The sequence below is a fragment of the Pseudomonas rosaeacicularis genome (assembly GCF_057128745.1).
Window position 1 is genome coordinate 114,809 of sequence record NZ_JBSKHT010000010.1, and the last position, 55,089, is coordinate 169,897.

58 protein-coding genes (1 of these 58 running past the window's edge) are annotated in these 55,089 nt (G+C 58.9%); 35 read left to right on the forward strand and 23 right to left on the reverse strand.

What is annotated here, in order from left to right; all coding sequences use genetic code 11:
- The 5 genes from ACWKWM_RS14575 to ACWKWM_RS14595 all read left to right on the forward strand — a co-directional run.
- Window positions 1–3 carry the end of a YqgE/AlgH family protein gene (locus tag ACWKWM_RS14575; protein ID WP_483846809.1) on the forward strand. Its footprint begins 567 nt before the window's first position, so 3 of the gene's 570 nt are visible here — the last part of the coding sequence; the start codon falls outside the window, past its left edge; the stop codon is at window positions 1–3.
- Entirely contained in the window at window positions 3–443 is a 441-nt protein-coding gene (gene ruvX, locus ACWKWM_RS14580) for a Holliday junction resolvase RuvX (RefSeq protein WP_268798445.1), read from the forward strand. The genes ACWKWM_RS14575 and ruvX overlap by 1 nt, the downstream gene beginning before the upstream one ends.
- 76 nt (window positions 444–519) lie before the next feature.
- Entirely contained in the window at window positions 520–1,041 is a 522-nt protein-coding gene (pyrR, locus tag ACWKWM_RS14585) for a bifunctional pyr operon transcriptional regulator/uracil phosphoribosyltransferase PyrR (protein WP_483846810.1), read from the forward strand.
- A gap of 15 nt (window positions 1,042–1,056) precedes the next feature.
- On the forward strand, window positions 1,057–2,061 hold the full coding sequence (locus tag ACWKWM_RS14590; RefSeq protein ID WP_483846811.1) for an aspartate carbamoyltransferase catalytic subunit: 1,005 nt from the start codon (window positions 1,057–1,059) through the stop codon (window positions 2,059–2,061).
- Window positions 2,058–3,329, forward strand: coding sequence for a dihydroorotase (locus ACWKWM_RS14595; protein ID WP_483846812.1), 1,272 nt, complete (start codon window positions 2,058–2,060; stop codon window positions 3,327–3,329). The genes ACWKWM_RS14590 and ACWKWM_RS14595 overlap by 4 nt, the downstream gene beginning before the upstream one ends.
- A 116-nt stretch (window positions 3,330–3,445) precedes the next feature.
- Here ACWKWM_RS14595 and ACWKWM_RS14600 read toward each other — a convergent pair whose 3' ends face one another.
- Window positions 3,446–3,865, reverse strand: a complete 420-nt coding sequence (locus tag ACWKWM_RS14600; RefSeq protein ID WP_483846813.1) for an NINE protein — start codon at window positions 3,863–3,865, stop codon at window positions 3,446–3,448.
- Window positions 3,866–4,115: 250 nt separating this feature from the next.
- Between ACWKWM_RS14600 and ACWKWM_RS14605 the strand changes: the two genes are divergently transcribed.
- Window positions 4,116–4,850, forward strand: a complete 735-nt coding sequence (locus ACWKWM_RS14605) for a C40 family peptidase (protein WP_483846814.1) — start codon at window positions 4,116–4,118, stop codon at window positions 4,848–4,850.
- Window positions 4,851–4,996: 146 nt separating this feature from the next.
- Here ACWKWM_RS14605 and ACWKWM_RS14610 read toward each other — a convergent pair whose 3' ends face one another.
- Window positions 4,997–6,031, reverse strand: a complete 1,035-nt coding sequence (locus ACWKWM_RS14610; RefSeq protein WP_483846815.1) for a type IV pilus twitching motility protein PilT — start codon at window positions 6,029–6,031, stop codon at window positions 4,997–4,999.
- 54 nt (window positions 6,032–6,085) lie between these two features.
- On the opposite strand from ACWKWM_RS14610, the gene ACWKWM_RS14615 reads away from it, so the two are divergent.
- The 9 genes from ACWKWM_RS14615 (at window position 6,086) to ACWKWM_RS14655 (ending at window position 12,758) form a co-directional block, all read left to right on the forward strand.
- On the forward strand, window positions 6,086–6,772 hold the full coding sequence (locus ACWKWM_RS14615; protein ID WP_483846816.1) for a YggS family pyridoxal phosphate-dependent enzyme: 687 nt from the start codon (window positions 6,086–6,088) through the stop codon (window positions 6,770–6,772).
- A gap of 25 nt (window positions 6,773–6,797) precedes the next feature.
- Window positions 6,798–7,616: a pyrroline-5-carboxylate reductase gene (proC, locus tag ACWKWM_RS14620; RefSeq protein WP_483846817.1), complete on the forward strand. Its 819-nt coding sequence runs from the start codon at window positions 6,798–6,800 to the stop codon at window positions 7,614–7,616.
- A gap of 10 nt (window positions 7,617–7,626) precedes the next feature.
- Window positions 7,627–8,217 (forward strand): YggT family protein, encoded by a 591-nt coding sequence (locus ACWKWM_RS14625; RefSeq protein WP_483846818.1) that lies wholly within the window; start codon window positions 7,627–7,629, stop codon window positions 8,215–8,217.
- Between the two features lie 134 nt (window positions 8,218–8,351).
- Window positions 8,352–9,491 carry a homoserine O-succinyltransferase MetX gene (gene metX / locus ACWKWM_RS14630; protein WP_483846819.1) on the forward strand — a complete coding sequence of 380 codons (1,140 nt, stop codon included), beginning with the start codon at window positions 8,352–8,354 and terminating at the stop codon, window positions 9,489–9,491.
- Window positions 9,492–9,498: 7 nt separating this feature from the next.
- The gene (gene metW, locus ACWKWM_RS14635) at window positions 9,499–10,119 is read left to right on the forward strand and encodes a methionine biosynthesis protein MetW (RefSeq protein WP_483846820.1); all 621 of its coding nucleotides are present in this window, start codon (window positions 9,499–9,501) and stop codon (window positions 10,117–10,119) included.
- Between the two features lie 38 nt (window positions 10,120–10,157).
- On the forward strand, window positions 10,158–10,610 hold the full coding sequence (locus ACWKWM_RS14640; protein WP_483846821.1) for a DUF4426 domain-containing protein: 453 nt from the start codon (window positions 10,158–10,160) through the stop codon (window positions 10,608–10,610).
- Complete coding sequence (rdgB, locus tag ACWKWM_RS14645) at window positions 10,607–11,203, forward strand: RdgB/HAM1 family non-canonical purine NTP pyrophosphatase (RefSeq protein ID WP_483846822.1); 597 nt, start codon at window positions 10,607–10,609, stop codon at window positions 11,201–11,203. Before ACWKWM_RS14640 ends, rdgB begins: the two co-directional genes overlap by 4 nt.
- Entirely contained in the window at window positions 11,200–12,414 is a 1,215-nt protein-coding gene (hemW, locus tag ACWKWM_RS14650; protein WP_483846823.1) for a radical SAM family heme chaperone HemW, read from the forward strand. The genes rdgB and hemW overlap by 4 nt, the downstream gene beginning before the upstream one ends.
- Before the next feature lie 20 nt (window positions 12,415–12,434).
- A complete protein-coding gene (locus ACWKWM_RS14655) occupies window positions 12,435–12,758 on the forward strand; it encodes a DUF3392 domain-containing protein (RefSeq protein WP_483846824.1) in 324 nt (107 codons plus the stop codon).
- Between the two features lie 172 nt (window positions 12,759–12,930).
- Here ACWKWM_RS14655 and ACWKWM_RS14660 read toward each other — a convergent pair whose 3' ends face one another.
- The 5 genes from ACWKWM_RS14660 to ACWKWM_RS14680 all read right to left on the reverse strand — a co-directional run bounded on the left by ACWKWM_RS14660 (window position 12,931) and on the right by ACWKWM_RS14680 (window position 15,873).
- Entirely contained in the window at window positions 12,931–13,371 is a 441-nt protein-coding gene (locus ACWKWM_RS14660) for a hypothetical protein (RefSeq protein WP_483846825.1), read from the reverse strand.
- 182 nt (window positions 13,372–13,553) lie between these two features.
- Window positions 13,554–14,267 carry a tRNA (guanosine(46)-N7)-methyltransferase TrmB gene (trmB, locus tag ACWKWM_RS14665; RefSeq protein WP_483846932.1) on the reverse strand — a complete coding sequence of 238 codons (714 nt, stop codon included), beginning with the start codon at window positions 14,265–14,267 and terminating at the stop codon, window positions 13,554–13,556.
- Between the two features lie 55 nt (window positions 14,268–14,322).
- On the reverse strand, window positions 14,323–15,117 hold the full coding sequence (locus ACWKWM_RS14670) for a thiazole synthase (RefSeq protein WP_483846826.1): 795 nt from the start codon (window positions 15,115–15,117) through the stop codon (window positions 14,323–14,325).
- Window positions 15,118–15,173: 56 nt separating this feature from the next.
- Window positions 15,174–15,374 carry a sulfur carrier protein ThiS gene (gene thiS, locus ACWKWM_RS14675; protein ID WP_483837216.1) on the reverse strand — a complete coding sequence of 67 codons (201 nt, stop codon included), beginning with the start codon at window positions 15,372–15,374 and terminating at the stop codon, window positions 15,174–15,176.
- A gap of 115 nt (window positions 15,375–15,489) precedes the next feature.
- Window positions 15,490–15,873 carry a DUF423 domain-containing protein gene (locus ACWKWM_RS14680; RefSeq protein WP_483846827.1) on the reverse strand — a complete coding sequence of 128 codons (384 nt, stop codon included), beginning with the start codon at window positions 15,871–15,873 and terminating at the stop codon, window positions 15,490–15,492.
- A gap of 80 nt (window positions 15,874–15,953) precedes the next feature.
- Here ACWKWM_RS14680 and mtgA point away from each other — a divergent pair, with 80 nt between their 5' ends.
- Window positions 15,954–16,664, forward strand: a complete 711-nt coding sequence (mtgA, locus tag ACWKWM_RS14685; protein ID WP_483846828.1) for a monofunctional biosynthetic peptidoglycan transglycosylase — start codon at window positions 15,954–15,956, stop codon at window positions 16,662–16,664.
- Window positions 16,665–16,841: 177 nt separating this feature from the next.
- Here the strand turns inward: mtgA and rpoH are convergent, their stop codons facing one another.
- From rpoH to ftsY, 4 genes are all read right to left on the reverse strand, one after another.
- Window positions 16,842–17,696 carry an RNA polymerase sigma factor RpoH gene (gene rpoH / locus ACWKWM_RS14690; protein WP_483846829.1) on the reverse strand — a complete coding sequence of 285 codons (855 nt, stop codon included), beginning with the start codon at window positions 17,694–17,696 and terminating at the stop codon, window positions 16,842–16,844.
- A 132-nt stretch (window positions 17,697–17,828) separates the two neighbouring features.
- Entirely contained in the window at window positions 17,829–18,854 is a 1,026-nt protein-coding gene (ftsX, locus tag ACWKWM_RS14695; RefSeq protein ID WP_483846830.1) for a permease-like cell division protein FtsX, read from the reverse strand.
- Complete coding sequence (gene ftsE, locus ACWKWM_RS14700) at window positions 18,851–19,522, reverse strand: cell division ATP-binding protein FtsE (protein WP_483846831.1); 672 nt, start codon at window positions 19,520–19,522, stop codon at window positions 18,851–18,853. Before ftsE ends, ftsX begins: the two co-directional genes overlap by 4 nt.
- On the reverse strand, window positions 19,519–21,093 hold the full coding sequence (ftsY, locus tag ACWKWM_RS14705) for a signal recognition particle-docking protein FtsY (protein ID WP_483846832.1): 1,575 nt from the start codon (window positions 21,091–21,093) through the stop codon (window positions 19,519–19,521). The genes ftsE and ftsY overlap by 4 nt, the downstream gene beginning before the upstream one ends.
- A gap of 297 nt (window positions 21,094–21,390) precedes the next feature.
- On the opposite strand from ftsY, the gene ACWKWM_RS14710 reads away from it, so the two are divergent.
- The 6 genes from ACWKWM_RS14710 (at window position 21,391) to ACWKWM_RS14735 (ending at window position 27,121) form a co-directional block, all read left to right on the forward strand.
- Window positions 21,391–22,746: a M16 family metallopeptidase gene (locus ACWKWM_RS14710; protein ID WP_483846833.1), complete on the forward strand. Its 1,356-nt coding sequence runs from the start codon at window positions 21,391–21,393 to the stop codon at window positions 22,744–22,746.
- Window positions 22,739–24,256, forward strand: a complete 1,518-nt coding sequence (locus ACWKWM_RS14715) for a M16 family metallopeptidase (RefSeq protein ID WP_483846834.1) — start codon at window positions 22,739–22,741, stop codon at window positions 24,254–24,256. Before ACWKWM_RS14710 ends, ACWKWM_RS14715 begins: the two co-directional genes overlap by 8 nt.
- Entirely contained in the window at window positions 24,256–24,873 is a 618-nt protein-coding gene (rsmD, locus tag ACWKWM_RS14720; RefSeq protein ID WP_483846835.1) for a 16S rRNA (guanine(966)-N(2))-methyltransferase RsmD, read from the forward strand. The genes ACWKWM_RS14715 and rsmD overlap by 1 nt, the downstream gene beginning before the upstream one ends.
- Window positions 24,874–24,989: 116 nt before the next feature.
- On the forward strand, window positions 24,990–26,000 hold the full coding sequence (locus ACWKWM_RS14725; RefSeq protein ID WP_483846836.1) for a hydrolase: 1,011 nt from the start codon (window positions 24,990–24,992) through the stop codon (window positions 25,998–26,000).
- A 78-nt stretch (window positions 26,001–26,078) separates the two neighbouring features.
- Window positions 26,079–26,801: an AzlC family ABC transporter permease gene (locus ACWKWM_RS14730; RefSeq protein WP_483846837.1), complete on the forward strand. Its 723-nt coding sequence runs from the start codon at window positions 26,079–26,081 to the stop codon at window positions 26,799–26,801.
- Window positions 26,798–27,121 carry an AzlD domain-containing protein gene (locus ACWKWM_RS14735; RefSeq protein WP_483846838.1) on the forward strand — a complete coding sequence of 108 codons (324 nt, stop codon included), beginning with the start codon at window positions 26,798–26,800 and terminating at the stop codon, window positions 27,119–27,121. Before ACWKWM_RS14730 ends, ACWKWM_RS14735 begins: the two co-directional genes overlap by 4 nt.
- A gap of 137 nt (window positions 27,122–27,258) precedes the next feature.
- Here the strand turns inward: ACWKWM_RS14735 and ACWKWM_RS14740 are convergent, their stop codons facing one another.
- The 3 genes from ACWKWM_RS14740 to ACWKWM_RS14750 form a co-directional block, all read right to left on the reverse strand.
- Window positions 27,259–28,113 (reverse strand): sulfurtransferase, encoded by an 855-nt coding sequence (locus ACWKWM_RS14740; protein WP_483846839.1) that lies wholly within the window; start codon window positions 28,111–28,113, stop codon window positions 27,259–27,261.
- A gap of 61 nt (window positions 28,114–28,174) precedes the next feature.
- Window positions 28,175–28,846: a TetR/AcrR family transcriptional regulator gene (locus ACWKWM_RS14745; protein ID WP_483846840.1), complete on the reverse strand. Its 672-nt coding sequence runs from the start codon at window positions 28,844–28,846 to the stop codon at window positions 28,175–28,177.
- Between the two features lie 72 nt (window positions 28,847–28,918).
- Complete coding sequence (locus ACWKWM_RS14750; RefSeq protein WP_483846841.1) at window positions 28,919–30,115, reverse strand: MFS transporter; 1,197 nt, start codon at window positions 30,113–30,115, stop codon at window positions 28,919–28,921.
- Between the two features lie 91 nt (window positions 30,116–30,206).
- Here ACWKWM_RS14750 and ACWKWM_RS14755 point away from each other — a divergent pair, with 91 nt between their 5' ends.
- The 6 genes from ACWKWM_RS14755 (at window position 30,207) to ggt (ending at window position 36,734) form a co-directional block, all read left to right on the forward strand.
- A complete protein-coding gene (locus ACWKWM_RS14755; protein ID WP_483846842.1) occupies window positions 30,207–31,646 on the forward strand; it encodes a coniferyl aldehyde dehydrogenase in 1,440 nt (479 codons plus the stop codon).
- A 173-nt stretch (window positions 31,647–31,819) separates the two neighbouring features.
- Window positions 31,820–32,365, forward strand: coding sequence for a twin-arginine translocation pathway signal protein (locus tag ACWKWM_RS14760; protein WP_483846843.1), 546 nt, complete (start codon window positions 31,820–31,822; stop codon window positions 32,363–32,365).
- Between the two features lie 48 nt (window positions 32,366–32,413).
- Window positions 32,414–34,006 carry a GMC family oxidoreductase gene (locus ACWKWM_RS14765; protein ID WP_483846844.1) on the forward strand — a complete coding sequence of 531 codons (1,593 nt, stop codon included), beginning with the start codon at window positions 32,414–32,416 and terminating at the stop codon, window positions 34,004–34,006.
- Between the two features lie 73 nt (window positions 34,007–34,079).
- On the forward strand, window positions 34,080–34,559 hold the full coding sequence (gene coaD, locus ACWKWM_RS14770; RefSeq protein ID WP_483846845.1) for a pantetheine-phosphate adenylyltransferase: 480 nt from the start codon (window positions 34,080–34,082) through the stop codon (window positions 34,557–34,559).
- A 101-nt stretch (window positions 34,560–34,660) separates the two neighbouring features.
- A complete protein-coding gene (locus ACWKWM_RS14775; RefSeq protein WP_483837235.1) occupies window positions 34,661–34,912 on the forward strand; it encodes a YfhL family 4Fe-4S dicluster ferredoxin in 252 nt (83 codons plus the stop codon).
- A 79-nt stretch (window positions 34,913–34,991) separates the two neighbouring features.
- Window positions 34,992–36,734, forward strand: a complete 1,743-nt coding sequence (ggt, locus tag ACWKWM_RS14780) for a gamma-glutamyltransferase (protein ID WP_483846846.1) — start codon at window positions 34,992–34,994, stop codon at window positions 36,732–36,734.
- Here ggt and ACWKWM_RS14785 read toward each other — a convergent pair.
- From ACWKWM_RS14785 to ACWKWM_RS14795, 3 genes are all read right to left on the reverse strand, one after another.
- Window positions 36,716–37,054, reverse strand: a complete 339-nt coding sequence (locus ACWKWM_RS14785; RefSeq protein ID WP_483846847.1) for a multidrug transporter — start codon at window positions 37,052–37,054, stop codon at window positions 36,716–36,718. The two genes, ggt and ACWKWM_RS14785, sit on opposite strands and share 19 nt — an antisense overlap.
- 284 nt (window positions 37,055–37,338) lie before the next feature.
- Window positions 37,339–38,151, reverse strand: a complete 813-nt coding sequence (gene mutM, locus ACWKWM_RS14790) for a bifunctional DNA-formamidopyrimidine glycosylase/DNA-(apurinic or apyrimidinic site) lyase (protein WP_483846848.1) — start codon at window positions 38,149–38,151, stop codon at window positions 37,339–37,341.
- Between the two features lie 36 nt (window positions 38,152–38,187).
- Complete coding sequence (locus tag ACWKWM_RS14795; protein WP_483846933.1) at window positions 38,188–39,000, reverse strand: HDOD domain-containing protein; 813 nt, start codon at window positions 38,998–39,000, stop codon at window positions 38,188–38,190.
- A 247-nt stretch (window positions 39,001–39,247) separates the two neighbouring features.
- Here ACWKWM_RS14795 and ACWKWM_RS14800 point away from each other — a divergent pair, with 247 nt between their 5' ends.
- From ACWKWM_RS14800 to ilvD, 3 genes are all read left to right on the forward strand, one after another.
- A complete protein-coding gene (locus ACWKWM_RS14800) occupies window positions 39,248–40,444 on the forward strand; it encodes a class I SAM-dependent rRNA methyltransferase (RefSeq protein ID WP_483837239.1) in 1,197 nt (398 codons plus the stop codon).
- A gap of 168 nt (window positions 40,445–40,612) precedes the next feature.
- On the forward strand, window positions 40,613–41,074 hold the full coding sequence (locus ACWKWM_RS14805) for an REP-associated tyrosine transposase (RefSeq protein ID WP_483846849.1): 462 nt from the start codon (window positions 40,613–40,615) through the stop codon (window positions 41,072–41,074).
- Between the two features lie 305 nt (window positions 41,075–41,379).
- A complete protein-coding gene (ilvD, locus tag ACWKWM_RS14810) occupies window positions 41,380–43,227 on the forward strand; it encodes a dihydroxy-acid dehydratase (protein ID WP_483846850.1) in 1,848 nt (615 codons plus the stop codon).
- Window positions 43,228–43,306: 79 nt separating this feature from the next.
- On the opposite strand, the gene ACWKWM_RS14815 is transcribed toward ilvD, so the two are convergent.
- Window positions 43,307–43,768, reverse strand: a complete 462-nt coding sequence (locus ACWKWM_RS14815; RefSeq protein ID WP_483846851.1) for a DUF3429 domain-containing protein — start codon at window positions 43,766–43,768, stop codon at window positions 43,307–43,309.
- A 162-nt stretch (window positions 43,769–43,930) separates the two neighbouring features.
- Here ACWKWM_RS14815 and ACWKWM_RS14820 point away from each other — a divergent pair, with 162 nt between their 5' ends.
- Window positions 43,931–45,199 carry a DASH family cryptochrome gene (locus tag ACWKWM_RS14820; protein ID WP_483846852.1) on the forward strand — a complete coding sequence of 423 codons (1,269 nt, stop codon included), beginning with the start codon at window positions 43,931–43,933 and terminating at the stop codon, window positions 45,197–45,199.
- Between the two features lie 44 nt (window positions 45,200–45,243).
- On the opposite strand, the gene ACWKWM_RS14825 is transcribed toward ACWKWM_RS14820, so the two are convergent.
- Window positions 45,244–46,299, reverse strand: a complete 1,056-nt coding sequence (locus ACWKWM_RS14825; protein WP_483846853.1) for a haloacid dehalogenase-like hydrolase — start codon at window positions 46,297–46,299, stop codon at window positions 45,244–45,246.
- Between the two features lie 238 nt (window positions 46,300–46,537).
- Window positions 46,538–47,050 carry a dihydrofolate reductase gene (locus ACWKWM_RS14830; RefSeq protein ID WP_483846854.1) on the reverse strand — a complete coding sequence of 171 codons (513 nt, stop codon included), beginning with the start codon at window positions 47,048–47,050 and terminating at the stop codon, window positions 46,538–46,540.
- Window positions 47,051–47,275: 225 nt separating this feature from the next.
- Here ACWKWM_RS14830 and ACWKWM_RS14835 point away from each other — a divergent pair, with 225 nt between their 5' ends.
- Both ACWKWM_RS14835 and ACWKWM_RS14840 read left to right on the forward strand, forming a co-directional pair.
- The gene (locus ACWKWM_RS14835) at window positions 47,276–48,655 is read left to right on the forward strand and encodes a DUF2868 domain-containing protein (protein ID WP_483846855.1); all 1,380 of its coding nucleotides are present in this window, start codon (window positions 47,276–47,278) and stop codon (window positions 48,653–48,655) included.
- Complete coding sequence (locus tag ACWKWM_RS14840) at window positions 48,648–50,045, forward strand: GTPase/DUF3482 domain-containing protein (RefSeq protein WP_483846856.1); 1,398 nt, start codon at window positions 48,648–48,650, stop codon at window positions 50,043–50,045. Before ACWKWM_RS14835 ends, ACWKWM_RS14840 begins: the two co-directional genes overlap by 8 nt.
- A gap of 96 nt (window positions 50,046–50,141) precedes the next feature.
- On the opposite strand, the gene ACWKWM_RS14845 is transcribed toward ACWKWM_RS14840, so the two are convergent.
- On the reverse strand, window positions 50,142–50,705 hold the full coding sequence (locus ACWKWM_RS14845) for a phosphonate degradation HD-domain oxygenase (RefSeq protein ID WP_483846857.1): 564 nt from the start codon (window positions 50,703–50,705) through the stop codon (window positions 50,142–50,144).
- A gap of 169 nt (window positions 50,706–50,874) precedes the next feature.
- Between ACWKWM_RS14845 and ACWKWM_RS14850 the strand changes: the two genes are divergently transcribed.
- On the forward strand, window positions 50,875–51,330 hold the full coding sequence (locus ACWKWM_RS14850) for a YkgJ family cysteine cluster protein (protein ID WP_483846858.1): 456 nt from the start codon (window positions 50,875–50,877) through the stop codon (window positions 51,328–51,330).
- 173 nt (window positions 51,331–51,503) lie between these two features.
- Here the strand turns inward: ACWKWM_RS14850 and typA are convergent, their stop codons facing one another.
- Window positions 51,504–53,324 carry a translational GTPase TypA gene (gene typA / locus ACWKWM_RS14855; protein WP_483846859.1) on the reverse strand — a complete coding sequence of 607 codons (1,821 nt, stop codon included), beginning with the start codon at window positions 53,322–53,324 and terminating at the stop codon, window positions 51,504–51,506.
- A 140-nt stretch (window positions 53,325–53,464) separates the two neighbouring features.
- Window positions 53,465–54,919 (reverse strand): tRNA uracil 4-sulfurtransferase ThiI, encoded by a 1,455-nt coding sequence (gene thiI, locus ACWKWM_RS14860; protein WP_483846860.1) that lies wholly within the window; start codon window positions 54,917–54,919, stop codon window positions 53,465–53,467.
- Between the last annotated feature and the right edge of the window lie 170 nt (window positions 54,920–55,089).

Here is a 55,089-nt window from a genome sequence, read left to right on the forward strand (position 1 = left end):
TGATGGCCGGGATGCGACTGCTACTGGGTTTTGACTATGGCACCAAACAGATCGGCGTTGCGGTCGGTCAGGTGATCACCGGCCAGGCCCGCGAGCTGTGCACGCTCAAAGCGCAGAACGGCGTCCCGGACTGGGACAAGGTGCAAGCGCTGATCACTGAATGGAAGCCGGACGCCATTGTCGTCGGACTGCCCTTGAACATGGACGGCACGCCCAGCGACATGAGCGCCCGCGCCGAAAAGTTTTCGCGCAAGCTCAATGGCCGTTTCAATCTGCCGGTGTATACCCACGACGAACGCCTGACCACCTTTGAAGCCAAGGGCGAACGCATGGCCCGTGGCGGTCAGCGCGGCAGTTATCGGGACAACCCGGTGGACGCCATCGCCGCCGCACTGTTATTGCAGGGCTGGCTGGAAGCCAACACCGCTTTGTTCAACGTCTGACGATTTGCGCCCCACCGAATTTGAGATTTGACCCGAGCGTTCACGCGAACGCCCTCGGGCACCTGAAGGAGCCACCATGAGCCTGCCGAACCCCGCCGACCTGATCAGCCAGATGGCGACCGATCTCACGGCCCATTTGCAAAAACGCGACATCAGCGAGCCCCGTTTCATCGGCATTCGCACCGGTGGCATTTGGGTCGCGCAAGCGCTGCAAGAGGCGCTGGGCAATGATTCCGCCCTCGGCACGCTGGATGTTTCGTTCTACCGCGACGACTTCAGTCAGAACGGCCTGCACCCTCAAGTGCGTCCATCGGAGCTGCCATTCGAGATCGAAGGCCAGCATCTGATCCTGGTCGACGACGTTTTGATGAGCGGCCGCACGATTCGCGCCGCGCTGAACGAGCTGTTCGACTATGGCCGCCCGGCCAGCGTGACGTTGGTGTCGCTGCTGGACCTGGACGCTGGCGAGTTACCGATACGGCCCAACGTGGTTGGCGCGACCCTGTCGCTGGCGCCCAACGAGCGCGTGAAGCTGTCCGGCCCAACGCCATTGACGCTTGAGCTGCAAGACCTTTCCACCGAATCCGCCGCCCTCTAACACGAGTCCCTTGCGATGACGCCTCTCGACGCCAAGCGCCCGCTACAGCTCAACCATCAGGGTCAGCTGCAGCATTTCCTCTCGCTCGACGGTTTGCCCCGCGAGCTGCTCACCGAAATCCTCGACACCGCCGACTCCTTTCTGGAAGTTGGCGCGCGGGCGGTGAAGAAAGTCCCGTTATTGCGCGGCAAGACCGTGTGCAACGTGTTCTTCGAGAACTCGACGCGCACTCGCACCACTTTTGAACTGGCGGCCCAGCGGCTGTCGGCGGACGTGATCACCCTGAACGTGTCGACGTCATCGACCAGCAAGGGTGAAACGCTGTTCGACACCCTGCGCAACCTCGAAGCCATGGCCGCCGACATGTTCGTCGTGCGCCACGGCGATTCGGGGGCCGCGCACTTCATCGCCGAGCATGTCTGCCCACAGGTGGCAATCATCAACGGCGGCGACGGGCGTCACGCGCACCCGACTCAGGGCATGCTCGACATGCTGACCATTCGCCGCCACAAAGGTAGCTTCGAGAACCTCTCGGTGGCTATCGTCGGTGACATCCTGCATTCGCGGGTCGCGCGCTCGAACATGATCGCGCTCAAGGCCCTTGGCTGCCCGGACATCCGCGTGGTCGCGCCCAAGACCTTGCTGCCGATCGGGGTCGAGCAATACGGCGTCAAGGTCTACACCGACCTGACCGAAGGCCTGAAAGATGTCGACGTGGTGATCATGCTGCGCCTGCAACGCGAGCGCATGTCGGGCGGCCTGTTGCCGAGCGAAGGTGAGTTCTACCGCCTGTTCGGCCTGACCACCGCTCGCCTGGCCGGCGCCAAGCCTGATGCCATCGTCATGCACCCTGGCCCGATCAACCGAGGTGTGGAAATCGAATCGGCGGTTGCCGACGGCGCGCACTCGGTCATCCTCAATCAAGTCACTTACGGCATCGCCGTGCGCATGGCCGTGTTGTCCATGGCCATGAGCGGGCAGACCGCGCAACGTCAGTTCGAGCAGGAGAACGCCCAGTGAAGTTCAGTATCGTCGGCGCTCGCGTCATCGACCCTGTCAGCGGTCTGGATCAAGTCACAGATATCCACTTGGAAGCCGGCAAAATCCTGGCGTTTGGCGCCGCGCCTGCCGGTTTCGAGCCTTCGCAGACCATCGACGCCAACGGCCTGATCGCAGCGCCCGGGCTGGTGGATCTGAATGTCTCGCTACGGGAACCGGGCTACAGCCGTAAAGGCAGCATCGCCAGTGAAACCCGCGCCGCCGCGGCCGGCGGTGTGACCAGCCTGTGCTGCCCGCCGAGAACCAAACCGGTGCTGGACACTTCCGCCGTGGCCGAGCTGATTCTCGACCGCGCACGAGAAGCCGGATACAGCAAAGTGTTCCCCATCGGCGCGCTGAGCAAGGGGCTGGAAGGTGAGCAACTGGCCGAATTGATCGCGCTGCGCGATGCCGGCTGCGTGGCCTTCACCAACGGCCTGGTGAGCTTTCGCAGCAACCGCACGCTGTGTCGTGCGCTGGAGTACGCCGCGACGTTCGACCTGACGGTGATTTTCAATTCACAGGATTTCGATCTCGCAGAAGGCGGGTTGGCCCACGACGGCCCGACGGCAGCGTTCCTTGGTCTGGCGGGCATTCCTGAAACCGCCGAAACCGTCGCGCTAGCCCGCGATTTGCTGCTGGTTGAACAAAGCGGCGTACGTGCGCATTTCAGCCAGCTGACCGCGGCTCGCGGCGTCGAGTTGATCGCTCAGGCCCAGGCGCGAGGTTTGCCGGTGACGGCGGATGTGGCGCTGTATCAGTTGATCTTGACCGACGAGGCGCTGATCGACTTCTCCAGCGTTTACCACGTGCAACCGCCACTGCGCACCCGCGCGGACCGCGACGCGCTGCGTGAAGGGGTGAAATCGGGGGTGATTCAAGCGATCTCCAGCCATCATCAGCCCCATGAGCGTGATGCCAAGCTGGCGCCATTCGGCGCAACGGAGCCGGGCATGAGCACCGTCGAGCTGCTGCTGCCTTTGGCGATGACGCTGGTGGAAGACGGTTTGCTGGATCTGCCGACGCTGCTGTCGCGCCTGAGCGCAGGGCCCGCCGCGGCGTTGCGCTTGCCAGCAGGACGTTTGGCAGCGGGTTCGCCGGCGGATCTGGTGCTGTTCGACCCGGCAGCTTCAACGGTGGCGGGCGAGCAGTGGTTGTCCAAGGGTGAAAACTGCCCATTCCTCGGACACTGCCTGCCAAGCGCGGTGAAGTACACATTTGTAGATGGACGGATCAGTTACACCTCCTGACACCACGCCCCTGTAGGAGCGAACTTGTTCGCGAAGAGTCTCAAACACACGCTTGCATTGGCGTCTGATGAAAGCTTCGCGAATGAATTCGCTCCCACAGGGGCCATGCTCCGATCTCACGTCCGCCGGGCATTCTTCATCGAAATCTGGTCATTAAGCGTCCAGAAGTCATAAAGCACGCCGATCAAGAACAGCCCACCTGTCAGCGCATAGATGATCCCGGTGATCCATTTGCCTTGATACATCCGGTGCACGCCAAACACACCCAGAAATGTCAGCAGAATCCAGGCGACGCTGTAATCGGTCGTGCCGGCGTTGAAACGCAGGTCCGCTTCGCGGTCCATCGACGGGATGAGAAACACGTCGATCAACCAGCCAATGCCGAACACGCCCAAGGTCAAAAACCAGATCGTTCCGGTGACAGGTTTGCCGTAATAGAAACGGTGTGCGCCTGTAAATCCGACGATCCAGAGCACGTAGCCCATGATTTTGCTGTGGGTGTCAGGACGCTGAACGTCCACTTCATAGGTATTCATCGGCAGCCTCTTTTGTGCTGATAGAAAAAAATATGCGTAAAGCTTGTGACTTTTGTGACTCGTTCCGACGTATGGCGGGAACCTCTCAAGCATTCGGCAAACCCTTGTAACTAAAGGGGATGCTCACAGCTGTGTGACAATTTTGACGTCAAAACTGACCCGCCGGGCAGTAAATGATTCGACAAGCGGGTCCGAATTGACAAAAAAAGCTGTTATAAAGTTGCGCGCTGACCAATATGAGCCCTGCCTAATGCGTCCATTTTTCAAGACATGGCTAACTATTTGCCTATTTATGCCACTGGCCGCCCACGCCACCAACCGTGAGCAACCGTTACCTGCGAGCTTCAACGGCTTCACCGCCAAGACGCAGTCCTCGGAAACAGTAACCCGCAATATCGCCGCGCAACGCGCCGCGATGGCTGCACTGGATGAGACCGCCGCTCCATTGGCGACCTCCAAGCGCAAAGCCAAAAACGGCAAGACGTCCAATCGTCCGTCGTCCCACAGGGTTTCCAAAAACACTGTCGCCCTCGCCAGCATGGCGCCGGGTAACACCAAGCAAAGCAGCACTGTCGTTAATCGCGCCATGAATGCCATCGGTACACCCTATCGTTGGGGCGGTTCCAGCCCAACAAAAGGGTTCGACTGCAGTGGTTTGGTGAAATATGCGTTTAACGATGTAAGCGAAGTGGATTTGCCGCGCACTTCCAACGCCATGGCCGAAGGCCACGGGCAGAAGGTTGATCGCAAGGATTTGAAGCCGGGTGACTTGCTGTTTTTCAATATCAAGAGCCGTCAGGTCAATCACGTCGCCATCTACCTGGGCGGCGGACAGTTTGTACATGCGCCACGTCGTGGTAAGTCGGTGACGGTCGATACGCTGAACAAACCGTATTGGGACAGCCATTACGTCGTTGCCAAGCGCGTGTTGCCAAAGCAACCACCTTCTTCGCGCAAGCCGACGGTGCGACTCGCTCAGCGTTAAGCACAAGCGAATGTGATGCAATTGTGGGAGGGAGCTTGCTCGCGATGAGGTCAGCACATCCGCTGGATATCTAGCGGCTGTTTGATTAATCGCGAGCAAGCTCCCTCCCACATTGATTGAGCGGTACGCAAAAAAGCGCCTGACAACTAGAAATTGTCAGGCGTTTTTGCTTTCTCCCGCGCGCTTTCCCGCGTGATGATGCCTTTGCTCACCAGATCCTTCAGACACATGTCCAGTGTCTGCATCCCCAGCGCCCCGCCGGTTTGAATCGAAGAATACATCTGCGCAACCTTGTCTTCCCGGATCAGGTTTCGGATCGCCGACGTGCCGATCATGATTTCGTGCGCCGCCACTCGCCCGCCGCCGACCTTCTTCAACAGCGCCTGTGAAACGATGGCGTGCAGCGATTCAGACAGCATCGAGCGAATCATCGATTTTTCCTGCGCCGGGAACACGTCGACGATCCGGTCGATGCTTTTCGCCGCCGAGGTGGTGTGCAAAGTGCCGAACACCAGGTGACCGGTTTCCGCGGCCGTCAGCGCCAGCCGAATCGTTTCCAGATCTCGCAGCTCGCCCACCAGAATCACGTCCGGGTCTTCACGCAATGCCGAACGCAACGCTTCGGCAAAGCCGTGGGTATCACGGTGGACTTCGCGCTGGTTGATCAGGCTTTTCTTGGATTCGTGAACGAACTCGATCGGGTCTTCGATGGTAAGGATGTGGTGATGCTTGTTGGCGTTCAGGTAATCGACCATTGCCGCCAGCGTCGTCGACTTACCCGAACCGGTCGGGCCAGTCACCAGTACCAGGCCCCGGGGGACATCGGTAATCTTGCGAAACACTTCTCCCATCCCCAAGTCTTCCATGCTCAAGACTTTGGAGGGAATGGTGCGGAAGACCGCGCCTGCGCCGCGATTCTGGTTGAAGGCGTTAACCCGAAACCGCGCAACGCCGGGCACTTCGAAGGAAAAGTCGGTTTCCAGATCCTCTTCGAAATCCTTGCGCTGCTTGTCGTTCATGATGTCGTAGATCAGCCCCTGAACCTCTTTCTGGTCCAGCGGCGGCAGGTTGATCCGGCGCACATCGCCATCGACCCGAATCATCGGCGGCAGGCCAGCCGAGAGGTGTAAGTCCGACGCGCCTTGCTTGGCACTGAAGGCAAGCAGCTCGGTAATATCCATACAGCTCCTCATCACATAGAATGCCGCAGACTTTAGCCCTGCTGGCGCAAATCAATGTCCACGATAGCAGAGAACATTTCAACGCTCGGTGAGCGAATTCGCGTAGCCGCACAGGCTGCGCAGCGCGATCCCTCGTCCATCGGTCTGCTCGCCGTGAGCAAGACCAAACTGGCCAGTGACCTGCGCGAAGCACATGCCGCCGGTTTGCGCGATTTTGGCGAGAATTACCTTCAGGAAGCCCTGAGCAAACAGCTCGAATTGGCTGACCTGCCCTTGATCTGGCATTTCATCGGCCCCATTCAATCGAACAAGACTCGCGCGATTGCCGAGCACTTTGACTGGGTGCATTCCGTGGATCGGCTGAAAATCGCACAACGCCTCTCCGAACAACGCCCCAACGAACTGCCGCCGCTCAATATCTGCATTCAGGTCAACGTCAGCGGTGAGGCCAGCAAATCCGGCTGCACCCCCGAAGACTTGCCTGCTTTGGCGGACGCGATCTCTGCGCTACCCAATTTGAGACTGCGCGGTTTGATGGCAATTCCCGAACCTACCAACGACGACAGTGAGCAGAACGCGGCTTTTGCAGCGGTACGCACACTGCAAGACTCGCTGAAGCTGCCGCTGGACACCCTTTCCATGGGTATGAGCCACGATCTGGAAGCCGCCATTGCACACGGCGCGACCTGGGTGCGGATCGGCACTGCCCTTTTTGGCGCCCGTGATTACGGTCAGCCCTAACCCTTTGCCCCACAGGAATTCGTTCATGAGCAAGACTCGCATCGCATTCATCGGCGCAGGCAACATGGCCGCCAGCCTCATCGGCGGGCTACGCGCCCAGGGCGTCGAACCCGATCTGATCCACGCCAGTGACCCTGGCGCAGAAACCCGCGAACGCGTGTCGACAGAACATGGCATCAAAGTATTCGCTGATAACGCCCAAGCCATCGAAAACGCTGACGTTGTGCTGTTGGCGGTCAAGCCGCAGATGATGAAAGCGGTCTGCGAAGCGCTGCGCCCTCATCTGAAACCCAACCAGTTGATGGTCTCGATTGCAGCGGGCATCACCTGCGCGAGCATGAAAGCCTGGCTGGGCGAGCAGCCGATCGTGCGCTGCATGCCCAACACGCCGGCGTTGTTGCGCCAAGGCGTGAGCGGGTTATATGCGACCGAAGAGGTCAGCCCCGCACAACGGGATCAGGCCGAGGAGCTGCTGTCGGCGGTGGGTATCGCCCTGTGGCTGGACGAAGAAAAACAACTGGACGCCGTAACCGCAGTTTCCGGCAGCGGCCCGGCGTATTTCTTTCTGCTGATCGAAGCCATGACGGCCGCCGGCGTGAAGCTCGGCTTGCCGGCTGATGTCGCGGCCAAATTCACCCTGCAAACCGCTTTGGGCGCTGCGCTGATGGCTACCGGCAGTGATGTCGATGCTGCAGAACTGCGCCGCCGTGTGACCTCACCTGCGGGCACGACTGAAGCTGCGATCAAATCATTCCAGGCCAGCGGTTTCGAAGCGATTGTCGAAACCGCCCTCAGCGCCGCCGCCCACCGTTCGGCCGAGATGGCCGAAGTCATGGGCAAATAAGGAGAAGTCTATGAATGCACTCACTGGCGCCACGGTGTTCGTTGTACAGACGCTGATCAGCCTTTACCTCGCCATCGTTCTGCTGCGCTTCGTGCTGCAGCTGGTCAAGGCCAACTTCTACAACCCACTAAGCCAGTTCGCGGTGCGTGCCACGCAGCCGCTGCTCAAGCCTATTCGCCGCATCGTCCCGAGCGTTCTGGGGCTTGATACATCGTCACTGCTGTTGGCGATCATTATCCAGGCGCTACTGATGGCGTTCGTGCTGATGATGACCTACGGCACCATCGGCGATATCCCACACCTGTTCATCTGGTCGATACTGGGCGTGACCTCGTTGCTACTGAAGATCTTCTGGGTCGCGATGATCATTATGGTGATCGTGTCCTGGATCGCGCCGGGCAGCCATAACCCCGCCGCCGAACTGGCCTACCAGATCAGCGAGCCGATCCTGGCGCCATTTCGCCGGATCATTCCAAACCTGGGCGGCATGGACATCTCGCCGATCTTCGCCTTCCTCGCCATTCAAGTGGTGCAGTCCTACCTGATGCCGCAACTGGCTGCGTACGCCGGCATGCCGCAGGAGTTGTGGCGGTTGATTTGATGGATCCTGCAGGAGCGCGCTTGCCCGCGATGGCGGGCAAGCGCGCTCCTGCAAAAACAGCACAGTCACCATGCTTGTTGCCGCTACCCCCCGCGGTCTTTAGACTTACGCCTCATTTAACGAGAGCAGGGTCGATGTCCACGGTCTTTCCCGAAGATTCTGTCGGTCTAGTCGCGCCGCAAATGGCGCATTTCAGCGAGCCTCTGGCTCTGGCTTGTGGCCGCTCACTGCCCGCCTACGACCTCATCTACGAAACCTACGGCACGCTCAACGCCGCGCGCAGCAATGCCGTGTTGATCTGCCACGCCTTGTCCGGGCATCACCATGCCGCCGGTTATCACAGCAGCGAAGACCGCAAGCCTGGCTGGTGGGACAGCTGCATTGGCCCAGGCAAGCCGATCGACACCCATCGCTTCTTCGTGGTCAGCCTGAACAACCTGGGCGGCTGTAACGGCTCCACAGGCCCAAGCAGCATCAATCCGGAAAACGGCAAACCCTTCGGCGCCGACTTCCCGGTGCTGACGGTCGAAGATTGGGTCAACAGCCAAGCGTTGCTGGCTGACCGCCTGGGCATCGCGCAATGGGCGGCCATCGTTGGCGGCAGCCTGGGCGGCATGCAGGCCCTGCAATGGACCATCAGCTATCCGGATCGCGTGCGTCATTGCCTGGCCATCGCCTCGGCACCCAAGTTGTCGGCTCAGAACATCGCCTTCAACGAAGTCGCGCGCCAGGCGATCCTCACTGATCCTGAGTTTCACGGCGGCTCGTTCCAGGAACACGGCGTAATCCCCAAGCGCGGTCTGATGCTGGCGCGCATGGTCGGGCACATCACGTACCTGTCCGACGATTCGATGGGCGAGAAATTCGGCCGCGGCCTCAAGAGCGAGAAGCTCAACTACGACTTCCACAGCGTCGAGTTTCAGGTTGAAAGCTACCTGCGCTATCAGGGCGAAGAGTTCTCCGGCCGTTTCGACGCCAACACCTACCTGTTGATGACCAAGGCGCTGGATTACTTTGACCCGGCAGCCAACTTCAACGACGACCTGGCCGCCACTTTCGGCAACGCCACTTCCAAATTCTGCGTGATCTCGTTCACCACCGACTGGCGCTTCTCTCCAGCTCGCTCACGGGAACTGGTTGACGCGCTGATGGCTGCGAAGAAAGACGTCTGCTACCTGGAAATCGATGCGCCGCAAGGCCACGACGCCTTCCTGATTCCGATTCCGCGTTATCTGCAGGCCTTCTCCAGCTACATGAACCGAATTGAGATCTGAGGACACCATGAGAGCCGACCTGGACATCATCCAACACTGGATACCTGCCGGCAGCCGGGTGCTCGACCTCGGTTGCGGCGACGGCGAACTGCTCGCCTGGCTGCGCGACAACAAACAAGTGACAGGCTACGGCCTGGAAAACGACGCCGATAACATCGCGCGTTGCGTGGGCAAAGGCGTCAACGTCATCGAACAGGATCTGGACAAGGGGCTGGGCAACTTCGCCAGCAACAGCTTCGATGTCGTGGTGATGACCCAAGCGCTGCAAGCGGTGCATTACCCGGACCGGATCCTCGATGAAATGCTGCGCGTCGGACGCCAGTGCATCATCACCTTCCCCAACTTCGGTCACTGGCGCTGCCGCTGGTATCTGGCGAGCAAGGGCCGCATGCCGGTATCCGATTTTTTGCCATACACCTGGTACAACACGCCGAACATCCACTTCTGCACGTTCGAAGACTTCGAAGCGCTTTGCCGTGGCCGCGAAGCGAAGGTCATTGATCGGCTGGCGGTCGATCAGCAGCATCGGCATGGCTGGGCGAGCAAGCTATGGCCTAACCTGTTGGGTGAGATTGGCATTTACCGGGTCAGCAGCCCTGGATTGCAGGACCACCAGATAGCGGTCTGATCCGCGCAAGCGAACCCAAAATAATAAGGAGAACGATCATGCGTCGCCTGACCGCGCTGTTTTGCACTCTTCTGGCACTGTTTTCCTGCGCGTCGTCCATGGCCGCCGACAACGCCAGACCGGAGCGTCAAGAGCATTTCGGCGACCTGACCGTTCACTACAACGCCTTCGCCTCAAGCTTTCTGCAACCGTCCATCGCCCAGGAGGTCGGAGTCATACGCAGCAAGAGCCAGGCCGTGCTTAACATTGCGGCGATCAAGGACGGCAAGACCGTACCCGCGAGCGTTACCGGGTCAGTAAAAGACCTTACCGGGCGGTCCAAGCTTTTGGCTTTCAGGCAAAGCAATATTGGCGGCTCGGTTAATTACCTTGCCGAATTCGCGGTGGACCCTGGTTCTTCGGCGATTTACACCTTTACGGTCAATGTGAAAGCAGGCGACGGCGACGCACACGCGTTCAGCTTCAACCAGGAAATCTTTTCGGACGAATGATGAAACTCACCCAGCTCGTATTGGCCAGCCACAACGCCGGCAAACTCAAAGAACTCCAGGCCATGCTTGGCGCCAGCGTGCAATTGCGCTCAATCGGCGAGTTCAGTGACGTGGAGCCGGAAGAGACCGGTCTGTCGTTCGTCGAGAACGCCATCCTGAAAGCGCGCAATGCTGCGCGCATCTCTGGCCTGCCGTCTCTGGCAGACGATTCAGGACTGGCGGTGGATTTTCTCGGTGGCGCGCCAGGGATTTATTCTGCGCGTTACGCCGACGGCCAGGGCGATGCCGCCAACAACGCCAAGCTGCTGGACGCACTGAAAGACGTGCCGGACGCTCAACGTGGTGCGCAGTTTGTCTGTGTGCTGGCGCTGGTGCGACATGCCGACGATCCGCTGCCGATTCTCTGTGAGGGCCTGTGGCCTGGGCGCATTCTGCGCACGGCGCGCGGCGAGCACGGTTTTGGCTACGACCCGCTGTTCTGGGTGCCCGAGCGCGATTGCTCGAGCGCTGAACTAAGCCCTGCCGGGAAAAACCTGCTCAGCCATCGCGCCCGCGCCATGTCTATCCTGCGGCAGCGCCTGGGCTTGCAATGACACAAGACTCCACTGCACGGCCTCTGTTTCTCGGCGAGGCCGGTTTTTCGTCCGAAGCGCCACGCGCCGGGCTGCCGCAACTGCCACCGTTGTCGCTGTACATCCACATCCCGTGGTGCGTGCGCAAATGCCCGTATTGCGATTTCAACTCCCACACCGCAAGCCCCGTCCTGCCGGAAGATGAATACGTCGACGCGCTGCTGGCGGACCTCGACCAGGACCTGTGCCATGTCCATGGCCGCGAACTGGCCTCGATATTCTTCGGTGGCGGCACGCCCAGCCTGTTCAGCGCCAACTCCTTGGGGCGATTGCTCAAGGGCGTGGAGGAGCGGATTCGCTTCGCGCCGGACATCGAAATCACTCTTGAAGCCAACCCCGGAACGTTCGAGCAGGTGAAGTTCAGCGCTTATCACGGGCTGGGCATCAATCGCCTGTCGATCGGCATCCAGAGCTTTCAGGAAGCCAAGCTCAAGGCCTTGGGCCGCATTCATAACGGCGACGAAGCGGTGCGCGCGGCAGACATGGCACGTCGGGCCGGGTTCGATAACTTCAATCTGGACTTGATGCACGGTTTACCTGATCAGTCGCAAGAAGACGCATTGAGCGATCTGCGTCAGGCCATCGCCCTGGCGCCGACGCATCTGTCCTGGTATCAGCTGACGCTGGAGCCCAATACTGTGTTCTGGAATCAGCCGCCAACGCTGCCAGAAGACGACACGCTTTGGGACATTCAAGAAGCAGGTCAGACGCTGCTTGCAGAAAACGGCTACGTGCAATACGAAGTGTCGGCCTATGCCCAGCCCGGGAAACCCGCGCGGCACAACCTGAACTACTGGAGTTTTGGCGATTTCATCGGCATCGGTGCGGGTGCGCACGGCAAGTTGAGCCATCCGGACGGGCGCATTATCCGTACCTGGAAAACGCGTCTGCCTAAGGATTACCTCAATCCGGCAAAGCCGTTTCAAGCTGGGGAAAAAGCCCTCAGCGCTGACGAGATGCCCTTTGAGTTTCTGATGAATGCACTTCGATTGACCGATGGCGTAGACGCTGCATTATTTCAACAGCGCACCGGTCTGAGCGTCGATTTGCTGGCCAGCGCCAGGTATCAGGCTGAACAACGAGGCTTGCTTGTGGCCGACCCGACGCGCCTGGTCGCCACGCCACACGGCCAACTGTTCCTCAATGATCTGCTGCAATACTTCCTCATTTAAGGCTTCGCTAAGGACACCCCATGGACTTCATTCTCGACCTGCTCGCCAACGTTTCGCGCTGGAGCCGCAGCAATCTCTCCGAAATCGCGCTGGCGTTGGTGGGCTGTCTGTTGATTCTGTTTGGCGCTGACATCAAAGGCTGGATCGAAGGCCGTCTGAGCAGTTTCGCCGGCGCCTTGCGCATCCCGGTCATGGCGCTGCTCTGCACCATCGGCAGCGGCGCCGCACTGATCTACGCTACGCCATGGGTGGTGCGCGGCTTGAGCCAGTTCAACAACTACAGCCTGGCGCCGGTGCTGTTGGTGGTGCTGGTGTTGATTGGGGTGGTGGCGGATCGTAAGTGATGCTGCCCCCGAACATCCGGTTTCTGTAGGAGCGAATTCATTCGCGAGTCGATGGCTCGCGCGACGAAAAATCTGTGGGCCTTACGGGCTTCTCGCGGATGAATTCGCGCCTACAGGAATGCAATCATGAAAAAGGGGAAGCCGAAGCTTCCCCTTTTTTGTTGCGCACCTGTCAACGGATGCTTTGGATGCTGCCTTTGTTGCCGGTCACTTTCACGTTCACCTGTTTGAAGATGAAGTAGTCATTGACGGTGACTTCGTAGCGCGGGGCGACGATCAGGTCGGCGCCTGACGACTTGACGGCCTTGTAAGCCGCAGCTGCTTTGGCATTGGCGACAGGGTCCGGGAAAGGCAGCCCCATGGCGGAACCGCCTGCGCCGCCGTATGAAACACCATCGGCAAACTGGTTGTCGCCGCCGATGTTCAACCAGCCGAACAGTACATTGGTGGAAGACTCGCCGCTGATTGCCTCACCCACTTTTACATCTGCTTTGAGGTCGGTTTTGACTTCGCCCGACAGCGGCATCGCTGGCTGGCTAGCGTTGTAACTGACGCAGCCGCTGGTAACGGCGATCAGGGCGGCAAGCGACGCAAGACCCAATAGTTTTTTCATCTTTCAGACTCTCTCGTTTGGTTGAAAATGTGCAACCGCGAGAGGCTAAGTGATTGGCCGGAGATAAAACGCCAGACACTGGCGCTAAAAAATCGGGATAGCTCGCTAAAGCAGGTAGGAAAGTTCGGACATAAATGTCCTCTTCGCGCCCGGTCGTTGAAGGGGCGCGACAGGACAGTCAATCAAGAGATTTTTTCGAACTTCAAATCCCAAACTCCATGCCCAAGGCGTTCGCCCCGGCGCTCGAATTTGGTGATCGGGCGTTCCGCAGGGCGCGGCACGCATTTGCCGTCTTCGGCGAGGTTGCGATAACCCGGCGCTACGTTCATCACTTCCAGCATGTACTCCGCGTAAGGTTCCCAGTCGGTGGCCATGTGCAGCACGCCGCCGGCTTTTAGCTTGCTGCGCACCAACTCGGCGAACTCGGCCTGCACGATGCGGCGCTTGTGATGACGCGACTTGTGCCACGGGTCGGGGAAGAACAGCATCAGGCGATCAAGGCTGTTGTCGGCAATGCAGCGGTTGAGCACTTCAATCGCATCGCAATCGTAGACCCGCAGATTGGTCAGCCCCTGAGTCAACACGCCGTTGAGCAGTGCGCCGACACCCGGACGATGCACTTCCACGCCAATGAAGTCGTGCTCGGGGGCAGCGGCTGCCATCTCCAGCAGCGAATGCCCCATGCCGAAGCCGATTTCCAGAGTGCGCGGCGCCGAGCGGCCAAACACCTGATCAAAGTCGACTGGCGCGTCGGCCAGCGGCAGAACGAACAACGGCGTGCCTTGATCCAGACCGCGTTGCTGGCCTTCGGTCATGCGACCGGCACGCATCACGAAGCTCTTGATACGGCGATGCTCGCGAGTATCGCTCGGCGGTGTACCGTCTTCTTCGTTCATCACTTCGTCTTCGGGAAGCGGGTCAGGCGTTTGTGAGTCAATCATCAACGGGCTCTTACTTGATCAGACCATCCAGCGGCGAGGACGCGCTGGCATAGAGTTTTTTCGGCATGCGCCCGGCAAGATATGCCATGCGGCCAGCCAGAATGGCGTGTTTCATCGCTTCAGCCATCAGGATCGGCTGTTGCGCGTTGGCGATCGCCGAGTTCATCAATACCGCTTCGCAACCCAACTCCATGGCGATGGTGGCATCAGACGCAGTGCCGACACCGGCATCGACCAGCACCGGGACTTTCGATTCTTCAAGAATGATTCGCAGGTTGTAAGGGTTGCAGATGCCCAGACCGGTGCCGATCAAACCGGCGAGCGGCATGATCGCGCAGCAACCAATTTCGGCCAACTGGCGGGCAATGATCGGGTCGTCGCTGGTGTAAACCATCACGTCGAAACCGTCCTTGACCAGCGTTTCGGCGGCCTTGAGGGTTTCAATCACGTTGGGGAACAGGGTCTTCTGATCAGCCAGCACTTCGAGCTTGACCAGGTTGTGGCCGTCGAGCAGTTCACGCGCCAGACGGCAGGTGCGCACGGCCTCGATGGCGTCGTAGCAGCCTGCGGTGTTCGGCAGGATCGTGTAGCGATCTGGTGGCAGGATGTCGAGCAGGTTCGGCTCGTTGGGGTTCTGGCCCAGGTTGGTTCGGCGCACGGCCACGGTCACGATTTCAGCGCCCGAGACTTCGATGGCCAGACGGGTTTCTTCCATGTCCTTATATTTACCGGTGCCAACCAGCAGGCGCGACTGGAAAGTCCGACCGGCCACGATGAAGGGCTTGTCGCTACGAACGTTGCTCATCGGAAATCCTCTGTGTGATTGAGGTTCTTGCAGTTGTCTGGACTGACAGAGGCGACCTAGCCGCCACCGATTGCGTGGACCACTTCAACCTGATCGCCATCGCGCAGGGCCGTGGACACATGTTGGCTGCGCGGGACGATATCCAGATTGAGCTCAACCGCGATTCGACGTCCGACCAGCTCCAGACGCGTCAGCAGCGCCGCGACGGTTTCGCCATCGGGCACTTCATAGGGTTCACCGTTCAACTGAATGTGCATGCGGGTCGGCAGCCATCATTTTAGGGGGCGAGCATTCTAGCCCGATCAGTCGGGATGACCAAGGCAAAGCAGCGCCATTCGTCTTGCGCTGGACTGGCGAGTCAGGTTTGCCCGATCAGAGCCTTTCGACGCCCAATTGCCAGGCGGTCCATCCCAGGATCGCCCACCCCAGCAAGAAGCACAGGCCACCAAACGGGGTGATGATTCCGAGCTTTGTGATGCCGGTCAGGGTCAGCAGATAAAGACTGCCAGAGAACAGGATGATACCCAGCGTGAACGCGATGCCCGCGTAGGTAACCAGTCGGCCCTGGATCTGCATCGCCAGCAATGCCACACCAAAGATCGCCAGCGCGTGGATCAACTGGTAAAGCACGCCGGTCTGGAAGATCGCCATGTACTCGGCGCTCAGGCGATTTTTCAGGCCGTGTGCGCCGAAGGCGCCCAGCGCAACGCCAGTGAAACCGAAGAAGGCTGCCAACATCAGGAAGGTTCGAAGCATGTGTAACTCCAGTCAAAAATCGTTCAATGGCGCGTGGTCTGTATAATGGCCCGCTCAATGGGTTCGGCCAAGCCATCTCTATGCTGCGTTTCCTTCTTCAACGTGTTGTCAAAGGCCTGCTCTGGTTCGCAGCGGCGAGTGTCGTGCTGGTATTGATCTTTCGCTGGGTGCCGCCGCCCGGTACCGCGCTGATGGTAGAACGCAAGGTCGAATCGTGGTTCAACGGCCAGCCCATCGACCTGCAGCGCGACTGGCAGCCGTGGGACAAAATCTCTGACGACTTGAAAGTCGCTGTCATTGCCGGGGAAGATCAGAAGTTCGCCGAGCACTGGGGTTTCGACATCGACGCCATCCAGGCAGCGCTTGTCCACAACGAACAGGGCGGTTCGTTGCGCGGCGCCAGTACGCTGAGCCAGCAGGTTTCAAAGAACCTGTTCCTGTGGTCGGGTCGCAGTTACTTTCGCAAAGGGCTGGAGGCCTGGTTTACCGGTCTGATCGAGATCTTGTGGTCCAAGCAGCGAATTCTTGAGGTTTACCTGAACAGCGTAGAGTGGGATGACGGCGTGTTCGGTGCGCAAGCTGCTGCGCAGCATCATTTCCATGTGAACGCGGGACAGTTATCGACGCAACAGGCGAGTTATCTGGCCGCCGTGCTGCCTAATCCACGGGAATGGAGCGCCAGCCGACCGAGCAGTTATGTGTCGCGGCGCGCTGGCTGGATTCGACAGCAGATGCGCCAGTTGGGAGGAGATGAGTATCTGGTGGGGCTCAATCACAGCCGTCGCTGGTGATGACCATAAAGTTGGAGGGCGCTTGCTCGCGAGAGGCCAGCGCATCCGATACATATTTTTCGACTGTGCCGCCGTCTCGCGAGCAAGCTCCCTCCCACGACAAGCGCCTAACGCGACACGGCCCAAACAAAAACGCCCCGATCAGATCGGGGCGTTTTTAATTGTAGCGCTCACCGCTTACGCAGCAATCGAGACCTTGAGCTTGTTCATCGCGCTTTTCTCAAGCTGACGAATCCGCTCGGCAGAGACGTTGTACTTCTCGGCCAAGTCATGCAGCGTCGCCTTCTCTTCAGCCAGCCAGCGCTGATAGAGAATGTCGCGGCTGCGATCGTCCAGCACGTTCAACGCTTCGTGCAGGTTCGCGGTGGAGGTATCAGTCCAGTCGGAATCTTCCAGCTGACGCGCCGGATCGTAACGATGGTCTTCCAGATAGTTGGCCGGCGACTGGAATGCGCTGTCGTCGTCGGCTTCTGCAGCCGGGTCGAACGCCATGTCATGACCGGTCAAACGGCTTTCCATCTCGCGCACTTCGCGCGGCTCAACGCCCAGGCTTTCAGCCACGCGATGCACTTCTTCGTTATTCAGCCAGGCCAGACGCTTCTTCTGACTGCGCAGGTTGAAGAACAGTTTGCGCTGGGCTTTGGTGGTCGCGACCTTCACGATGCGCCAGTTGCGCAGGATGAACTCGTGAATTTCCGCCTTGATCCAGTGCACTGCAAAAGACACCAAACGCACACCCATCTCAGGGTTGAAGCGCTTCACGGCTTTCATCAAGCCGACGTTACCTTCCTGGATCAGGTCAGCCTGAGCCAGACCGTATCCGGAATAACTGCGTGCGATATGCACAACAAAACGCAGGTGGGCGAGCACCATCTGCCGAGCCGCCCCAAGATCCTGCTCATAATAGAGACTCTCGGCCAGTTCACGCTCCTGTTCAGGGGTCAGCAGCGGGATGCTGTTGACCGTGTGCACATAGGCTTCCAGGTTTGCACCGGGAACCAGGGCATAAACAGGTTGCAAAGAAGTGGTCATACGAAAAAACCTCCGACTCACGTATTCGTGCAGTTCAGCACTGCGAAATTGACCGGGGACCGCTAAACAAGTTCCCTGAGCTGAAAAGTCAATAGATGAAACAAAATATACACGGGAAAACTGAACGATAACTTAACGAGGTGCCAGCTCTCTCAAATGGCGCGCCACTGCAATCCACGCACCGATATACCCCAACAGCACGGCGCCAAGCAAGAGCGACAGACCGTCGGCGGCAGGTACGCCCGCCAGCGAGAAATTGCTGCCGTACAGCCCCGCCAGCCGAACCACTGCCTCGTTCAACCAGTTCAAGCCAAACGCGAGCACGCCCCAGGACAGGAAACCCGCCCCCAGCCCATACAGCGCGCCCATATAAAGGAAGGGCCTGCGTACATAGCTATCAGTACCGCCAACCAGCTTGATGACCTCGATTTCCGTGCGACGATTCTCGATGTGCAGACGAATGGTGTTACCGATGACCAGTAACAACGCCGCCACCAAGAGCAAAGTCAGACCGAAAACGAAGCGGTCACCCAACTTGAGAATAGCGGCCAGCCGCTCGACCCACACCAGATCCAGCTGGGCCTGCTGAACCTTGGGCAATTCGGCCAGACGCGTACGTAACGCCTCCAGCGCGGGTTTGTCAACCTCGTCAGGCGTGACCACCACCACTCCCGGCAACGGATTCTCCGGCAATTCCTTCAGCGCCTCACCCAGTCCCGACTGCTGCTGGAACTCGTTAAGCGCCTGATCACGGCTGATGTACTGCGCATCGGCGACGCCAGGCATGCCTTTGATCTGGCCAACCAGTGCATCACCCTCGTTGGGCGAAGCATCCAGCTGCAGATAAAGTGAAATCTGCGCAGCGCGCTGCCAGGACCCGCCCAAGCGCTCGACATTGCTCAGCAGCAACGACAAGCCCATCGGCAGGCTCAAGGCAATCGCCATGACCAAACAAGTGAAGAAGCTGCCGATCGGCTGCTTGCCCAACCGACGCAAGCTGTCGAGCAGGCTTGAGCGGTGCGCTTCAATCCAGGCATGAAACAGGGTGCCAAAATCAGGACCGTCGTCTTCGCTGCGCTGCTTTTTCTTCTTCGGGTCAGGTTCGCCGGCTTTGGGTGCGACGCGCTCGGACACTTTGGGGCTACGTGTGGCACTCATGCGCCCGCCTCCCCATCACCGATCAATCGACCGCGTTGCAGGGTCAGCATGCGGTGGCGCATGCGTGCGATCAGGGCCAAGTCGTGACTGGCGATCAGCACGCTTGTGCCTAGACGATTGATGTCTTCAAAAACACCCATGATCTCTGCAGCCAATCGTGGATCGAGGTTACCGGTGGGCTCATCCGCCAGTAGCAAGGCCGGCCGGTGAACGATGGCGCGGGCAATCCCGACCCGTTGCTGCTGACCTGTGGACAAATCGCCAGGATACAGCTCGGCTTTATCCGACAGCGCCACACGCTCAAGAGCCGAATCGACACGCTTGACGATGTCAGACTTCGACAGGCCGAGGATCTGCAACGGCAGCGCGATGTTGTTGAACACCGTGCGGTCGAACAACAGCTGGTGATTCTGAAACACCACACCAATCTGGCGACGTAGAAAGGGAATCTGCGCGCTGCTGATCTGACCGAGGTCTTGCCCCGCCAGCAGTAATTTGCCGGACGTTGGACGCTCCATCGCCAACAGCAAGCGCAGCAGCGTACTTTTGCCTGCACCGGAATGCCCGGTAACGAACAAAAATTCGCCGCGACGCACGCGAAAGCTCAGTTCATGCAGGCCTACATGGCCATTTGGATAGCGTTTGGCAACCTGCTCGAAACGAATCATGGACGCTCCCGTTCCGCGAACAAGGCCTGAACGAACGCTTCGGCCTCGAATGTGCGCAGGTCGTCGATGCCTTCACCGACACCGATATAACGAATCGGCAGACCGAACTGCTTGGCCAGGGCGAAGATAACCCCGCCCTTGGCGGTGCCATCGAGTTTGGTCAACACAAGGCCAGTCAAATTGACGGTCTGATTGAACTGCTTGGCCTGATTGATTGCGTTCTGCCCTGTGCCAGCGTCCAACACCAGCAGCACTTCGTGGGGCGCGTCGGCGTCGAGCTTGCTGATTACCCGGCGAACCTTCTTCAGTTCTTCCATCAGGTTGTCTTTGGTGTGCAGTCGACCGGCGGTGTCGGCGATCAGCACATCAATGCCACGGGCCTTGGCGGCCTGCACGGCGTCGAAGATCACTGACGCAGAGTCAGCGCCAGTATGCTGGGCAATGACCGGAATGCTGTTGCGCTCGCCCCACACTTGAAGCTGTTCAACTGCCGCCGCGCGGAACGTGTCGCCCGCCGCCAGCATGACTTTCTTGCCATCGAGCTGGAGCTTTTTCGCCAGCTTGCCGATGGTCGTGGTTTTGCCCGCGCCATTGACGCCCACCACCAGAATCACAAATGGCCTGTGCTCGCTCTTGATCACCAGCGGCTGCTCAACTGGCTTGAGCATCGCGGTCAATTCACCCTGCAGGGAGGCGTACAGCGCATCGCTGTCGGTCAACTGCTTGCGCGCGACCTTCTGGGTCAGGTTCTTGACGATCAATGTCGTGGCTTCGACGCCGACGTCAGCGGTCAACAAACGGGTCTCAAGCTCATCGAGCATGTCGTCGTCGATGGCCTTCTTGCCAAGGAACAGACTGGCCATGCCTTCGCCCAGACTGGCGCTGGTTTTCGACAGGCCTTGCTTGAGACGGGCGAAAAAGCCGGGTTGTTTCGATTCCGCGGTCGCAACGGGTGCGGTACTGACAGGGACAGAAGGTGGCTCGACGAGCGGCGCCGGAATAACCGGAGCAACAACAGGCGCGGGGGTTTGCGTCGTCGGCACGACTGTGACCGCAGGCGCTGGGAATACAGGCTCGGCAATGGGGGCCGGGGTGGCCGCAACGGGCAACGGCTCTACGGCAGGCGCGGATTCAGCCGGGGGGACAGCAACAGGCGCTTGGGCAACTTCTGCAGGAGGAACAAGGGCCGGCTCGATGTGAGAGGCCGTATGCGCGGGAATTTGCGGCGTGACGTGGGGCTCGCGCTCATCGGTCAGCGCAACCGGCTCTTCAGCGACCGGCAGTTTCAGCCATGGCTGGGCGGCTGGCACTTGAGGCGCTATCTGCTCGGCAGCGGGAGCAAGCTCGACCGGTGCGGTGACTTGCACGACGGGCTCAGGCGCGGTTGCTGGCGCAATCTGCGGCTCAGCAACGACCGGCGTCTGTTCGACGACGGGTTCAGGCGCTGCTGTGGATAAGTCTTGGGGCTGATCGGCGACGGTTTCCTGCGGCTTTTTGCGCAGCCATCCGAACAGGCCTTTCTTCTCGCCAGCCGGGGCTGGGGTCTTCTTGTCGTCGTTGGAACCAAACATGGAGGACGGCTATCTCACGGTAGCGACGCGCCAGAGCGGCGCCTCTGAAAAATTCTATTGATGCGAAACAGACTGCTTTTACGTTCGCTTGTTCATCTGCTGGCTAGGCCGGGATAAGCCCGCGAATCGCTTCGCAGCCTTCGGCAGCTTCTACAAGGGATCTGCGTTCTGGCAGGACCTTATCCGAAAGCTCCTACATCTTAGTCGTAGTCGGCAAGCAAACCGGCCGCTATCCTAACACCCCCGCGCCCGCCAGCGCTAAGTTCGCGCTGGCCGCTTCGAAGGTTCCGATTACGAATGAATGCTCTAGCCCGCTGCGCCGCAGGCCTGCTGCTCAGCACGATTTGCCTGCCCTTGACGGCTTTGGCTGCCGACCCGCAACCCACCCATGAGTTCACCCTGGATAACGGCCTCAAAGTCGTCGTGCGCGAAGACCATCGCGCGCCCGTCGTGGTCTCTCAGGTTTGGTACAAGGTCGGGTCGAGCTACGAGACCCCAGGCCAGACCGGCCTGTCTCACGCTCTAGAGCATATGATGTTCAAAGGCAGCTCCAAAGCAGGCCCTGGCGAGGCGTCGCTGATGCTGCGCGACCTGGGCGCTGAGGAAAACGCCTTCACCAGCGACGATTACACCGCTTATTACCAGGTACTGGCCCGCGATCGCCTGAGCGTGGCATTTGAGCTGGAAGCCGACCGCATGGCGACGCTGCGTCTGCCGCCGGAAGAATTCAGCCGCGAGATCGAAGTCATCAAGGAAGAGCGCCGGCTGCGCACCGATGACAAGCCAAACTCCAAAGCTTATGAGCGCTTCAAAGCCATGGCCTACCCCGCCAGCGGCTATCACACGCCGACTATCGGCTGGATGGCTGACCTTGATCGCATGAACGTTCAAGAGCTGCGCCACTGGTACGAATCCTGGTACGTGCCGAACAACGCCACGCTGGTCGTGGTCGGCGATGTAAAACCGGACGAAGTGAAAGCCCTGGCCGAACGTTGGTTCGGACCGGTGCCTCGCCGTGACGTACCTCCCGCTAAAAAACCGTTGGAGCTGGCCGAGCCCGGCGAACGCCAGATCACCCTTCACGTGGCGACGCAGTTACCGGGGCTGATGTACGGTTTCAACGTCCCCAGCCTCTCCACCGCTGTAGACCCGCGCATGGTCAATGCCCTGCGGTTGATTTCTGCCCTGCTCGACGGCGGCTACAGCGCCCGCATTCCTGCACGTCTGGAGCGTGGCGAAGAACTGGTGAGCGGCGCATCGTCCGATTACGACGCCTTTACCCGTGGCGACAGCCTGTTCACCATCAACGCCACGCCGAATGCGCAAAAGAACAAGACGCTTGCGGACGCCGAAGCCGGAATCTGGCGCCTGCTCAACGAGCTGAAAACCAAACCGCCGTCAAAGGAAGAGCTTGAGCGTGTTCGCGCGCAAGTGATTGCCGGCGTGGTGTTCGAACGCGATTCGATCACCAGCCAGGCGACCACCATCGGCCAACTGGAAACAGTCGGCTTGTCGTGGAAATTGATGGACGAGGAGCTTGAAGCGCTGCAAAGCGTCACTCCGCAAGACATCCAGAAGGCTGCTCGCACGTATTTCACCCGCGAACGCCTTGCCGTTGCGCATGTTTTGCCTGAGGAGAAAGCCCATGAGTAAGCGCAACGTGACACTACAGGCGCGACCGCGGGCCACTGCGCTGCTGATCGCCATGACGCTCGGCCTGTTCGGCGCGACCTCTGTTTTTGCCGACACAGCACCCGAGGCGACAGCACCTTCGGCAACCCCAGAGCAAACGCCGGCCAAACCGGCCAACACGTTAGAATCACTGAAAGAACTCGATGGCAAAGCACCTGCACGCCGCGACCTGAATATCCAGACCTGGCAAACCGCCGAAGGCGCCAAGGTCATGTTTGTCGAAGCTCATGAGTTGCCAATGTTCGATTTGCGACTGATCTTCGCCGCTGGCAGCAGCCAGGATCAAAAGACGCCCGGCATAGCGCTGCTCACCAACGCTATGCTCAATGAAGGCGTCAAAGGCAAGGACGTCAGCGCCATCGCCGAGGGTTTTGAAGGCCTGGGGGCCGACTTCGGCAATGGCTCTTATCGCGACATGGCAGTGGCGTCGCTGCGCAGCCTGAGCGCGACGGATAAACGCGATCCTGCGCTGAAGCTGTTCTCGGAGGTCGTCGGCAAGCCAACTTTCCCGACCGACTCACTGGCGCGAATCAAAAACCAGCTACTGGCAAGCTTTGAATACCAGAAGCAAAACCCTGGAAAGCTGGCGGGCGATGAGCTGTTCAAGCGACTGTACGGTGATCATCCTTACGCCCACCCGAGCGACGGCACTGCCAAAAGCATTACGCCGATCACCATTGCTCAGTTAAAAGCCTTTCATGCCCGGGCCTATGCGGCAGGCAACACCGTGATCGCGCTGGTTGGCGATCTGTCACGCAGTGAGGCCGAGGCAGTCGCAGCAGAGGTTTCATCGTCGCTGCCCAAAGGCCCCGCGCTGCCGAAAATGCCGCAGCCTGCGCAGCCCGGAGCCGTTGAAACTCACATTGAGTTCCCGTCCAAACAGACTCATTTGATGCTCGCCGAACTGGGCATCGACCGCGCCGACCCCGACTACGCAGCCTTGTCGCTGGGTAACTCGGTGCTGGGCGGTGGTGGTTTTGGCAGCAGACTAATGACCGAAGTCCGCGAAAAACGCGGACTGTCCTACGGCGTATCCTCAGGGTTCACGCCGATGCAGGCCCAAGGCCCGTTCATGATCGGACTGCAAACCCGCGCCGAGCTGAGCGACAACACGCTCAAGCTGGTCAAGGACATCGTCCGTGACTACCTTGCCAATGGCCCAACCCAGAAAGAGCTGGACGACGCCAAGCGCGAATTGGCCGGCAGCTTCCCGCTGTCGACCGCAAGCAACTCGGCAATCGTCGGGCAACTGGGCGCTATCGGCTTCTACGGCCTACCACTGAACTACCTTGAAGACTTCATGCAGCAGTCGCAAAGCCTGACCATCGAGCAGGTCAAAGCTGTCATGAACAAGCACCTCGACGCCGACAAGCTGGTGATCGTGACTGCAGGGCCAACCGTGCCGCAGAAGCCATTGCCACCGCCCACTGACAAACCGGCCGAGCAACCGCTCGGCGTTCCGGAGCATTAATGCCTACTAATCAGCCGCCCCGTATCCACAAAGGGCACAAAATCCATACCGGTCTCGGCCATCTACGGATTATCGGCGGCGAATGGCGCAGTCGACGCCTGAGTTTCCCTGACACCCCGGGCCTGCGTCCTACACCGGACCGCGTCCGGGAAACAGTCTTCAACTGGCTTGCGCCGTACATCGCAGGCGCCCGCGTGCTCGACCCGTTCGTCGGCAGCGGCGCGTTGTACCTCGAAGCGCTGTCCCGTGGCGCCACCATGGGCCTGGCGCTGGACAGCAACTCTGCCGTCGTGTCCAACCTGCGCGAGCATCTGGGGACGTTGCGTTGCACAGTGGGCAAGGCCGCCAAGGACGACGCGCTGCGTTATCTCGAAACTCAGCCCGCCGAGCAGTTCGACGTGGTCTTCCTGGACCCGCCTTTCCACCAGAACCTGCTCGTCCCGGCGTGCACCTTGCTGGAAGAACGCCACTGGCTGGCCGATAACGCGTGGATCTACACTGAAAGCGAGACGGCTCCGTCCACATTGGGGCTGCCGGGTAACTGGCGTCTGCACCGCGAGAAAAAAGCCGGGCAAGTGCATTACGCATTGTGGGAAAGAAGCGTAACTGCGGGCTGACGCATCCCTGTAGGAGCGAATTTATTCGCGAGGCGTTTAGCCCGACACGCCGCCTCGCCAACAAGTTGGCTCCTACAGACCGAATGCAAATACCTGAACTGCCACCGGAGCTACGCGTGCCAAGCTTCTGCGCCAAACCCTTCAAACCCGCCACTGGCTTGGGCAACCCGCACTTGCAGACCTTGTGGGGCCCGCTCTGGCGCAAAACCGTTCACCTTGAGCGTCGGCGCGAGCGGATGTGGCTGGAAGACGGCGACTTTCTCGACATGGACTGGCACGGCCCTCACGAGGCGGACGTCCCACTGGTTTTAGTACTTCATGGCCTAACCGGTTCCAGCAATTCCCCATACGTGGCAGGGCTGCAACAAGCCATGGCGACACACGGCTGGGCCAGCGTGGCACTGAACTGGCGCGGCTGTTCTGGCGAACCGAATTTGCTGTCACGCAGCTACCACTCCGGCGCGAGTGAGGATTTGGCTGCGGTCATCGCCCATCTGCGTGCGGCTCGGCCTCTGGCCCCGTTGTACGCCGTAGGCTATTCGCTGGGCGGCAATATTTTGCTCAAACACTTAGGCGAGTCTGGGCTGGACAGCAATCTGCAGGGAGCTGTGGCGGTGTCAGTACCGTTTCGGCTGGACGAATGCGCAGACCGGATCGGCCAAGGCTTTTCCAAGGTCTATCAGCGGCACTTCATGCGCGAAATGGTGGGCTACATCAAGGACAAGCAGCGGCGTTTCCAGCACGAAGGACTGAGTGAAGGGCTGGCAGAATTGGCAGCCCTGGGCTCGCTGGAGAACATGCGCACGTTCTGGGACTTCGATGGCCGGGTGACCGCGCCACTGAATGGCTTTGCTGATGCGCAGGACTATTACCGTCGTGCTTCCAGCCGTTACTTTCTCGGAGACATCCGCACCCCAACCCTGCTGATCCAGGCGCTGGATGATCCGTTCGTGTTCAAGCACAGCCTGCCCGAAATGTCGGAGCTGTCCGCCAGCACCGAATTCGACCTGCAAAGCCGGGGCGGCCATGTCGGATTTGTCGATGGATCAATCAAAAACCCGAGCTATTACCTTGAGCGAAGGATTCCGGCCTGGCTGCTGGATGTGCACGGTTCCCCGGGTTTGTAGGAGCCAGCACCCGTGCACAAACATCCAAGACACCCAGTAACCACTCGCTTAACATGCCGGGCATAAGGAGAAACTCCCATGCCTCGCAGTCAACTCTTCGTTCGCGGCCTTCGCGACAGTGTGCCGATGCTGGTCGGCATTGCGCCCTTCGGCATCATCTTTGGAACCCTGGCCGGGATCTCGGGGTTGTCGTTATGGCAAGCCGTGGGGATGTCGCTGTTCGTCTACGCCGGCTCCGCGCAGTTCATCGTCATCAGCCTGATGGGCACCGGTGCCAGCGCCGTTGTGATTTTGCTGACCACCTTCATCGTCAACCTGCGCCACGTCCTGTACAGCGCAACGTTGCAGCCCCAAGTGCAAGGGCTGCCCCAGCGATGGCGCCTGTTGCTGGCCTTCTGGCTGACCGACGAAACATTTGCCGTGGTTCAGCGTTTTTATCTGGTGCATGGCCGCACGCCCTTGGCGCATTGGTATTGGCTCGGCGTGACCAGCGCTTTATATGCCTGTTGGGTGAGCAGTTCGTTGGTGGGGGTGTTGTTCGGGCATGCAGTGCCGGACATGGCAAGCTGGGGCCTGGAGTTCGCGATGCTGGCGACCTTCATTGGCATTGTCGTGCCACTGCTGCGTAATAAACCGCAAATAGCCGCCGCATTGGCTGCCGGCGCAGTCGGGCTCATAACCTACACCCTGCCCTACAAGCTCGGTTTAATGGCCGCAGCGTTCAGCGGCATTGCCGTTGGCGTAGCCCTGGAACGCTGGCGTACACCTGAAGATGCATCCAGCGGAGAGCTTCATTCATGAGCTATTGGTGGCTGATCCTCGGAATGACCGCGATCACCTTTATGCTGCGCTACAGCCTGTTCGCCTGGCCGAACCTGCATTTCCCGCCCGTGGTGCGCCAAGGTCTGCATTACGTGCCCACGGCCGTACTGACAGCCATTGTAGTGCCGGGGATGTTGATTCCGGATGGCGAGCATTGGCAGTTGGGGCTGGATAACGCGTATTTGCTGGCAGGCATTGTGGCGATAGCGATTGCCGCGTTTAGCCGAAATCTGCTGGCGACGATTGGTGGCGGTTTGCTGGTGTTCTTCTTGCTGCGCTGGGGGATGGGCCAGATTTGAATCGCCTGCGTTAGCGGAGCAACGCCGCCGGTAGGAGCTGCCGAGGTTACGAAGGCTGCGATAGCGGTTTCCCTGACACACCGCATCGCAGCCTTCGTACCTCGGCAGCTCCTACAGAACCTATGCATGGCGTTAGGTTACTCGCCGGTCGCGACTTCACGCGCGGGATCAGTGATCCACTCGCTCCACGAACCGGCATATAGCCCGCCTAACGGATAGCCCGCCAGGCACAACGCGAATAGGTTATGGCAAGCCGTCACTCCTGAGCCGCAATAGGCGACCAGGTTGTCCGGTGAACGCCCCGCCAGCGTCTGGGCAAAACGCTGCTTGAGCTGCTCGGCAGGCAGAAACCGCCCATCAGCGCCAAGGTTATCCGTGAAGGCTGCGCACTTCGCGCCCGGAATATGGCCAGCAACCGGATCGATCGGCTCGACTTCACCCCGGAAGCGCGCTGGCGCCCGAGCATCGATCAAGGTCAGCTCAGGTTGCCCCAATCGCTCCTGCAGCTCTTGAGCCGTCAACACCAGCGACTCATCGGGCTGGCCGCTGAAAAAGCCCGGCTTGTGCGAGGCCGAGTCCAGGCTCAACGGCAGACCTGCTGCGTGCCAGGCTTTCAAACCGCCGTCGAGGATGAACACGCCCTCGCGCTTGCCCAGCCATGCCAGCAACCACCATGCCCGGGCGGCAAAAGCGCCGGGGCCGTCGTCATACAGCACGATATCGCTGTCGTTATTCACACCCCAGGTTTGCAGGCGCTCAATCAACATCTGCGGATTGGGAAGCGGATGGCGCCCAGTCACGCCTTTCTTGATAGCGCCACTCAGGTCATTGAGCAGATCGGCATAACACGAGCCCTCAATGTGCCCTTCTGCGTAGCTGCGTTGACCGTAATCCAGGTCTTCAAGCGAGGAACGACAATCGAGTATCACCAGCCCCGGTTGTTGTTGGCGTTCAGCCAATTGTTGTGGGCTGATCAGTTGCGCGATGGACATGATGGGCTCCTGCTGGCAATCGAAAGGGATCATTCGTTGAACATGAACAGATAGACAAGCTTCAGTGCGCTTCCTCCAATGCCTGAATCAGCGGCACGTAAAATTCTTCGCACAGCGCATTGACGGCATCGCTCGCCTGCGGGGTGACGTAGGCCATTGTCAGCATCAGCACCTGATAAACGCCACGGCGCACGGCGTCCTCGCTGAGGAATGCGGCGTCTTCGCGCAAGGTGCAAAGAAAACGGATCCACGAGGTCAGGATGATCCACGCATTGAGCGTCAGCGATTCGATCTGGACGTTGTCCATGGCGAGGATGTTCGCCTCGACAAAACCACCGAAAATCGCCATGGCCTGGATCAGGCAGTGCTGAGAGAAACGCCGGTAGCGCGCAGCGAGTTCAGGGTCGGCTTCAAGCAGATGTTCGAGGTCGCGGTGCAGAAATCGATAACGCCACATACAGTCGAGAATGGCCAACAGGTAATGGCGCTGATCTTCGATGGTGAGCAGACGGCCCTTGGGTGGATGCAGAAAACTGTCTACCAGTACTTCATATTCGGTGAACAGCTCGGCGATGATCGCCTGCTTGTTAGGGAAGTGGTAATACAGATTGCCCGGTGAAATCTCCATGTGCGCAGCAATGTGGTTAGTGCTGATGCTGCGCTCACCGTGCAGATTGAACAGTTCGAGACTGCTCTGCACGATGCGTTGGCGGGTTTTGATGCGAGGGGCCATATTCAGCTCGGAGATCCAGATGTAACGGCGTACTCCGGATCTTAACGCAAGCGTCTGCCAGGAGTGCAGCCATCATCCATCGACCGACGCAGCATTCCGGGCTTTGAACATGAGCGTTACGCTGACTCCGATTATGCAGGTCAGCGACGCCAACCCGATAATGACTCCACGCAAACCCATGGGCGCCGTCAGCAGTGCTACTAGCAAACCAGCCAACGGCTGCGAAACATTGTTGAGCAAGGTAATAACGCCCACGGTTTTGCCGAAATCCTTCACCGGAATTACCTGCTGACGAACGCTGCGGATGTACACGTTGAACATCTTGTCGAAGCCGACGATCAACAGAAAACCGAACACATAGCCACTGAGCGTAGGGCTTGTAGCGCTGATCAATGCGCCGAGCACAATAAGCGAATAGGAAGCGACGCCCAGCAGCTTGAGGGGCAGATCGAATCTGGCGAGCACCATCAGAATGGCGATTGTGACCCCGGCGCCCAGTGCCTGCAGCAAAGCATAGTGGTCTTTTGATTCACCAAACGAGCCGACCACCATGGCCGCCGAAGTCGCTAATGTAACGCCGATCATCAGGTTTACCCCGACCGCCAACGTAATGATTTTCTGCAACTGCGGCGTGGAGGAGATATGCCCGAAAGCGATTTTGAGCGGTTTGATCCAGGCACCGGGATGCTGCTCGAAGCGCGGCAATACAGCAGTGCTTTGTTTTTTCCAGAACCACATTGCCATTTCTGCCAGCATAAAAAGACTGGCGACACCGATCACAACTGCGTGCCACGTCCATACTTCCAACAGTAAAGCTGCCACCAGCGGGCCCAAAACCAGTCCGCTCTGGTCGGCGATTTGTGAGTACGACAGGGTTTTGGCGTAGCGGTAATGAGCAAAGATGTGGGGCATGACCACTTCTCTTGCCATGATCCCCTGCGTCGTCAACACACCGCACACTGCCGACAGGATCACCAGCCAGTAAATGCCCTCGAACACGCCATTAAAGAGCACGGCGACGACGCAGGCCACAGCGCGATAAATCTGACTGATCTGCAAGATCTTGATAGGCGAAAACCGGTCGCACAGCGCGCCGCAGATCGGGAAGGCCAAATAGCGCGGCAGCGACTCAATAAAAAAGGCCAGCCCAGCCAGGGATGCACTTTCAGTGGTCTGGTAGACGATCAGCGGCACGATAAACAACAGAATCTGATCGGCCAGACGCGATAGAAACAGGGAAAAGAAGAACGCGAAATAATCCGTGCGCATTGAGACTCCATGTCTTCGGGTAGCGTAGGACATTGACTTTATAGAGCACTGACTCTAGAAAAGGCCTACAACTAAAAAAGGAACCACCAAGATGCCTGCCGAGTCCGCGCACTTACTAGCCCCAGAGCATCAAGACTCTCATGTGGGCGAGCTCGAACAGGTATTTGCCCAGCAACGACAAGCCTTCTCAGCCAATCCAATGCCGGCGGCAGCACAAAGACTGCAGTGGCTGAAGACGCTTCGTACGCTGCTCAGCGACGAAAGGCAGGCGTTGATCGACGCCATCAGCGCTGACTTCAGTCATCGAAGCGCAGATGAAACCTTGCTCGCCGAGCTCATGCCCAGCTTGCACAACATCCATTACGCCAGCCGCCATCTGAAAAAGTGGATGAGGCCGTCGCGCCGCAAGGTGGGGTTGGCGTTTCAGCCAGCATCGGCAAAAGTCATTTATCAGCCTGTTGGCGTGGTGGGCGTCATCGTGCCGTGGAATTACCCACTATTTCTGGCCATCGGTCCGCTGGTGGGAGCATTGGCCGCAGGCAACCGGGTGATGCTCAAGCTGAGCGAGTCAACCCCCGCCACCGGAGAACTGCTCAAGCGATTACTGGCGAAGGTTTTCCCGCAGGACCTGGTCAGTGTGGTCCTGGGTGAAGCGGAGGTCGGCATTGCGTTTTCGAGACTGCCTTTTGATCATTTATTGTTCACCGGCGCCACCAGCGTCGGCCGGCACGTGATGCGTGCCGCAGCGGAGAACCTGACGCCGGTCACACTGGAGCTGGGTGGAAAATCACCCGCCATCGTTTCCCAAGATGTCCCACTCAAGGATGCAGCTGAGCGTATCGCGTTCGGCAAGACCATGAACGCAGGACAAACCTGCGTAGCGCCGGACTACGTGCTGGTGCCCAGAGATCGCGTGATTGGATTCGTCGAAGCTTACAAACAGGCAGTATCAGGCTTTTATCCGACGCTTGCGGATAACCCGGACTACACCGCGATCATCAACCCCAGGCAGGTCGCCAGGCTTGAGCGCTATCTTGTCGACGCCAGCAGCAAAGGCGCGAAGATTATTTCGCTGTTTGCTCGGGGACAAGGCAGACGCATGCCGTTCAGCCTGTTGCTCGACGTCAATGACGACATGATCGTGATGCAAGACGAGATATTCGGCCCGCTCTTGCCCATCGTGCCGTATGACCGAATCGAGCAGGCATTTGACTACATCAACCAACGCCCTCGCCCACTGGCGCTCTACTACTTCGGCTACAACAAGCTTGAGCAACAGCGTGTGCTGGAACAGACGCATTCGGGCGGTGTTTGTCTGAATGACACCTTGCTGCACGTCGCTCAGGACGACTTGCCTTTCGGCGGGATCGGCGCCTCCGGGATGGGCCACTATCATGGTCACGAGGGCTTTCTGACCTTCAGCAAGGCCAAAGGCGTGTTCACCAAGCAACGCTTCAACGCTGCCCGGCTGATTTATCCGCCGTATGGCAAGACGATTCAGAAGCTGATTTACCGATTGTTTATCCGATAGCGAATCGGCACCCGGCGCTGATTCCTGTAGGAGCTGACGAGCACCGCGAGGCTGCGATTGCGGTGGGTCAGACAGATACGTATCGCAGCCTTCGGCAGCTCCTACAGGGAATGTATCTGGCGTGATTAGCCCGTTCGCCAAATCGGTCCACAACAACAATAAAGATAAAAACCATGATCAACCAACTGCCCCAAACCCCAAGCGTTTCACGCCGGGAAATGCTGAAAATCGGGCTCTGTGCCAGCGCATTCCTCGCCACTGCCGGCGTGACAGCGAGCCTCAGCGGATGCTCCAGCAGCACCGCGTCCAACGGTTTCAGCGTACTGCGCGACAGCGACTTGCCCTTTCTGCGAGCGCTGATCCCGGTGATGCTGGACGGCAGTGTGTCGAGATCGTCGCCAGAGGCAGCAACCGACGCAACATTGCACAGCGCCGATTACACCCTCGCCCACTTATCCCCAGAAATGCTCAAACTGACGCAACAGCTGTTCGACGTGCTGGCGATGGCAATCACCCGTGGGCCGCTGACCGGCATTTGGGGCAGCTGGAAAAACGCCGACGACGCAGACATCCGCCATTTTCTGCACCGCTGGGAAAACAGCTCGCTGGACCTGTTGCGCATGGGCCACAACGCACTGCTGCAACTGGTGATGATGGCGTGGTACAGCAGCGCGGAGTCGTGGACTCAGTGCGGATACCCCGGCCCACCCAAAGTCTGATCGCTGTCGAAAACAATAAAATAATAAAATAATAAGCAACGAGGTTATATGCCTGTTCCCGACATATTCCGCGAAGGCCTGGCCCGCGGCTGGACAACCTACGACGGCTCAAGGCTCGATAAGGACCTCACCCTGGAGGCTGACGTCGTGATCGTCGGCAGCGGCGCGGGTGGTGGCACCACGGCGGAAATTCTTAGCGCAGCGGGGCTAAAAGTGCTCATCGTCGAGGAAGGGCCGCTCAAGACCAGCACCGACTTTACGATGCTGGAAGACCAGGCCTACGCCAGTCTGTACCAGGAGGGTATCGGCCGGATGAGCAAAGACGGCGCAATTACCATTCTGCAGGGCCGGGCGGTGGGCGGGACGACGTTGATCAACTGGACGTCGAGTTTCCGCACTCCGGCCCTGACCCTGGGGCACTGGGCAGATGTCTATTCCATCAAAGGTCACAGCCCGGCCGAGATGGCACCGTGGTTCGACAAGATGGAAAAACGGCTGGGCATCGCACCCTGGATCATGCCGCCCAACGCCAACAACGATGTCGTGCGCAAAGGCTGTGAATCGTTGGGGTACAGCTGGAGCGTGATCCCGCGTAACGTGCGCGGCTGCTGGAATCTTGGCTACTGCGGCATGGGCTGCCCGACCAATGCCAAGCAATCGATGCTGGTGACAACCATTCCCGCCACGCTGGAAAACCACGGTGAGCTGCTGTATCTGGCGCGCGCTGACCGGCTGATCATCCAGAATGGCAAGGTGCTGGGCGTCGAATGTGTCGCCATGGACGAGCGCTGTGTGGCGCCAACCGGGCGAAAAATCAGCATCAAGGCCCGGCACACCGTACTGTCTGGCGGCGGGATCAATACGCCTGCGCTGCTGATGCGCTCCGATGCGCCAGATCCCCACCAGCGCGTGGGCAAGCGCACGTTTTTGCACCTGACTGGCTTTTCGGCGGCGCAGTTCGATCAGGTGATCAACCCGTTCTACGGCGCGCCACAGTCGATTTACTCAGATCATTTCCAATGGATCGACGGCATCACGGGTCCGATGGCCTACAAGCTGGAAGTCCCTCCGCTGCAACCTGCTCTGGCCAGTACGCTGTTGGGAGGATTTGGCCAGGAGAACGCCGAACGCATGGCGCAACTGCCGCATACGCAGATGATGCTGGCATTGATGCGTGATGGTTTTCATCCCGAAAGCGTTGGTGGTGACGTGCATCTGCGCGGCGACGGGACGCCGGTGCTGGATTATCAGGTGTCGTCCTACGCGTGGGATGGTCTGCATCGGGCGTTGCACAGCATGGCCGAGATTCAGTTTGCCGGCGGCGCAAAGAAGGTGATGCCATTGCATGCCGATGCGCGCTATGTGACAACGCTGGCTCAATCGCGTGCATTGATCGATGGGCTAAGGATGGAAATTTTCCGAACGCGTCTGGGCAGCGCCCATGTCATGGGAGGATGTGCGATGGGAGAAGATCAAAGCCTTGCAGTCGTGGACAGCCTGGGGCGTCATCACCAACTGGAAAATCTGTCGATTCACGACGGCTCGCTATTCCCCACCAGTATTGGCGCCAATCCTCAATTATCGGTGTACGGGCTGACGGCGCAGCTGGCGGCTGGGTTGGTCGAACGGCTTCAGTCCTGACGCTCCGGCTTTCACGACCGGTTAGGCTGCGCTACCATCCCACTCCCCAACGGACTCCGGCCAGGACGACGCGATGAACCGAGTTTTGTATCCAGGCACCTTCGACCCGATCACCAAGGGTCATGGCGATCTGGTTGAGCGCGCCTCGCGCCTGTTCGATCAAGTAGTCATCGCCGTGGCTGCCAGCCCGAAGAAAAGCCCTCTGTTTTCGCTGGAAGAGCGCGTGGATCTGGCGCGTGAAGTCACTAAACACCTGCCCAATGTCGAAGTAATGGGCTTCTCCACATTGCTCGCGCATTTTGCCCAGGAGCAAAACGCTAACGTTCTGCTGCGCGGCCTGCGGGCAGTGTCCGATTTCGAATACGAATTTCAACTGGCCAACATGAACAAGCAGTTGGCGCCGGACGTCGAAAGTCTTTTTCTTACGCCGTCAGAACGCTACTCGTTCATTTCATCTACGCTGGTCAGAGAAATCGCAGCGTTGGGGGGTGATATCAGCAAATTCGTACATCCGGCCGTGATGCAGGCCTTGAACGAGAAATTCAAACGCTGAAGGCATTGCGTCGACGCCTGGGTGCATCTGAAGCGCTAATACGGCACAATTCGTCGCATTAGTTTTCATATGCCCCGGTGCCGACCGTGGCAGGAGTATCCATGTCCCTGATCATCACCGACGATTGCATCAATTGCGACGTCTGCGAACCCGAGTGCCCGAACGAAGCGATTTCTCAAGGTGAGGAGATCTACGTGATCAATCCGAACCTGTGCACCGAATGCGTCGGCCACTACGACGAGCCACAGTGTCAGCAGGTGTGCCCTGTCGATTGCATTCCACTGGATGAAAACCACGTGGAGAGCAAAGAAGAACTGATGACCAAATACGAGATCATTACAAAGAAGGTTTGACTGAAGGTCCCCCGTCGGCATCCGCGCTTTCGCCGAAGACACTGGCATCACTGCCATTTTCGACTTAAGCGAGAGACGCATGGCGCTGAACCTCAAGCAGATTTCTTCGTTTACAGGCGCACTGTTGCTGATGTGCGCATTGCTGGCCCAAGCCAGCCCCGATCACCCTGATCAAGCCTCCATTGCAACCGCACACCCCCAGGCGACTGCCGCCGGTCGGGAAGTGATGATTGCGGGAGGCAACGCTTTCGACGCAGCCGTCGCCATCAGTGCGGTACTGGCGGTCGTTGAGCCCTACGCTTCAGGCTTGGGCGGCGGCGGATTCTTCCTGCTTCGCCAGGCCGGTGAACCCACGCAATATCAATTTCTCGATGCGCGAGAAAAAGCCCCGATCAAAGCCACCCAGACCATGTATCGACGCAACGGCATCGTGCAGCCTGATCTGTCGCTCAATGGCCCATTGGCCGCGGCGATTCCGGGGTTGCCGGCAGCCTTGGTCGAACTGGCAGAGCATTACGGCACACTGCCGCTGACCGTTTCCCTCGCCCCCGCAATTCGCATTGCCTATGAAGGCTTTGCCGTGGACGAGGTTTACCGTGAACGCGCGAGCTGGCGGCTATTTGCACTGCGCACCAATCCGGAAAGTGCTCGGTTATTTCTGCGCGGCAATAACGTGCCAGCCTTGGGCGAGATCATCAAGCAACCTGAACTGGCCGCCACCCTGGATCGTCTGGCCGACAAGGGCCGAGACGGGTTCTACAGCGGCCTCACTGCGCAAGCAATGGTCAACAGCGTGCGGGGCGCAGGCGGTATCTGGGGTTTTCACGACTTCGAGCAATATGAGGTGGTAACCCGCCAGCCGTTACGCTTTGTGATGGCCGATCAACGGGAATTGATCACCGCCCCGCCGCCGTCCGCTGGCGGTATAGCGTTGGCGCAAAGCCTTTTTATGCTGCAACAACTGCCATGGCGAGAATCGCAGAAAGTGCAACGCGCGCATTACGTGATTGAGGTGCTGCGCCGCGCCTACAGAGATCGAATGCTGTTCGGCGATCCAGACTTTGTGCCCAACCCGCTGGCACAGGTGTTGGCGCCCGATTACCTGATGCAACTGGTGACCAGCATCGATCCGCACTTGGCGACATCCAACAACACGTTGCCGCCGGCTCCACGCTGGCGGGAAGGCGATAACACCACCCATTTCGCCGTGCTGGACCGACAAGGCAATGCCGTTGCGGCCACGCTGTCGGTGAACCTGCCCTTCGGCTCGACCTTCACGGTGCCAGGCACGGGCGTTGTGCTCAACGATGAAATGGATGACTTTGCGGCCAATCCGGACCCAGGCAATGGGTCCGCAGTCAGCGGGAGCCAGGCCAATTCGATTCTGCCGGGCAAACGGCCGCTGTCGAGCATGAGCCCAAGCTTCATCGAGAGTCCGCGTGGATTTGCTGCGTTCGGAACACCCGGAGGCAGCCGAATCCCCAGCGCGGTGTTGCTGTCGATGCTGCAATATCTGGATGAGCAGCCGGTGGCGAGCTGGGCGGCGGTTGCCCGCTATCACCATCAGTACATGCCGGACGTTCTGGAGTATGAGCCCGCCGCCTTTACTGCCCAGGAGTTGAGCGATCTGCAGGAGCGCGGTTATCGGCTCAAGGAAATCAAGCGGCCTTACGGCAATCAGCAGGTGCTGTTCTGGAACAAGAACAACGCCAGAACAGAAGCCGCGAGCGACCCCCGTGGGATAGGCGTTTCAATGGTGTTTCGCCCAGACGTCCTGCAACGCGTAGTCAAAACCTGCCAAGGTCACTCCTGCTCGCCGTAGCTGTCGCCGGTGCAACCCAGGCATCGCACGAACGCGGCTCTCGCGGGATCAACCACCAGCGCCTTGCCGGTCCTGCCGATGCCCCCGCCAGTGGCAGTGAACGGCAGCGCTATGACGAATAACCCTGCACCGACGACGGTGGCGACGATCAACAGAGGCCGGGCGATGACCAGGTCGGCCATCATCGCGAACGCGGGAGGATTCTGGATCTGATATACCGGATCACCGCTGCCGGTGGCTTCCGACTGAGCGAATGCGGGGGTTACCTGCAAACCGAAGAACAGCGCCAGACTGGCAGCAAGAATACGAAACGGGCTCATGGCGTGATCCTTCAGGCTCAGCGGTAGGTGATGTTGCTCACTATAAACAGGGATTGGGGATGTGCAAGGGCAGAACGAAGCTCCTGTTGGAGCGAGGCTTGCCCGCGAAGCTACCAACGCGCAGTGTCAGATAAACCGAGGAGACAGCTTCGCGGGCAAGCCTCGCTCCAACGGTCCTGTGGTCCTGTGGTGCTGTGGTGCTGTGGTGCTGTGGTCCTGTGGTCCTGTGGTCCTGTGGTGCTGTGGTCCGGCAAGCCTCCAGCAGGTTTTTGCGGCGATCAACCTCACTTCTGGCATTTAGGACAAAAAACACTCGCCCTCTGCCCCAACTTGACCTCACGCAACTCAGTGCCGCAGACCTTGCACGCCTGCCCGCCTCGTCCATAAGCAAATAGCTCCTGCTGGAAATACCCCGGCTGCCCGTCGCCACCGATGAAATCGCGCAATGTTGTGCCGCCGCGCTCAATAGCCGCAGCAAGGATGCGCTTGATCTCAACGGCCAGTTTCAAATAGCGTGCCTTCGAGATGCTCTTCGCTTCGCGTCGTGGATCAATTCCCGCCGCGAATAGCGCTTCAGTCGCATAGATATTGCCTACTCCGACCACCACAGCGTTGTCCATGATGAACGGTTTGACGGCCATCGAGCGCCCCCGCGACAGTTCATACAACCGCAAGCCGTCGAACAAGTCGGTCAGCGGCTCAGGCCCCAGACGAATCAACAGCTCATGGTTGTGTGGATCGAGGCTCCACAACATCGCGCCGAAACGCCGGGGGTCGGTGTAGCGTAGCGCCAGTCCCGACTCGAGTTCGATGTCCACATGCTCATGCTTGAGCGCCGGCAATCCGGCCTCAACCAGCCGTAAATTACCAGACATGCCCAAATGACTGATCAAGGTCCCCACTTCGGCCTGAATCAGCAGGTACTTGGCACGACGCTCGACCAGTACGATCTTCTGTCCGGACAAGCGCACGTCCAGGTCTTCAGGAATCGGCCAGCGCAGACGGCGATCACGCACGATCACCCGGCTGACGCGTTGCCCTTCCAGGTGAGGCGCAATACCGCGGCGGGTGGTTTCGACTTCAGGTAATTCAGGCATGAGGGGCTCGTTGAAGGCGTGATGCGGGGCGCAGGGTCAGTGCGCACTCAATTCGCGGATACTTTCCTTGAGGTTCTCGAAGTCGTAATCCGACAGCCCCACGTAGTCGAGCACCAGATGGCCAATGCTGTTCCATTCGTGATCGATGGTCTGATTGCCCAGCACCCGATGCGAGGCGCAGATGTGCTCCGCCATCTTCAATATTCCCAACAGGTTTTTAAGCGGCGCATTGCGGCCCGACTCATCCTGAAAGATCGCCAGCGCGTTGTGATGATTGGCAATGGCGTTGGTGACGTGTTCGGGCAATCGCCACGACTTCGCCGTGAAATAACCGACAACCGCGTGATTGGTATTGAGCATACGGTTTTCAGTGTCGACCACACGAGTGTCCGGGCTAGCGTTCGCGTAGGCCTCTTCGAGCACGTTCATGTACTCCGGAAAGCGCTTGAGCATCAGCGGAATGCCACAGTCGTGAAAGAGACCCAACGCGTAGGATTCGTCCACCGTTTGAGAGCCGATGCGCTTGGCCAGCGTCAGACTGGTCATCGCTACATCCTGGGCTGAGTCCCAAAAGCGACTGAGCACCACGATGGTTTCGTCACTCATCTCGCCCTTGATCGACTGGGCGTTGATCAGGTTGATGACAGACCGGCTGCCCAGCAAATTGACCGCGCGCTGAATGGAGGCAATTTTATTGGTCAGGCCGTAGTGAGCCGAATTGACGATTTTCAGCAGCGCCCCGGAAAGACCGGGATCCTGTGCGATCAACCGGGCAATCACTCCCAGATCAGGGTCGGGCATGTACTGCTCCATCTGCAAATCCACCATGATTTGCGGCTGGGGCGGCACGCTGATCCCTTGCAACACCTGCTGGATCTGCTCGGAGGTTAACTCTTGGGACATAGGTACACACTCAAGGTCAGGGCGCGATTCTAACCTTTACCGCCCCTGCTTCGACAACCGGCGAAGGGCAACGCTGAGACTTGAGTTAATAAGTGCGCCCAGGCATCCGACCGCTAACCGATTAATTCGAGCAATCACGGCCCTGCGCCAGGATCACACGCTATAATCCCGCTCTTTTTTCCGGAGCGACGTCATGTCCCTGCCCAGCTTGCGCCTCAAAGCCAACGCCGACCGTCGCTTGCGCGCCGGTCACTTGTGGATCTACAGCAACGAAATCGACGTTGCCGCCACTCCCCTCAACGGCTTCGCCCCAGGCGCTCAAGCTATTCTGGAAGCCGCCGGCGGCAAGCCGCTGGGCATTGTTGCTCTGAGCCCCAACAACCTGATTTGCGCACGTTTGCTGTCGCGCGACATCAAGCTGCCGCTGGATAAATCCCTGCTGGTGCATCGCCTTAACGTTGCACTGTCCCTTCGTGATCGTCTGTTCGACAAGCCCTTCTATCGCCTGGTGTTCGGTGATTCCGACTTGCTGCCGGGCCTGGTGGTGGATCGTTTCGGCGACATTCTGGTGGTGCAACTGGCTTCCGCGACCATGGAAGCGCACAAAGATGACGTGCTGGCGGCCTTGATTCAGGTGATCAAGCCCAGCGGTATTCTGCTCAAGAATGACTCAGCTGCGCGTGATGCCGAAGGCCTTACCCGCTATGTCGAAACCGCGTTCGGTCTGGTGCCGGAATGGGTCGCGCTGGAAGAAAACGGCGTGAAGTTCGAAGCGCCGGTCATGGAAGGCCAGAAGACTGGCTGGTTCTACGATCACCGCATGAACCGCGCGCGTCTGGCGCCGTACGTTAAAGGCAAGCGCGTACTGGATCTGTTCAGCTACATCGGCGGCTGGGGCGTACAAGCCGCTGCGTTCGGCGCTGCTGACGTAACCTGCGTTGATGCCTCCTCGTTCGCGCTGGATGGCGTTGAGCGTAACGCAGCACTGAATGGCTTCACCGACAAAGTCGCCTGCATCGAAGGCGATGTGTTCGAAGCGCTGAAAGAGCTCAAAGCCAGCGAAGAGCGTTTCGACGTGATCGTGGCGGATCCGCCTGCTTTCATCAAAAAGAAGAAAGACCTGAAAAACGGCGAAGGCGCCTACCGTCGCCTGAACGAACAGGCCATGCGTCTGCTCAGCAAGGACGGCATTCTGGTCAGCGCATCGTGCTCCATGCACCTGCCAGAGGACGACCTGCAAAACATCCTCCTCACCAGCGCCCGCCACCTGGACCGCAACATCCAGCTGCTCGAACGCGGCGGCCAAGGCCCGGATCACCCGGTGCATCCGGCGATTGCCGAGACGCGGTACATCAAGAGCATTACGTGCCGGTTGTTGCCGAATAGCTAAGACAGCAGCGCGGGACAATCTTTTGTAGGAGCGTGGCTTGTCCCGCGATCTGGCGCGAAGCGGCAGCCGCTTCAGTGTCAGCTCGCGACGCTTTGATACAGATCCAGGCCGCGCTCCCGCGCTTGGCCTACTACCGTTGTTCTCGTCATAACCGATGGGGACAACGGAATGTCTTACTTAACACTTGGTGGTCATCGCCTCCGGCTAGGACGGGTATCACAACCTGGTCGCATCTATCTTCTAACCAGCGTCACAAAAGATCGGGCACCTTTTTTTACGGACTGGCGTACGGGGAGGTTGTTAGTAAATGCGTTTCGTCAGGCACACGATGAAGGCACGGTAATTTCGTTGGCCTGGGTAGTGATGCCAGATCACTTTCACTGGCTGGTTGAGTTACGAGAGACACCGCTAGCCGTGTTGATGTGCAAGACCAAATCCCGAACCGTAAGGGCCTTTTCTGAGCTTACGGGGATACAGACTCGACTTTGGCAAAAGGGTTATCACGACCGTGCTGTCCGAAGAGAAGAAGATATGCAGGCCATTGCTCGCTACATCGTTGCAAACCCGATAAGGGCAGGTCTGGTAAACCGCGTTCATGACTATCCGCTGTGGGATGCCATATGGCTTTGAGGCCGCTTCGCGGCCTATCGCGGGACAAGCCACGCTCCTACAGTCCCGCGAGTGCCGCTTGGGACATTGCAAAGACAGTCTGAACGCCCGGGCATCATGTCCACCATTCCCTCCCCCGCTCACAGGTGTAGAATCAGCGCTATTCATCGCCATCATCCCCCGGCGGGTTTATGAGCTCAGGCCGAGCGCGCGGCGATCCTGCGACGCTATCGGTTTCTTCGCTGCATCCGGTCACTGCCATTTGCACGCGACGTCACTAGAAGCTCACTCCCTTCCTTGATTAGCCGATTAGCCGGAGTGCTCCAATGCCTGATTACCGTTCGAAAACGTCCACCCACGGCCGCAATATGGCCGGCGCGCGTGCTCTGTGGCGCGCCACGGGCATGAAGGACGAAGACTTCAAAAAACCAATCATCGCCATCGCCAACTCGTTCACCCAGTTCGTACCGGGCCATGTGCACTTGAAAGACTTGGGCCAATTGGTCGCCCGCGAAATCGAGCGTGCTGGCGGCGTGGCGAAGGAATTCAACACCATCGCCGTGGACGACGGCATCGCCATGGGCCACGACGGCATGCTGTATTCGCTGCCGAGCCGCGAGATCATTGCCGACTCCGTCGAGTACATGGTCAACGCCCACTGCGCCGACGCCATCGTCTGCATTTCCAACTGCGACAAGATCACCCCTGGCATGTTGATGGCCGCCTTGCGCCTGAACATTCCGGTGATTTTCGTCTCCGGCGGCCCGATGGAAGCGGGCAAGACCAAGCTCGCCAGCCACGGTCTGGATCTGGTTGACGCCATGGTCATTGCGGCCGATTCAAGCGCCAGTGACGAAAAAGTCGCCGAATACGAGCGCAGTGCCTGCCCAACGTGCGGTTCGTGCTCGGGCATGTTCACCGCCAACTCGATGAATTGCCTGACCGAAGCACTGGGCCTGGCATTGCCGGGCAACGGTTCGACGCTTGCCACCCACAGCGATCGCGAGCAATTGTTCCTGCAGGCTGGCCGCACCATCGTCGACCTGTGCAAAACCTACTACCGCGACAACGATGACTCGGTGCTGCCGCGCAACATCGCCAACTTCAAAGCGTTCGAAAACGCCATGACGCTGGACATCGCCATGGGCGGCTCGACCAACACCATCCTGCACTTGCTGGCCGCCGCTCAAGAAGCCGAAATCGATTTCGATCTGCGCGATATCGACCGCCTGTCACGTAAAGTGCCGCAGCTGTGCAAAGTCGCGCCGAACATCCAGAAGTACCACATGGAAGACGTCCACCGCGCAGGTGGCATTTTCAGCATCCTCGGTTCGCTGGCGCGCGGCGGTTTGCTGCACACCGAACTGCCGACTGTGCACAGCAAAACCATGGCTGAAGGCATCGCCAAGTGGGATATCACCCAGACCACCGACGAAGCAGTGCATCACTTCTTCAAAGCTGGCCCTGCTGGCATTCCGACGCAAACGGCCTTCAGCCAGTCGACCCGTTGGGAAACGCTGGATGACGACCGCGAGAACGGCTGTATCCGCAGCGTCGAGCACGCTTATTCGCAAGAAGGCGGCCTGGCTGTGTTGTACGGCAACATCGCGGTGGACGGTTGCGTGGTGAAAACCGCCGGAGTCGATGAGTCGATTCACGTGTTCGAAGGCAACGCGAAGATCTTCGAGAGCCAGGACAGCGCCGTGCGCGGCATCCTCGCCGACGAAGTCAAGGCCGGCGACATCGTGATCATTCGCTACGAAGGTCCGAAAGGCGGTCCGGGCATGCAGGAAATGCTCTACCCGACTTCGTACCTGAAATCCAAAGGCTTGGGCAAAGACTGTGCACTGCTGACCGACGGACGTTTTTCCGGCGGTACGTCTGGCCTGTCCATCGGTCATGCATCACCGGAAGCCGCAGCAGGCGGCGCGATTGGCCTGGTTCGCGATGGCGACAAAGTGTTGATCGACATTCCTAACCGCGGCATCAACCTGATGATCAGCGATGAAGAAATGGCTGATCGTCGCGCCGAGCAGGAGAAGAGAGGCTGGAAGCCAGTGGAGTCGCGTCCACGTAAGGTGACCACGGCGTTGAAAGCCTACGCATTGCTCGCCACCAGCGCCGACAAGGGTGCGGTGCGTGACAAGGCCTTGTTGGACAAGCTGGTGCCGTAAGCATCTTCAGCGCCCTGAAAAACACCCCGCACGTCGGGGTGTTTTTCTGTCCGCAGCCTTCGCGCAATCATGCGACGTGTCAGCGGATGGCCACAGCAATCGCACCTATCAGCAGGCAAACGCTCGCAACGGACGTCAACTGGATGCGTAACGGCAAGTACCAATCAGGCAAAGGGAGCGTTCGCACCAGGCGCCTGTCCTGCCAATAATGGGCGGCGAAGCCGGCAATCAGCAGCACACACCCCAACGGCACCGGCAACAATGTCGAAGGCCATGCGATAAGCGCAGGCAAGACGCTCCAGATGAACCGGGCACGGCGTTGTTCCGGGCTCATGTCGTGCAGCGTCATGGCGAACCCCCAATGCAAAGCGCCGACGAAGCTCAGAATGACCGCACCGTAAGCGACCAGCGCCCTCCCCAGAAACTCACCCTGCTCACCAGAGAAGGGGATCACCAGCGCCAGCCCGATAAAGGGCAAAAGCCCGCCATAACCCAACAAGCCAACCGGCGTTGGCGGCGAAGTCGCGGACGACACGTTCATTTGAGCTCCTTGCAGTGAATGGCATTCAAGACTGTAGGCACAAAAGCGCGGTCAGGGTTCACCGTTCTCCTGAATCAACTGCAAACACCGGCAACCCCGGGCGAAGGCTTCGGTCCTAAGCGTATCTGTCGACGCTAAAACCACCATAAACGAGACCTGCCCATGAGTACGTTGATCTACTGGTTTCGCCAAGACCTTCGGCTTACCGACAATCCCGCGTTCACACTCGCGTGCGAACAGGCTGACACCTTGGTGCCGGTGTATTGCTCGCCGACGCCAGTATCCACGGCATGGGGCTTTGAGCGTGTAAGCCGCCATCGCAGGTACTTTGAAAACGCGGCGGTGTGCGCCCTTGCCGATCAACTGAGCGCTGGCGGCAGTGCGCTGATGCAGATAGAGGGCGACCCGGTTGAGCAATTAGTGGCACTTGCGCAGCGGTTGGGCGCCGAAAAAATTGTCTGCGAACGCATCGCCGCTCCCGAGGAGGAGGCCCAGGTCGAGGCGCTGCGCTCAGCAGGGCTTAAGGTGGAAGATCACTGGCAATCGAGCCTGTTCAGCTTTGAATCACTGCCGATGAGCGTTGACCAATTGCCTGATGTGTTTAGCAGCTTCCGACGCATGATCGAGAAAGCACACACGCAGGCCCGCTCGGTTCTGCCGGTGCCGACAACGATACCTGCACCTGCACAAGGCTTTGTTGCCGCACCGATCAGTTCACCTGTGCCGTCCGATCTTGATTCACGCTCCGCGTTTCCTTACCAAACGCCGGCTTTCAACGGTGGTGAGCAAGCGGCGCAGGCGCATTTACGTCAGTATTTCGAGCGTCAGTTGGCGAACAGCTACAAGGCCACGCGCAACAACCTGAGCGCTGTCGATGACTCCACCAAACTCTCTGCGTGGCTGGCGCAGGGCGCATTGTCGGCCCCGCAGATCAATCAGGCGTTGAAACGCTTCGAAGCCGCACAGGGTGCCAACGACAGCACGTACTGGATCTTCTTCGAGTTACTGTGGCGCGATTACTTTCGTTTTCTGCACCTCAAATACGGACGACGCCTTTATCGGGCAAGTGGTTTGATCGGTAGCGATTTGCCCCATCACAACGCGCAGGGGTTCGACCGCTGGTGCCGTGGCGAAACCGGGGAGGCTCTGGTTGATGCGGGCATGCGCGAGCTGGCAGCCACAGGTTATCTATCCAATCGCATGCGCCAGATCGTCGCCAGCTACCTGATACACGACCTTAAATGCGACTGGCGTGCGGGCGCTGCCTGGTTTGAGGCGCAATTGGTGGATTACGACGTTTACAGCAATCAGGGCAATTGGCTGTATATCGCAGGATTCGGGACGGACCCAAGGGGAGGACGGCGTTTCAACACGGTCAAGCAGGCCAATGACCATGACACGGACGGGGCTTATCGACGGTTGTGGGCCTGACGCTAAGGCAGCACGGTCAATCGCCGTGCCGCCGTGCGAGCTGGTTATTGAATGTCTTCAGGCTTCACGATCACCCAGTTCTTGTCAGCAGTCACTGGCAACCCTTCCTTGGCCTGGGCCGCAGCGTGCTTGGCCATCATGCCGTTGAGCTGAGTCATGTATTTGTCTTTGCGGTTGATCCACAAGTGAACGCCGCCTTTGGCCACGTCAACATCGTGGAACAGCATGTAGCCGTCGCTGGTGGGCGTGTCGCCGCCGACCAACACCGGTTTTTTCCATTCATCGATGTAAGTCAGAATCGCCGCGTGCTTGCCGGCCATCCAGGTTGCCGGTGTCCATAGGTAAGGCGTCAGCTCCAGGCCGAGGTTGGCCTTCTCGTCATATTTGCCGGCAGTGATTTGCTTGCGTGAAGTGGTCAGCTCGCCGGTTTGGAGGTTCTTCAGCAGCGTGGTCACGCCGATGACGTTCTGCGGTTTGACGTTGTAGCCGTACTTGGGATCGGAGGCGACCATGCGCACAAGCTCTTCGGAAGCGGCGGTCATTACGTAGACCTCAATGCCGTTCTCCATCAGCTTGTTGTACAGCTCGGCCTGGCCGGTGAAGACTTTGGGCGGATTGACCTCAATGGTCTTGACCGCATCGCCGTCGTAATAGGTGCTCGAGATCGGCTTGCCGGACGCCATCAGCTCGTCAACGTAGCCTTTGAGCTGCTTGAGGGTGAAGCCAGAAAACACCTGCGCGACCCACGGATAGCAAACCATGTCGTCGATTTCGCAGAGGCGATAGTAATAGCTGAACAGGCTTTCATTGTGGCTGGCGGTGTCCTTGAACGGGATCAGCTTGAGGGAGGGATCAAGGGACTCACGGGTGATCAGCCCTTTGTTTTCCATGAACGGCAGCAGCGACTCTTCGAGGTCATAGCGGTAGCTAGTGTTGTCCATATCGAAGACAGCAAAATTGCCCTTGTTGGCATTCGCCGCGATCATTTCGTTGAGCTGCTTGGCGGCGGGTGCTGGCCAATGCGTCAGCTCAGTGGCGAATGCCTGCCCCGCCAGGCCGAGGCATAAAGCAGCGGCCAACAGTTTGGGTGCGAGTTTCATGACGGTGTCCTCCCCTTTTTCTGATCAAGGACTGGACCGTAGCAAAAAGCCGTTACTGTTTCAGTGTGTCAGCGACTGCGCTTGTTCTGATGGCGTCACCGTGAGAACGATTCGCGACAGGATGGTTGAAAACGACACTTTTGTGACACTTTAAAGAGGCTACGGCTCCTCGCGAATAAATTCGCTCCTACAGTGAATGGGCCGCGTCTGTAGGAGCGAATTTATTCGCGAATCGATTTCAACTGCGCTCCCAAACTTCAAAGCTGTACGCCGGCTTATCATCCAACGCCGGATGCTCTTCATTGGAAACCAGCTTCCATTCGGCTTCATCAAACTGCGGAAACCACGCATCGCCCTCAGGACTCAGTTCAACTCGCGTCAGGTACAAGCGATCGGCCTGAGCCAATCCATGCGCGTATAACTGCGCGCCACCGATCAGCATCACCTCGGCAACGCCTTGCTCGTGCGCCCATTCCTCTGCGCGGGCAATGGCATCTGCCAAAGAGGTGAACACTTCGGCGCCTTCAAGCGTCAGATCCTTCTGCCGGGTGACCACAAGGTTCAACCGGCCAGGTAACGGACGCCCTAACGAATCCCATGTCTTGCGGCCCATGATGATGGGCTTGCCCAGGGTCGTTGCCTTGAAATATTTGAAATCCGCTGGCAGATGCCAGGGCATGGAGTTATTGGTGCCGATCACACGGTTTTCGCCGAGGGCTGCGATCAGGCTGAGAGGGAGATGTTTTTTCATGGCGGCGAGAATAGCAGAGCGCGGGATAATGCTCAGCCTGGCAGTTGATCTGAAATACCGAGTCGTCCTGTCTCCGCATCGCGAGCAAGCTCCCTCCTATGAGAACAAACCCGTTGGAGGGAGCTTGCTCGCGATTACGATGGTCAAAGCACCACGACGCTGCCGACCTGCGAAATTTTGCTCACAACCGTTATGCTCACCCCCACCCCACCAACGAGACGCCGTGTGACTGCTCTGACCCCCATCGATGATCTGTGGCTGACCGAAGCTGTGCGCCTGCGCGAGGAACAGGCAGGTGCGCTTGAGGACACCGAAGCCAACCGCCGCGCCCGCACCGAGGGCGGCGATCTTGCGACTCGCATCACGCACCGCGCACGCTGGCTGGCCCAGCGCGACGGCATGCTGGCCGCGTTGCGCCACTGGAAACAAGGCGCCCGGCTGTCGCTGATCGTACTCGCCATCTTCGCTGTGATCAGCGGTGCTGGCTTGGCGTTCGCGGCGTTAGGCGATGGGCAAGCGCCGGTGAACGTGTTCTGGGCGCTGGGCAGCCTGCTTGGGCTGAACCTGATTTTGCTGATCAGCTGGGCCTTAGGGCTAGCCTTTGCCGGAGAAAGCACCGCCAGTCTCGGGCGTTTATGGCTATGGCTGAGTGAAAAGCTCGCCCGCGACGCTCAGGCCGTTCAACTGGCGCCTGCGCTGGTGTTGCTGCTGCAACGCAAGCGTCTGAATCGTTGGGTACTCGGCACGCTGGTCCACGGCGTCTGGACGCTAGTATCGGCCAGCGCCCTGGTGATGCTGCTGATGCTCATGGCCACCCGCCGCTACGGATTCGTCTGGGAAACCACCATCTTGGGCAGCGACACCTTCGTCGCCCTGACTCATGCGCTCGGCGCGATCCCTTCACTGCTGGGGTTCAGCGTCCCGACCGACACCATGATCCGCGCCAGCGGCGACAGCGCGTCAATTGTCGAAAATGCCCGTCAGGCCTGGGCGGCATGGCTGGTCGGCGTGTTGTTGGTGTTCGGAATCGCGCCCAGGTTGTTATTGGCCTTGCTGTGCTTCTGGCGTTGGCGACGTGGCCGGGCGGCTCTGACACTTGATCTGAATCTGCCGGGCTACGCCCAACTGCGCGAGCGTCTGATGCCGAGCAGCGAGCGATTGGGCGTGAACGATGCCGCCCCGGACCAGCTTTATGAAGTGCAGCATCACGCCGGATCACTTGAGAGTGAAGGCGCCTTGCTGGTCGCCATCGAACTGGACGATCAACGACCATGGCCGCCCAAACTGCCAAAAAACGTAGCAGATGCCGGGATTCTCGACAGCCGTGAGTCGCGCAACAAATTGCTTGATCAACTGACACGCTTCCCTCCTGCACGTCTGGCTATCGCATGCGACCCGAGGCGCTCGCCTGATCGCGGTAGCCTGTCTTTGATCGCCGAATTGGCGCGGTGCGCAGGCTCGACACGAATCTGGTTACTTCCCGCGCCTATCGGCCAGGCGCTGGACGCCGACAGACTGGGCGATTGGCACACTGCGCTGCAGCAAATGGATGTGAAGTGGGCGGACAGCGCGCCGCTCACATGGCTGGAGTCGGGACATGACTGACAAGAACATCCCTCGCGCCCTGCGTCTTGCGGTCGTCGGTCATACGAATGTCGGCAAGACTTCGCTGCTGCGCACGCTGACCCGGGATGTCGGCTTCGGCGACGTGTCGCACCGGCCCAGCACCACCCGACACGTCGAAGGCGCACGGCTCTCGGTGGACGGCGAAGCACTGCTGGAGCTTTACGACACGCCAGGGCTTGAAGACGCCATCGCACTGCTCGATTACCTGGAACGGCTCGACCGCCCCGGCGAAAGACTTGACGGGCCTGCTCGGTTGTCTCGGTTTCTCGAAGGCAGCGAAGCACGTCAGCGTTTTGAACAGGAGGCCAAAGTGCTGCGCCAACTGCTGGCGTCGGACGCCGGGCTTTACGTGATCGACGCTCGGGAACCCGTTTTGGCGAAATACCGCGACGAGCTGGCGGTGTTGGCCAGCTGCGGAAAGCCGATGCTGCCGGTGCTGAATTTTGTCAGCAGCACCCAGCATCGCGAGCCCGAATGGCGCGAAGCGCTGGCCCGGCTGGGGCTGCATGCGCTGGTGCGTTTCGACAGCGTTGCGCCGCCGGAAGATGGCGAGCGACGGCTATATGAAAGCTTGGCGCTGTTGCTGGAAAATTCTCGCCCTCAGCTTGAGCGGCTGATTGTCGATCAAGACGCTCAGCGTCAGGCACGTCGGCACAGCGCCGCGCGGTTGATCGCCGAATTGCTGCTCGATTGCGCGGCCTGTCGGCGCAGCGTGGAAACCCGATCGGATCAGATACAGACGGCGATCGAAGAGTTGCGACGCTCAGTACGCCAACGCGAGCAACGCTGCGTCGAGTCGCTGCTCAAGCTGTATGCTTTTCGCGCACAGGATGCCGCCGCCAGCGACTTGCCGTTGTTGGACGGACGCTGGGGTGACGATTTGTTCAACCCGGAAACGCTCAAACTACTGGGTGTACGCGTGGGTGGGGGGATTGCGGCAGGGGCCGCGGCCGGTGCCGGTGTGGATTTGCTGGTGGGCGGCATCACCTTGGGCGCTGCGGCGCTGGTGGGCGCTATCGCAGGAGGCGCTTTGCAGACGGCGCGCAGTTACGGCGGGCGCCTGCTCGGCAAGATCAAAGGACAACGTGAACTGACCGTGGACGATGCGGTGTTGCGCTTGCTTGCCCTGCGTCAGCGGCAATTGCTGATTGCACTTGAAGCCCGAGGCCACGCCGCCCTGGACAGCATCAAGCTGACGGCGCCGCAAGATAAAACCTGGCGCGAGGGAAAATTGCCGGATGCCCTGCGCAAAGCACGGGCGCACCCGCAATGGTCGTCGCTCAATCCGCATCCGAAACTCAATCAGGCCGAGCGGCAGGAAGCGATTGAGGGTTTGGCGAGCAGTTTGGGTATGCCTGCGTCTCTGTAGGAGCGAATTTATTCGCGAGGCACCCGTTCCGGCGCGATAAAGATGTGTCGATTGTGTCGCCTTCTCGCGAATAAATTCGCTCCTACAGAATCGCGCTTAGCCTTGCAGCAAATTTGTCGCCTTGCCCTTCAACACCTGCAAATCAATCACCGGCACGTTTACCTCTTTGGCCCGTTCATCCCATAGCCGCATTCGCAGGCTGATCTGGTAAAGCGGGTCCTGTTCGAACGCATCTGCCTCGCCTTCGGTCATTACGCCGCCTTGGTACTCAAGCGTTCGACGGCTGGCTTCGCTCAGTTGTGCGTAGTAGCCGGGCTGGCGCAGCGTCAGGTACCGCTTGGCCTGAACATGACTTTCGACGAGTCTGGCTACCCGTTCGCTAAAGCCGCAAGTGCGCAAATAGTCGGCACCCACACGCTCGTGACTCACAACGCCATAGCCACCCATGCTTGCGGCATCCGCGTCGGGATGGCAGATATGGCCAATGTCGTGGAAAAACGCCGCCAGCACGACTTCGTCGTCGTACCCTTCCACCATCGCCAGTTGCGCGGCCTGCGACATGTGCTCGATCTGGGAAACCGGTTCTCCGATGTAGTCGTCGGTGCCGCGTAGCACGTACCAACTGAACACTTCGTTCACTTTTTGCTCAACCGTGTGCATGGTCAATTCCTGATGATCGTCCGCCCATGAGGGAGACTATCTTGCTCACCACTTACGACGGTTGGATGACGATGGGTGCTGCCGACAGTCGCTTTGATGATTTGGGGATACTGTTAGCGCCCCGGCCCCGGTATCATCGCGCGCCCGATACACCCGGAACCTGAAGCACATGAAACCCACCTTGATCGCCGCCGCAGAAATCGACCGCCTCGATACCTGGGCCAAATACTCCAGCCACATGTGCGGGGGCTGCATTTCCAGCTGCTGCACGCTGCCGGTGGAGACAAAGATCAAGGACCTGATCCGGATTGGCATCGTTGATGAGTTCGAAATGGGCGAAAACCCAAAGAACATTGCCAAACGGTTGCAGAAAGAAGGGATCGTCGAGCGCTTCAACCAGAAGACTGGGATTTTCACCCTGCAGCGCATGAGCAACAACGACTGCCTGTATCTGGATCGCAAAAGCCGCCTGTGCACGATCTACGAAAAGCGTCCCGATACCTGCCGCAATCACCCGAAGATCGGGCCACGCCCAGGCTACTGCGCCTATGTACCCAAGGCTGTGGTACGTGAAGATCGTGGGACGCTGGGCTCAAGCACTGGGCATGCGCCGCTGAAGTTCTGATGCCTTAATCTGTAGGAGACAACTTGTTGGCGAGACAGGTTAGGCGATATGACTGACGAAATGCCTCGCGAACAAGTTCGCTCCTACAGGGATCACATCAACAAATCCCGCACAAACAAAAACGCCCCCGACCTTGCGGTCGGGGGCGTTTTTTTACGGCTGACTAAAAACTATCAGTTGCCGCTTTTCTTGGCAGCGCGGGTACGCTCGCTTTCGCCAAGGATTTTCTTACGCAGGCGGATCGACTTCGGCGTCACTTCGCACAGCTCGTCTTCTTGAACGAACTCGAGTGCTTGTTCCAGCGTGAAGCGGATAGGCGGAACCAGAGCGATGGTTTCGTCTTTACCCGAAGCACGCATGTTGTCGAGCTTCTTGCCTTTGGTTGGGTTGACGCCCAGGTCGTTGTCGCGGCTGTTGATACCGACGATTTGACCTTCGTACACGTCTTCGCCGTGACCCAGGAACAGCTTGCCACGCGCCTGCAGTGTTTCCAGGGAGTAGGTCAGTGCCTTGCCGGTCGCAACCGAAACCAGCACGCCGTTCTGACGGCCGGACATGTCGCCGGACTTCATCACATCGTAACGGTCGAAGATCGAGGTCAGGATGCCTGCACCGGAGGTCAGGGTCAGGAACTCGTTACGGAAGCCGATCAGGCCACGTGCCGGGATGTTGTACTCAAGGCGAACACGGCCCTTGCCATCCGGAACCATGTTGGTCAGATCGCCCTTACGGATACCGATCTGTTCCATGATCGAGCCCTGGGACTCTTCCGGCAGGTCGATGGTGACGTTTTCGTACGGTTCGTGCTTAACGCCATCGACCATACGGATGATCACTTCTGGACGACCAACACCCATTTCGAAGCCTTCGCGACGCATGGTTTCGATCAATACCGAGAGGTGCAGCTCACCACGGCCGGAGACTTTGAACTTGTCGGCGGTGTCGCCTTCTTCAACGCGCAGAGCAACGTTGTACAGCAGCTCTTTGTCCAAACGCTCTTTGATGTTACGGCTGGTGACGAACTTGCCTTCCCGACCGCAGAACGGCGAATCGTTAACCTGGAAGGTCATCGAAACGGTAGGTTCGTCAACGGTCAGCGGCTTCATCGCTTCAACGTTCTGTGGGTCGCACAGGGTGTCGGAGATGAACAGCTCGTCGAAGCCGCTGATGCAGACGATGTCGCCGGCAGCTGCTTCTTCAACGTCTACACGGTGCAGACCGTGGTGACCCATCAGCTTCAGGATACGGCCGTTGCGGCGTTTGCCATCAGCGTCGATCGCTACAACCTGAGTGTTTGGCTTGACCTTGCCGCGAGCGATACGGCCAACGCCGATGATGCCCAGGAAGCTGTTGTAGTCCAGTGCCGAGATTTGCATCTGGAACGGACCTTCACGGTCAACTTTCGGAGCCGGTACGTTGTCGACGATCGACTGGTACAGCGGCGTCATGTCTTCAGCCATGTCGGTGTGTTCCAGACCGGCAATACCGTTCAGCGCAGAGGCGTAAACGACTTTGAAGTCCAGCTGTTCTTCGGTAGCACCGAGGTTGTCGAACAGGTCGAAGATCTGGTCCAGAACCCAATCCGGACGCGCGCCTGGACGGTCAACCTTGTTGATGACCACGATTGGACGCAGGCCGGCTTCGAAAGCCTTCTTGGTCACGAAACGGGTTTGCGGCATCGGGCCGTCTTGAGCGTCGACCAGCAGCAGAACGGAGTCGACCATCGACATCACACGCTCTACTTCACCACCGAAGTCGGCGTGGCCCGGGGTGTCCACGATGTTGATGTGGTAGCCATTCCAGTTGATCGCGGTGTTCTTCGCGAGAATGGTGATACCACGCTCTTTTTCCTGGTCGTTGGAGTCCATCACGCGCTCATCGTTGAGCTCGCCGCGTTCCAGGGTGCCGGATTGACGCAAGAGCTTGTCAACGAGGGTAGTTTTACCGTGGTCAACGTGAGCAATGATGGCGATGTTGCGTAGATTTTCGATCACTTGTGTATCTCGATCAGAGGATTCGGTCAGCTGACTAATTGTAGACAGCTATGAATATAGAGTCGGCTAAAGCCGTTACGGCTTGACGACTGGTGTCGGGGGGCCGGTGACGCAAGCCACAGGCAAACAGCCCCGGGCACTTAGCTCGGTCGATAAACGCGCACATTGGCATGCCCCTCACTGAGCAAATGGTGGGCATGCAGGCGACTCATGACGCCTTTGTCGCAATACAGCAGGTACTGGCGCGTGTAATCCAGTTCCTTGAAACGGCTGTTCAGTGCATAGAACGGCAGCGCTTGTACTTCAATGCCAGGTAGCTCAAGCGGGCGATCGTCCTGTTCATCCGGATGACGGATGTCGATGACGACCTGGCCTGCCAGCGCCTGACTGACTTCTTCGATTTCGACGCCTTGGCCCAATTCATCGATCACACGATCGACCGGGACCATTTTTGCGTTCTCCAGCGCACGCTCGAGAATCGCCATGTCGAACTGTTGTTCTTCGTACTCGACGCGGTTGCGTTTCGCGGCGGTCTTGGGGTTGACCGAGATCACCCCGCAGTATTCAGGCATGTGGCGCGCAAAATTGCCTGTACCGATCTGATCTGCCAGATCGATGATGTCTTGCTTGTGGCTGGCGATGAGCGGGCGCAGTACCAACTTCTCTGTCACCTGGTCGATCACCGACAGATTGGGCAGGGTCTGACTCGAAACCTGGGAGATCGCCTCACCGGTGACCAGCGCATCGATTTCCAGTCGATCAGCGATAGCCGTCGCAGCGCGCAACATCATACGCTTCAATACTACGCCCATATGACTGTTATCGACTTTTCGGAGAATTTCTCCCAGAACTTCCTCGAATGGGACGCTGACAAACAGGACTCGCTGGGAACTGCCGTACTTCTTCCAGATGAAATGCGCGACTTCCATGACGCCCAGTTCATGGGCCCGGCCGCCCAGATTGAAGAAGCAGAAGTGGCTCATCATACCGCGACGCATGATCTGATAGGCGGCCACGGTGGAATCAAACCCGCCGGACATCAATACCAGCGTTTGCTCCAGTGATCCCAGCGGGTACCCGCCCAGGCCTTCGTGCTGGCTGTGGATTACAAACAACCGTTGGTCGCGAATTTCCATTCGCACTTCAATTTCAGGCGCTTTCAGAGAAATACCAGCAGCGCCGCACTCCTGGCGCAGGCGGCTGCCGACGTATTTCTCGACGTCCATGGAGCTGAAATCGTGATGCCCGGCACGCTTGCAGCGCACCGAAAATATTTTGCCAGCGAGGACGTCACCGAAGTGCAGCTTGCACTTCTCATAGATGTCGTCCATATCGCCCAGCGGATACTGATCGACCTGCAGAAAATACGTGATGCCCGGCATGCAGCTCAGGCGCTCCGTCATGTCGTGCAAGGCCTTGGGATCAGTTACCTTGGTTTCGACATCGAGGTTGTCCCACACGCCATCGACCACCAGCGCCGGGTCCAGGTCACGGAGCACGGTGCGGATGTTTTTGGCCAGCTGCTTTATGAAGCGCTTTCGCACCGGCCGGCTTTTGATAGTGATTTCTGGGAAAACTTTAACGATTAGTTTCATGAAAACAGCGCGCAAGGTGCCGGTCGAAAAAGAGGGGGCGGGATTATAGCGGAAATTGCTCAAGGTTTAACCAGTTATCGTGCAGCGAATCATCAGCGCACCAAAACGGCACCACTAGGATTTAAACAGCACCAATAAGGTGCGGCATATTTCATAAATGCGCCGTTTTG

Bases quoted from the DNA above. Each gene is read 5' to 3' on its own strand.
- ruvX (WP_268798445.1), top strand. From the start codon at position 3: ATGGCCGGGATGCGACTGCTACTGGGTTTTGACTATGGCACCAAACAG.
- pyrR (WP_483846810.1), top strand. From the start codon at position 520: ATGAGCCTGCCGAACCCCGCCGACCTGATCAGCCAGATGGCGACCGAT.
- ACWKWM_RS14590 (WP_483846811.1), top strand. From the start codon at position 1,057: ATGACGCCTCTCGACGCCAAGCGCCCGCTACAGCTCAACCATCAGGGT.
- ACWKWM_RS14600 (WP_483846813.1), bottom strand. From the start codon at position 3,865: ATGAATACCTATGAAGTGGACGTTCAGCGTCCTGACACCCACAGCAAA.
- ACWKWM_RS14605 (WP_483846814.1), top strand. From the start codon at position 4,116: ATGCGTCCATTTTTCAAGACATGGCTAACTATTTGCCTATTTATGCCA.
- ACWKWM_RS14610 (WP_483846815.1), bottom strand. From the start codon at position 6,031: ATGGATATTACCGAGCTGCTTGCCTTCAGTGCCAAGCAAGGCGCGTCG.
- ACWKWM_RS14615 (WP_483846816.1), top strand. From the start codon at position 6,086: ATGTCCACGATAGCAGAGAACATTTCAACGCTCGGTGAGCGAATTCGC.
- proC (WP_483846817.1), top strand. From the start codon at position 6,798: ATGAGCAAGACTCGCATCGCATTCATCGGCGCAGGCAACATGGCCGCC.
- ACWKWM_RS14625 (WP_483846818.1), top strand. From the start codon at position 7,627: ATGAATGCACTCACTGGCGCCACGGTGTTCGTTGTACAGACGCTGATC.
- metX (WP_483846819.1), top strand. From the start codon at position 8,352: ATGTCCACGGTCTTTCCCGAAGATTCTGTCGGTCTAGTCGCGCCGCAA.
- metW (WP_483846820.1), top strand. From the start codon at position 9,499: ATGAGAGCCGACCTGGACATCATCCAACACTGGATACCTGCCGGCAGC.
- ACWKWM_RS14640 (WP_483846821.1), top strand. From the start codon at position 10,158: ATGCGTCGCCTGACCGCGCTGTTTTGCACTCTTCTGGCACTGTTTTCC.
- rdgB (WP_483846822.1), top strand. From the start codon at position 10,607: ATGATGAAACTCACCCAGCTCGTATTGGCCAGCCACAACGCCGGCAAA.
- hemW (WP_483846823.1), top strand. From the start codon at position 11,200: ATGACACAAGACTCCACTGCACGGCCTCTGTTTCTCGGCGAGGCCGGT.
- ACWKWM_RS14655 (WP_483846824.1), top strand. From the start codon at position 12,435: ATGGACTTCATTCTCGACCTGCTCGCCAACGTTTCGCGCTGGAGCCGC.
- ACWKWM_RS14660 (WP_483846825.1), bottom strand. From the start codon at position 13,371: ATGAAAAAACTATTGGGTCTTGCGTCGCTTGCCGCCCTGATCGCCGTT.
- trmB (WP_483846932.1), bottom strand. From the start codon at position 14,267: ATGAACGAAGAAGACGGTACACCGCCGAGCGATACTCGCGAGCATCGC.
- ACWKWM_RS14670 (WP_483846826.1), bottom strand. From the start codon at position 15,117: ATGAGCAACGTTCGTAGCGACAAGCCCTTCATCGTGGCCGGTCGGACT.
- thiS (WP_483837216.1), bottom strand. From the start codon at position 15,374: ATGCACATTCAGTTGAACGGTGAACCCTATGAAGTGCCCGATGGCGAA.
- ACWKWM_RS14680 (WP_483846827.1), bottom strand. From the start codon at position 15,873: ATGCTTCGAACCTTCCTGATGTTGGCAGCCTTCTTCGGTTTCACTGGC.
- mtgA (WP_483846828.1), top strand. From the start codon at position 15,954: ATGCTGCGTTTCCTTCTTCAACGTGTTGTCAAAGGCCTGCTCTGGTTC.
- rpoH (WP_483846829.1), bottom strand. From the start codon at position 17,696: ATGACCACTTCTTTGCAACCTGTTTATGCCCTGGTTCCCGGTGCAAAC.
- ftsX (WP_483846830.1), bottom strand. From the start codon at position 18,854: ATGAGTGCCACACGTAGCCCCAAAGTGTCCGAGCGCGTCGCACCCAAA.
- ftsE (WP_483846831.1), bottom strand. From the start codon at position 19,522: ATGATTCGTTTCGAGCAGGTTGCCAAACGCTATCCAAATGGCCATGTA.
- ftsY (WP_483846832.1), bottom strand. From the start codon at position 21,093: ATGTTTGGTTCCAACGACGACAAGAAGACCCCAGCCCCGGCTGGCGAG.
- ACWKWM_RS14710 (WP_483846833.1), top strand. From the start codon at position 21,391: ATGAATGCTCTAGCCCGCTGCGCCGCAGGCCTGCTGCTCAGCACGATT.
- ACWKWM_RS14715 (WP_483846834.1), top strand. From the start codon at position 22,739: ATGAGTAAGCGCAACGTGACACTACAGGCGCGACCGCGGGCCACTGCG.
- rsmD (WP_483846835.1), top strand. From the start codon at position 24,256: ATGCCTACTAATCAGCCGCCCCGTATCCACAAAGGGCACAAAATCCAT.
- ACWKWM_RS14730 (WP_483846837.1), top strand. From the start codon at position 26,079: ATGCCTCGCAGTCAACTCTTCGTTCGCGGCCTTCGCGACAGTGTGCCG.
- ACWKWM_RS14735 (WP_483846838.1), top strand. From the start codon at position 26,798: ATGAGCTATTGGTGGCTGATCCTCGGAATGACCGCGATCACCTTTATG.
- ACWKWM_RS14740 (WP_483846839.1), bottom strand. From the start codon at position 28,113: ATGTCCATCGCGCAACTGATCAGCCCACAACAATTGGCTGAACGCCAA.
- ACWKWM_RS14745 (WP_483846840.1), bottom strand. From the start codon at position 28,846: ATGGCCCCTCGCATCAAAACCCGCCAACGCATCGTGCAGAGCAGTCTC.
- ACWKWM_RS14750 (WP_483846841.1), bottom strand. From the start codon at position 30,115: ATGCGCACGGATTATTTCGCGTTCTTCTTTTCCCTGTTTCTATCGCGT.
- ACWKWM_RS14755 (WP_483846842.1), top strand. From the start codon at position 30,207: ATGCCTGCCGAGTCCGCGCACTTACTAGCCCCAGAGCATCAAGACTCT.
- ACWKWM_RS14760 (WP_483846843.1), top strand. From the start codon at position 31,820: ATGATCAACCAACTGCCCCAAACCCCAAGCGTTTCACGCCGGGAAATG.
- ACWKWM_RS14765 (WP_483846844.1), top strand. From the start codon at position 32,414: ATGCCTGTTCCCGACATATTCCGCGAAGGCCTGGCCCGCGGCTGGACA.
- coaD (WP_483846845.1), top strand. From the start codon at position 34,080: ATGAACCGAGTTTTGTATCCAGGCACCTTCGACCCGATCACCAAGGGT.
- ACWKWM_RS14775 (WP_483837235.1), top strand. From the start codon at position 34,661: ATGTCCCTGATCATCACCGACGATTGCATCAATTGCGACGTCTGCGAA.
- ggt (WP_483846846.1), top strand. From the start codon at position 34,992: ATGGCGCTGAACCTCAAGCAGATTTCTTCGTTTACAGGCGCACTGTTG.
- ACWKWM_RS14785 (WP_483846847.1), bottom strand. From the start codon at position 37,054: ATGAGCCCGTTTCGTATTCTTGCTGCCAGTCTGGCGCTGTTCTTCGGT.
- mutM (WP_483846848.1), bottom strand. From the start codon at position 38,151: ATGCCTGAATTACCTGAAGTCGAAACCACCCGCCGCGGTATTGCGCCT.
- ACWKWM_RS14800 (WP_483837239.1), top strand. From the start codon at position 39,248: ATGTCCCTGCCCAGCTTGCGCCTCAAAGCCAACGCCGACCGTCGCTTG.
- ACWKWM_RS14805 (WP_483846849.1), top strand. From the start codon at position 40,613: ATGTCTTACTTAACACTTGGTGGTCATCGCCTCCGGCTAGGACGGGTA.
- ilvD (WP_483846850.1), top strand. From the start codon at position 41,380: ATGCCTGATTACCGTTCGAAAACGTCCACCCACGGCCGCAATATGGCC.
- ACWKWM_RS14815 (WP_483846851.1), bottom strand. From the start codon at position 43,768: ATGAACGTGTCGTCCGCGACTTCGCCGCCAACGCCGGTTGGCTTGTTG.
- ACWKWM_RS14820 (WP_483846852.1), top strand. From the start codon at position 43,931: ATGAGTACGTTGATCTACTGGTTTCGCCAAGACCTTCGGCTTACCGAC.
- ACWKWM_RS14825 (WP_483846853.1), bottom strand. From the start codon at position 46,299: ATGAAACTCGCACCCAAACTGTTGGCCGCTGCTTTATGCCTCGGCCTG.
- ACWKWM_RS14830 (WP_483846854.1), bottom strand. From the start codon at position 47,050: ATGAAAAAACATCTCCCTCTCAGCCTGATCGCAGCCCTCGGCGAAAAC.
- ACWKWM_RS14840 (WP_483846856.1), top strand. From the start codon at position 48,648: ATGACTGACAAGAACATCCCTCGCGCCCTGCGTCTTGCGGTCGTCGGT.
- ACWKWM_RS14845 (WP_483846857.1), bottom strand. From the start codon at position 50,705: ATGCACACGGTTGAGCAAAAAGTGAACGAAGTGTTCAGTTGGTACGTG.
- ACWKWM_RS14850 (WP_483846858.1), top strand. From the start codon at position 50,875: ATGAAACCCACCTTGATCGCCGCCGCAGAAATCGACCGCCTCGATACC.
- thiI (WP_483846860.1), bottom strand. From the start codon at position 54,919: ATGAAACTAATCGTTAAAGTTTTCCCAGAAATCACTATCAAAAGCCGG.